This is a genomic window from Mycoplasma buteonis (genome assembly GCF_000733865.1).
In the GTDB taxonomy this organism is placed as follows: domain Bacteria; phylum Bacillota_I; class Bacilli_A; order Mycoplasmatales; family Metamycoplasmataceae; genus Mycoplasmopsis; species Mycoplasmopsis buteonis.
In genome coordinates this window covers 1-57,671 of the sequence record NZ_JPOK01000004.1, presented here as the reverse complement: position 1 = coordinate 57,671, position 57,671 = coordinate 1, and the positions used below count along the sequence as shown (strand labels likewise).

At 27.5% G+C, this 57,671-nt stretch carries 29 protein-coding genes and 1 tRNA gene (1 of these 30 running past the window's edge); 22 read left to right on the top strand and 8 right to left on the bottom strand.

From position 1 onward, the window contains the following. From EI91_RS00235 to ligA, 6 genes are all read right to left on the bottom strand, one after another. Window positions 1-7,446, bottom strand: partial view of a coiled-coil domain-containing protein gene (locus tag EI91_RS00235; protein WP_036451789.1) — the 5' portion only. Its footprint begins 858 nt before the window's first position; the window shows 7,446 of its 8,304 coding nt (coding positions 1-7,446); its start codon is at window positions 7,444-7,446; the stop codon falls past the left edge of the window. A gap of 10 nt (window positions 7,447-7,456) precedes the next feature. Further along, window positions 7,457-15,835, bottom strand: a complete 8,379-nt coding sequence (locus tag EI91_RS00230) for a hypothetical protein (protein ID WP_036451786.1) — start codon at window positions 15,833-15,835, stop codon at window positions 7,457-7,459. A 347-nt stretch (window positions 15,836-16,182) separates the two neighbouring features. Beyond that, the gene (locus EI91_RS00225) at window positions 16,183-22,041 is read right to left on the bottom strand and encodes a coiled-coil domain-containing protein (RefSeq protein ID WP_036451783.1); all 5,859 of its coding nucleotides are present in this window, start codon (window positions 22,039-22,041) and stop codon (window positions 16,183-16,185) included. 306 nt (window positions 22,042-22,347) lie between these two features. Beyond that, window positions 22,348-24,525 carry a hypothetical protein gene (locus EI91_RS00220; RefSeq protein WP_036451781.1) on the bottom strand — a complete coding sequence of 726 codons (2,178 nt, stop codon included), beginning with the start codon at window positions 24,523-24,525 and terminating at the stop codon, window positions 22,348-22,350. Between the two features lie 11 nt (window positions 24,526-24,536). Continuing rightward, a complete protein-coding gene (locus EI91_RS00215; protein ID WP_036451778.1) occupies window positions 24,537-32,897 on the bottom strand; it encodes a hypothetical protein in 8,361 nt (2,786 codons plus the stop codon). Between the two features lie 11 nt (window positions 32,898-32,908). Continuing rightward, a complete protein-coding gene (gene ligA, locus EI91_RS00210) occupies window positions 32,909-34,912 on the bottom strand; it encodes an NAD-dependent DNA ligase LigA (RefSeq protein ID WP_425411710.1) in 2,004 nt (667 codons plus the stop codon). A 101-nt stretch (window positions 34,913-35,013) separates the two neighbouring features. Between ligA and EI91_RS00205 the strand changes: the two genes are divergently transcribed. The 18 genes from EI91_RS00205 to EI91_RS00120 all read left to right on the top strand — a co-directional run bounded on the left by EI91_RS00205 (window position 35,014) and on the right by EI91_RS00120 (window position 54,188). Next, window positions 35,014-35,835: a DNA adenine methylase gene (locus tag EI91_RS00205; protein WP_036451775.1), complete on the top strand. Its 822-nt coding sequence runs from the start codon at window positions 35,014-35,016 to the stop codon at window positions 35,833-35,835. After that, window positions 35,819-36,739 (top strand): DpnII family type II restriction endonuclease, encoded by a 921-nt coding sequence (locus EI91_RS00200; RefSeq protein ID WP_051789143.1) that lies wholly within the window; start codon window positions 35,819-35,821, stop codon window positions 36,737-36,739. The genes EI91_RS00205 and EI91_RS00200 overlap by 17 nt, the downstream gene beginning before the upstream one ends. Before the next feature lie 191 nt (window positions 36,740-36,930). Beyond that, on the top strand, window positions 36,931-37,992 hold the full coding sequence (locus EI91_RS00195) for an AAA family ATPase (protein ID WP_425411709.1): 1,062 nt from the start codon (window positions 36,931-36,933) through the stop codon (window positions 37,990-37,992). Then, complete coding sequence (pheS, locus tag EI91_RS00190; protein WP_036451773.1) at window positions 37,992-38,945, top strand: phenylalanine--tRNA ligase subunit alpha; 954 nt, start codon at window positions 37,992-37,994, stop codon at window positions 38,943-38,945. Before EI91_RS00195 ends, pheS begins: the two co-directional genes overlap by 1 nt. Further along, window positions 38,935-39,606, top strand: a complete 672-nt coding sequence (locus EI91_RS00185) for a uracil-DNA glycosylase (RefSeq protein ID WP_036451771.1) — start codon at window positions 38,935-38,937, stop codon at window positions 39,604-39,606. Before pheS ends, EI91_RS00185 begins: the two co-directional genes overlap by 11 nt. Beyond that, a complete protein-coding gene (locus tag EI91_RS00180) occupies window positions 39,606-41,765 on the top strand; it encodes a phenylalanine--tRNA ligase subunit beta (RefSeq protein WP_036451766.1) in 2,160 nt (719 codons plus the stop codon). The genes EI91_RS00185 and EI91_RS00180 overlap by 1 nt, the downstream gene beginning before the upstream one ends. Before the next feature lie 8 nt (window positions 41,766-41,773). Next, window positions 41,774-43,042, top strand: a complete 1,269-nt coding sequence (gene glyA / locus EI91_RS00175) for a serine hydroxymethyltransferase (protein WP_036451763.1) — start codon at window positions 41,774-41,776, stop codon at window positions 43,040-43,042. A 394-nt stretch (window positions 43,043-43,436) separates the two neighbouring features. Then, on the top strand, window positions 43,437-44,819 hold the full coding sequence (locus EI91_RS00170) for an ABC transporter ATP-binding protein (protein WP_036451758.1): 1,383 nt from the start codon (window positions 43,437-43,439) through the stop codon (window positions 44,817-44,819). After that, window positions 44,803-45,642, top strand: coding sequence for an ABC transporter permease (locus EI91_RS00165; RefSeq protein ID WP_036451755.1), 840 nt, complete (start codon window positions 44,803-44,805; stop codon window positions 45,640-45,642). The genes EI91_RS00170 and EI91_RS00165 overlap by 17 nt, the downstream gene beginning before the upstream one ends. Continuing rightward, window positions 45,635-46,429 (top strand): ABC transporter permease, encoded by a 795-nt coding sequence (locus EI91_RS00160; protein ID WP_036451752.1) that lies wholly within the window; start codon window positions 45,635-45,637, stop codon window positions 46,427-46,429. The genes EI91_RS00165 and EI91_RS00160 overlap by 8 nt, the downstream gene beginning before the upstream one ends. Continuing rightward, window positions 46,429-48,459, top strand: a complete 2,031-nt coding sequence (locus EI91_RS00155) for a hypothetical protein (RefSeq protein WP_036451749.1) — start codon at window positions 46,429-46,431, stop codon at window positions 48,457-48,459. The genes EI91_RS00160 and EI91_RS00155 overlap by 1 nt, the downstream gene beginning before the upstream one ends. Window positions 48,460-48,628: 169 nt before the next feature. Beyond that, complete coding sequence (locus EI91_RS00150; protein WP_036451746.1) at window positions 48,629-49,057, top strand: ribosome assembly cofactor RimP; 429 nt, start codon at window positions 48,629-48,631, stop codon at window positions 49,055-49,057. 7 nt (window positions 49,058-49,064) lie between these two features. Next, window positions 49,065-50,729 carry a NusA N-terminal domain-containing protein gene (locus tag EI91_RS00145; protein WP_036451743.1) on the top strand — a complete coding sequence of 555 codons (1,665 nt, stop codon included), beginning with the start codon at window positions 49,065-49,067 and terminating at the stop codon, window positions 50,727-50,729. Beyond that, complete coding sequence (locus EI91_RS00140) at window positions 50,713-50,997, top strand: YlxR family protein (RefSeq protein WP_245597282.1); 285 nt, start codon at window positions 50,713-50,715, stop codon at window positions 50,995-50,997. Before EI91_RS00145 ends, EI91_RS00140 begins: the two co-directional genes overlap by 17 nt. Further along, window positions 50,990-52,795 carry a translation initiation factor IF-2 gene (gene infB, locus EI91_RS00135; RefSeq protein ID WP_036451737.1) on the top strand — a complete coding sequence of 602 codons (1,806 nt, stop codon included), beginning with the start codon at window positions 50,990-50,992 and terminating at the stop codon, window positions 52,793-52,795. The genes EI91_RS00140 and infB overlap by 8 nt, the downstream gene beginning before the upstream one ends. Window positions 52,796-52,803: 8 nt before the next feature. Then, entirely contained in the window at window positions 52,804-53,313 is a 510-nt protein-coding gene (locus EI91_RS00130) for an adenine phosphoribosyltransferase (protein WP_036451734.1), read from the top strand. A 242-nt stretch (window positions 53,314-53,555) separates the two neighbouring features. Next, on the top strand, window positions 53,556-53,819 hold the full coding sequence (locus EI91_RS00125) for an HPr family phosphocarrier protein (RefSeq protein WP_036451731.1): 264 nt from the start codon (window positions 53,556-53,558) through the stop codon (window positions 53,817-53,819). 48 nt (window positions 53,820-53,867) lie between these two features. After that, window positions 53,868-54,188, top strand: a complete 321-nt coding sequence (locus tag EI91_RS00120; protein ID WP_036451728.1) for a hypothetical protein — start codon at window positions 53,868-53,870, stop codon at window positions 54,186-54,188. Between the two features lie 163 nt (window positions 54,189-54,351). Here EI91_RS00120 and EI91_RS00115 read toward each other — a convergent pair. After that, a tRNA-Leu gene (locus EI91_RS00115) sits at window positions 54,352-54,436 on the bottom strand. Between the two features lie 210 nt (window positions 54,437-54,646). Between EI91_RS00115 and efp the strand changes: the two genes are divergently transcribed. The 4 genes from efp to EI91_RS00095 are packed head-to-tail and all read left to right on the top strand — an operon-like array spanning window position 54,647 to window position 56,901. Next, window positions 54,647-55,210: an elongation factor P gene (gene efp, locus EI91_RS00110; protein WP_036451726.1), complete on the top strand. Its 564-nt coding sequence runs from the start codon at window positions 54,647-54,649 to the stop codon at window positions 55,208-55,210. 2 nt (window positions 55,211-55,212) lie between these two features. Then, entirely contained in the window at window positions 55,213-55,518 is a 306-nt protein-coding gene (locus EI91_RS00105) for an MMB_0454 family protein (RefSeq protein WP_036451723.1), read from the top strand. Further along, complete coding sequence (locus EI91_RS00100; RefSeq protein ID WP_036451720.1) at window positions 55,518-55,838, top strand: hypothetical protein; 321 nt, start codon at window positions 55,518-55,520, stop codon at window positions 55,836-55,838. The genes EI91_RS00105 and EI91_RS00100 overlap by 1 nt, the downstream gene beginning before the upstream one ends. A gap of 1 nt (window position 55,839) precedes the next feature. Beyond that, the gene (locus tag EI91_RS00095) at window positions 55,840-56,901 is read left to right on the top strand and encodes an MAGa3780 family membrane protein (protein ID WP_036451718.1); all 1,062 of its coding nucleotides are present in this window, start codon (window positions 55,840-55,842) and stop codon (window positions 56,899-56,901) included. Between the two features lie 109 nt (window positions 56,902-57,010). Here EI91_RS00095 and EI91_RS03705 read toward each other — a convergent pair whose 3' ends face one another. After that, window positions 57,011-57,553, bottom strand: coding sequence for a restriction endonuclease subunit S (locus EI91_RS03705; RefSeq protein ID WP_281171506.1), 543 nt, complete (start codon window positions 57,551-57,553; stop codon window positions 57,011-57,013). Window positions 57,554-57,671 lie beyond the last annotated feature (118 nt).

The following is a 57,671-nucleotide window of genomic DNA, read 5'->3' as shown; positions in this document are numbered from 1 at the left end:
ACTACTATCAATTAAAAGAGTTTTACGTCTATTATGTACATCGACATTAGGGTTATTATCAAATACCATTTTTTTGAAAACATTATAAGCTTTTTGAATCATGGCATTTTTTTCGTTTTGAATTCCTGTTTTTCATCCTGCTTCTTCAACGTTAAATACTAAAACTCTAGCAGCTTTTGCAACTTTACCTTGATCGAAGAAAACACTAGTATTTCCATTTTGAATTGCGATTGTATCTAAAGTTTTAAATGTTGCAGTTACAGGATATTCATATTCAACTTTACCAATTTTTGAGTTTGGTGATTCGTAAACAAAGACTAGTTTCATTCTAACAGTTTTACGATCAACATCATCAGTTGCTTGTGGAACTAAGTCAAATCAAGAGTTTGGTGAATATTTCTTAATTTTAACTTTGAAAGTACTATTTGAGAAAATTGAAGCTTTTTGACTATCGTTTGCAATGTCTTTTTTAGTAAATGAGAATTGTTCAAACATATCTAAAAATGCATCGTTATCTGAAATGTCTAAATATTCAGTTTCATTATTTTGATTCAACTCTTCAAATTTTCTAAGGAATTTCATTCTTGTAATTTCAGGGTTTGAAATAATAACTTTATATTTTTGATCGAATTTCGCATTACTTTGACTAGCGTTTTCAGGAAGTGGATCATCTATATCAACAGTTTCTGTAATTTGTTTGAAAAGTAAGTCAATATGTTCTTTTTTAGTAATTCAATCTTTGAACTCCACACCTTTAACTAACACATCACGAATTTTTGTATTGAAGTCACTGGCTTTATCAAAAATACTAAATTTAAAATCAGGTGTTAAGCTTGCGATTAATTCGCTAATTTCATTTTGATATTGTGATACAAACTCTTGGTATTTTTGTTTGATTTCATCAGTGTAGTTAGAGCTGTCATTGTAATTAATTTGTGCGTATAAATCAGAAAATACTTCGACAAGGACATTTTGTGTAATTAAGTTTAAAAGCTTTTCACGAATATTTGCTTGGAAAGTAAAGAACCTTTGATTTAAATCATTCAATGAAAGTGCAAAACTTGATAAGTTAGTTGAAGAAGTACTATTAACAATTTCACTCTTGTATCTTTCTAATAAGCTTTGATAATCATTTTGGATGCTTTCGATTTCATCTTGCAACTGCTCTTCACCGATATATTGATATACGTTTTTATCTTTGTGATCAATAAGCTGACTAATAGGAGTTAATAAATTAATTAATTTTTTATAAAATCCTGGAGTTGTAGCACTATCATCCATCTTGTTATCAAATTCAGTTTTTATTTTGTTAATAAATTGACTTAAAATACCATCTTTATTTGAATTTAAGATTGTAATTAAATTATCCATTTTGTTTCGGTAATTTTCAGTTGTTTTATAATCAGCATTTTTAGCATTAACAATTATTTCATTAAATTCTTTTAGCTTTTGATAAATAGCTTCATCAATGTTTGAAGCACTACGAACTGCTTTTGCTTCAGCTGCAAAATCAAGAACAAAGTCTTGCACTATTAATTCAATATCTTTAATTTTTGATAAAGCAAGGTTATAGATTTTGAAAACTTGACTACGGTATGCTGAAATTGATGTACTTAATAAATTATTAACTTGAGTATAAGTTAAATCATTTTTATTTGGTTCAGCTTCTACTAATTGATTAATAGCATTAGCGTCATAATTTTCTATAAATAATTCGTTGCTATCTCCATCAGTTAATGTAGCTGAATTATTTTGAATATAAGTTTTTAGGTTTTGATCAATTTCTTTTTGCTCTGTAATTTGATTTCTTTTTGCTGTTAACAGAGATTCTAAAAGATTTTCTAATTTTTCAATACTTACTTTTTTCTCTGTTTCACTATTTGATTCAGATTTAATTTGATTTTCAGCAGTAACTACAACTTCTTGCAGTCTTTCAAAAATTTCAGTAACTTCCCTATTATCTAAGTTGATATTTTTAACTGCAATATAATTTTTTGCTCTATCAACTAGTAAACGAATTTTTTCTGAGTTAGTAAAAGCTGTTTCGATGTAATAATCTTTATTATTTGCATCTCTTTTACTTCTTCTTGAAGTGGAAGTATTTTGATCACCAAAGTATTTTCTACGTAAGTCTTCGATTGGAATTTCAGGATTATTGTAATCTCTTTCAAATGAATCAATAATATTTTGAATTTGTACTCTATCACTATTTTCTAAAACTTTATTATTTAAGAATTTTTTATAAATAATTTCGAATGTAAATAGAATATCCATTCTAACATATTGAGTGTGTACCTTTTCAATTGCTGTTTCGATATCACTTTGCTCATTGATTTTACTAAACATATCTACTGCATTATTAATTAGCTGTATTGAAAGTTGTTTATCCTTATAAATTTGAGCTTCTGGATCTTCATTAAAAATTTGTTGAATTAAATTTTGTAAATTGTTAACTTCAGCTGATAATTCTTTTAATTTAGGAATTGAGTTCTCTAATTTAACTAAATTATTTTGTAAAGTTTGGAGCCCTTGTTCATCATTAAGATTACTATTTTGTTTTTCTAAAGTGTTAAGAAATTCGCTAAGTTTTGTTTTAAGTTGATTTTCTTCTTGTGTGAACTGAACTTTTTTAATATTTTCAATTTTTGTTTGGTTAGCACTACGAATTTCATTTTTAAGAATAATAGCTCTAAATTGATTGTTTGCGTTTTCTCTTAAAGCTTCAAGGTTTTCATTTCAATTTGAGTTATTTAAATCATAAATATTGCTATTTTTAGAATTAGTTATAACTAAATCTCAAAGTAATTGAGTTGCATTTTTTTGATCAACTTGATTTCAAGTTGCTCCAAGATGTGATCATTCAGTTACTTTGTTTGAAATTTCATTTTGAAGTGAAACAATTTCTTTGAATTTTTTAACTTGTTCTGTTAAATCAGCAATTTTTTCGTTAATTGTTCCGTCATCGATAGCATTATCTTCAAAAAGTTTAATAAATGCTGTTTGTTTTGCTTTTTCATTATTTCCACTAACACCATTTAGTGAAAAGTAATTTGTATTTTGAATTTGATTTCTTAGTAAATCAGTTTCTTTAGCTAAAACAATAATTTTATTTGCACGCCCAATATATTTATCTAATTTAGCTTGAATTTCAGTATATTCATCTGAATTGTCAACATTTGCGTATTTGTTACGTGCAATTTTAATTTGTGCATTTAAATCACGTAATGCTTGACGAACAATTAAACTAGAAATTGAACTATTATTTTTGATTAAATCATCTGCTTCTTTAACTTTAGCTGCAGTAGATACAATTTTATCTAAGTCATTTTGAATTTGAATTGTTTTATTAAATTTTTCAACTAAACGTTCTTTTAATGTTTCGTTAATAGAATCGGCTTTAATACCATCTAATACTTTATTTACAGCTTTACTTGCCTGTGGATCGTAACCATTAACTTGTTGAGCTAGTTTTTCATTTAACTCACCTTTAATTCCAGTTGCTTTTTTCTCTTCGGTTTGATTTTCTCCTGTTAGAGCAATAATACGTTCTCTAATTTCAACTACTGAAATTTCTTTATTATATGCATCATTTAGCTTTTGATATAAATCAAATAAATCTGCATAATTATTTGCTGATTTTGGTTCACTAGCAGTTAAAGCGTTTTTTAAGTTATTAATTGAATTAATTTGTTCGCTAGTTTGTTTTTCTGTTGCACTTTTATTTTTAATATAATCGGCAACTTCTTTTTGTAACTTAAATAATCTATTTTCTTTACTGATTTTTTCGATTATTACTTCTAAAGCTTCTTTTGACGATGCACTTTCAATCTGGTAATCAATTTCTTTAACAAATGCTTTTGATCAAGTACTAATTTGCTTGTGTTGCTCTGATTCTTCAGGATCAACTTTATTAGCTTCTTTTTCAAATTCACCTAAATGATATTTTGCTAAATCTTTATAGTAAGCAACTAAAAGAGAAGTACGATAATTTTCTACCTCTTGGAAACCAAAACTTTCTCTATTTTCAAGTTTTTGATCTTCAAGATATCTATCTTTTTCTCTATTAAAGTTTGTTTCACTAAAAGAAGGGTGTTCATTTTTGAAGTTTTTAATTTGTTCTTCTATTTGAGTTTGAATTTCATTGGTTTTTTCAGTTTCAATCTCGAACTTTTTCAAGATTTCATTTTTTTCATCAATCGCATCACGCACTTCTTGAAGTAAAAGTACTTGTTCTGCTTTAATTTCAGGAACTGTTAATAAGTCGTTATATAAAATATTATTCTTTTTCTCTTGTAGAATATTAATTTTATTGTTTAGACTTTGATAAATTTTTCAATTACGGTTATTTCCTAAAACTTTATAAAGTTCATTGTAAGCATCTGAAAATTCTTTTTTAACTTGAGCAATATATAAAGCATCTTTAGCTTTTTGTATTTTTTCATCAATTTGCTCAGGCGTATCAGTAGCTAACATTTCATTGTCATTCATAACGTTTGCAATGTATTGAGCGACACTTTCATCTTCAGGGTTGTTATATTTTTTATGTGCTTCAATTAAATTGCTCATTGCAAGTGCTAAGTCTCTTTGGTGTTCGAAAGTACTTGCAACAGTTGTTATTTCTTCTAAATTATTAGTATTTTGTTTGTATAAAACAAATGTATTTACTTTACCAATAGCATCATTATAGTTATTATAAACTTTAACATTATCTGGATTTTGACTAACTTTAGTAGCTTGAATTTGAGAGTTTAAGTTTAGTAACTTATCTTGTTGATATGCCACTTGTAATTCTACATTACGATTAATTAATTCTTGTTTTTCAAGCTCATAATTATTTAAGTTTGGAATATTATCAGGTTGATTCATCTCTTCGATTAAAGCATCAGCTTTTTCAATTTCTTGATTTGCTTTATTTAATGCTTCTTCAGATTTTTCATCCTTATATTCACCTTTAGAAATTTTATCAATAGTATCCAATAACTTTTGTTTTTCAATTTCTAAATCATAAAGTGGTTTAACTAGTTCAGTTGCTTTATTTATTTTATCAACTAATAATTCTGCATTTTGAATATCAGTTAGCGTATCACCTTTTGCTTTTAGTTCATTATATTTTGCTAAAGCAGCTCTTGCTGCTGGTGAATCACTATTTCCGAAGTTTTCATCGATAGCTGCTTTCATTTTAGCAAGAGCATCTTCAATTTCCAATTTACGGTATTTCTCATTAGCTTTATCTACTGCTTCTTGTAATTTAGCTTTTGCTTCATTAATTTGTTCTTTAGTTGCTAATGGATTATTAAATAAATCATTAACTTCATTTTGTAATTGATTAATTTTGTCTAAATAAGGAGCTAGTTCAGGTTTGTTTGATGCTTTAGCTAAAGCTTTTTGAGTTTTATCAGCTTCTTGTGAAATAGCACTAAGTTGTTGCATTTCATTTGCAGTATCTATCATTTGACTTAATTTATTTTTTAAGTCATCAATTTGATTAGCAATATTTGGATCAGTATTTCCTGCATTAACTTGTTTTTCTAATTCTTTTAATTGATCTTTTAAATCATTAAATAAATTAATTCTACCTTTTTCATTATCAGTTAAATCTGTTCCATCTTTATGCACAAAAGCAGAATCTAATACTTGATCAGCAAGTTTTGATCTTTTTTCTGCAGCAGCTAAACTTAAAACATTATTTGCATTGATAAATGCTTTTTTGTATAAACTAATTTGATATTCAAGTTGACTTGAAGTTGCTGGATTAAATGATTTAACAAGTTTTTCGCTTTCGATATTTAAATTACGAATTCGATCAGCGACAGCTTTAGTGTATCTTGGATCTTTATCTAATTTAACTAAATATTTTTTAGAATCTAAAATCAATTTTTGTAATTGATTTTTTAGAATATTTCTAAATTCTTCATCAAATTTTATTTTGGCACTATCTAAATAAGCACTATTAACATTTTTAACTACAAAGCTATCAGAAATGTGTTGATTTAATTTGTTAATTTGAGTTTTAATTTCTGAGTCAGCAATAGTATCATTTGCCACTTGAATCATTTGTTGTTTTAAAACTTCAATTTGATTAAAAGCAAATTTTCTTTGTTTTAATTCATTTTTTAAATCACCAGCAATTTTTGTGATTTCTTCTAATTTTTGTGAGTTATCATTAGTAGAATTTAAAATTTTTGCAAATTTATCTTGGTATTCAGATTGTTCGCCTTCTGTAACGTAGTTATATTTTGTTCCAAAAGCCAAATCATTTTCAAAATCACTAATAAAATCATTAATTTTAGAAACCTGAAAAAATTCTTTAAATAAATTATTTTTAGCTGTAATTAAAGCATTTTTATCTGAGCTTTTGCTAAGTTCTAAAATTTGATTTTGTAAACTAATTTTAGCTTCATTTAAAGTTGGACTAAATTTTTCTATATAAGGATTCAAGCTACGCATATCTTGTTGTAATTCAGATACATTTTTATCTTGATCTTTAATTTGTTCATAGAAAAGTTCATTTGCAAGCGTGAGGTTTTTAATTTCATTTATTGATTGAGCTTCTTTTCAATCTTTGTTTGCTTTTTCTAAAAAGTTATTTAAAGCATCCTTTAAATTATCTGATAAAACTTCACTATCTTTAAGTTGTTCTAATTTAGCTAAACTTTGATTGTATTTTTCGTGTTCGCTTGTATATTCTTCTTCATTATGCTCAATTTCATATCTAATTGCTTCTGCATGTCTTAAAGTTACATCTAAATCATTAAATCTAAATGGTTTTACTAGCATTTGTTTATTTGCTTGCGCAATGTAACTATCAATTTTTGTACTTAACCCTGCTAAATTTAAATCTTTATTAAACTCTTTAAGTGCATTATAACGAGCAATGTAGCTGTTTAAAATATCATCTTGCTCGTTTAAGTTTTCTCTAGCTGATTTAGCAAATTCATTAATTAATTGTTCTTTAGTTTCTCCTTCGGCATTAGCAATTTGATCTGCTAAAACTTTTAAATCTAAGTTTTGAATTTGTCAAAATTGATTATTTAAATCTTGTTCTCTAATTCTTGATGCTTGATTTTGAATTAAATCATTTCAAAATTGTGCTTCTTGTTCTTTTGAAGAAAACTGCATTTTGTTTGCATTAGCTATAAAGCTTTCGAAAACTTTGTTTTCTGTTTCTTTAAAATTTTGAATTTTTAAGTCAGAAGGTTGTTCGTTTTTTCAAAATTCTTTACTACTTTCGATAGAATCTTTTAGCTCTTGGTTATCAGGCAATTGGTAACCGTATTTTTCAAGTAGATTATTTGTTTGAATTAAATGTGAATAAATATCTTCGTGTTTATTTTGTTTTTCTTTGTTATATGATGCAGCAATTGTTGCACCCATACCTACCGCAACTGCACCTAATAAGGAGTTTGCGATTAAAAAGCCTTTAGTTAATTTGTTTTGTTTTTTCATAAAACTCCTTTTAGTGTAATTTAATAAAAATGTCTAATTTATCAAGTGCATCAATAAATTCATTATGACCAATACCGTCACGGAATGGGCTTGCAATCTTACTTGTATCTGGTTTAACTAGCGGATCTTTTCCTCACATTTCACCACCAGTACGTCAATCACTAATATCTTGGAAAGAGAATTTGACTAATTCACGATACTTAATTTTACTTGCAATATAATTAGCAAATTTTTCAGGTGTATTTGTTTGAGGATTATTTTTACCAGCTTCTTCTGGTTTGAAAATAAATAAGTTACGTAACATTGGTTCATTGCTAATGTAAATATTTTGAGCCTCTGTATTATTGCTTAATGTTGAGAATCTATTTAATCATCTTCAATAAATAACCATAGCTCCATAATTGTTATTTTCATCTTGTACTGGAATTACAATAACAATTGGTAAGAATAATAGAATTTTATTTTTATCATTAGTTCTTTTTGGATCGCTATTATTTCCGTATAAGTAGGCAAAGTTATTTACATAATCGTTTCTAATTCATCCACCACCTAATAAACCATTTAGATATCCACCGCTACCTTGTCATTCAATACCTGAACTTGTAGCTAAGTTAGGGTTAAGTGTTTTTCAAGCGATTTTATCACCAACTTGTTTATACCCTTTATAACCAGTTTCTTTCATCTTAACTTTAACTCTAAAGTTTTTAGTACTTGTTGAATTTGGTGATTCAGTAGCACGAATATCTTCGTTAACATCTTCAACAAAATAATTGACATCTTTATTTTGTAAGTATCCTGAAGAATATTTAACAAATGAACCCATAAATTGAATTGGTGCTGTTAGGTTATTTCATCCAGCTCAAACATCCTTAAAGATTGGTTCGACACCAGGATTAGATACTCCAGGTGCAGGGTTTCATAAGTTTTCTGATCTAAATAAATCTTTTTGAAGAAGTAAATCATCAAATGTTTTGAATGTAATACCAACTGAATCATATTTTACAGCCAATTGATCTACGTCACTGAAAGCATTGTTTTCTTTAGTTACACTATCTGGTTTTTTGTAAACAAATGCTAAGTTAATATAACCTTTTTTAATTGTTGTATCAGCTTGGAGTTGTGTTTTTACATATTCAGCTTCTTGCTCTGTACTTGACTTGATTGCGTAAACTTTGATGTTTTCTAAATTAAAGACATTAGCAAATTGTCCTTTTAGAATATTAAAATCACTAAATAAATCTAATAATTTTGCTTGTGCATTAAGCAACTTAGCTTTGTAAGATACTGAATTAATTGTAATAGTACTTTCAGGTAAAGAATCACCATCAAGTACTTCTTTGAATTTTTCAGCACTAGTGCTTTCTAAAGCATTAATAAAGCGATAAGTTGATCTATTACTGTGTTTTTTATTTAAGTAATCAAAAAATGTATCAGTATTTGATTTGTATGAGAATCATTTAATTAATGCATCAGCTCTATCATAAACTTTTGTTAAAGCTAAGTATTGTTCGATAACAGAACTTTCGCCTTTAATGAGTGAACTTAAATTATTAGCTAATGTTTCAGCAATTAATGATTGTTTTTCATATTCAAATTTACTTTTAGCAAAATTTTCTGCAAAAGATTCTGTCTCTGAATTTCCTATTAGTTTTAAAAATTCAGTAATTTCTTTTCTTCCTAAGTATGAATCATTTCCTAAAATATATTTTTTAGCAATATTTATTACTGAGTTAGCATCTTCGTTACCATTACCAAAAACTAAGTTTTCTAGTTTAACTGTTGCTGCTGATAGTTTTAAAACGTATTCTTTATATTTTTCAAAATATTCTGTACGTTTAGTAACGATATCTTGTTTAGTATCTGTTGATTCACTAAATGTTAAATTACTTTCACTATTTGAACTTTGTAATTCTCTTTGACTTGCATTTTCAATTTCTGTTGCTTTAGTTGTAAATTCAGTAATTTGTGTATTTATCGCAGTTTCTTTTTCTAGTTTTTTAAGTACAACTAGAATATTTGTGATTGCTGAGTGCTCTACAAATTGATTTTTCATTCTAACAATTTGATTTTTGTCAATAAACATTTTTGGAACTGAGTTATTTGAAATTCTAGTAAACATACCTTTTAATTCGGCTGCAGCTGCTGTAATAATTGAAATAATTGCTTTTGAATTGTTAATAAAATCTTGTTTAAATTGTGCTTCATTAGCTTTTTCGTATTTTAAATAATCTTCAGCAGTTACTTTTTCTGAGCCATTTGATATAGCTGTTACTTTTTGATATTTATCTAAAACATTATTGCTAATACCAGCAATTTTTAAGATAAATTGATTATCAAAACCATTATCTGTTGCTTTAAAGAAATTGTAATATGGTTCAAATTTAGATTTGAATGATAAGTATTTATTTTTTTCTCATGTTCAAATTTTGTCGTATTGTTCATGATATTTTTGGTTAGCCAATTTGATTTTATTATTGATATCTGCAATACTATTAGGTGTTTGTGCTTGCAATTGTAAATCAGTAACTGCAACTTTAGAATAATCACTTAATCTTGGAGATACTGAATCATCAGGATAAGTTGATTGCATAAATTTATTTAATAGCACATCACGAACATATACTTCTGCAAGCTCATTATTTTTTTCTTTTAATAATAAGTCAATTATACCGTCTGTTCCATTTTGAATTTGGTTAGCAAGTTTAACTTTTGTGCTTTCATCATGCGGAATAAGTTTGATAGCTTCTTTAGCAGCATTTGTTTTTTCTCTTAGCTGTGTATAGAAGTTTTTCATAGCAGCTGTTTCATATTCCTGGTTATTAGTACTTAATTCATCGTATTTGTTCAGGAATTGATCTGCTAAATAGATTTTTTGTCTTAAGGTAACTGAATTTTCAAGAGAAACTTTAAATGACTGTGCTGAACCACCTTCAAGATATGTTTCTAAATAATGTTTATATTGTAATTCTGTTTCTTTATTAGGGAATTCTTTTAAATCATTAAATGGAAAATCTAAAATAGCTTTTAATGGTTTTTTATCTTCTGCTGTTAAAAATGCAACAGTTCCCTCGCTAGTATTAAACTCTTCTAATTCAATTGCAGCTTTAGCGAACTTAATTGCTAAGTCTAATCTACTTGTAAAAGCAATTAAATCTTCCATTACTTTATCTAGTACAATAATATTTTTTTCTTTATAGTAAAGAGTAGTGTTATCTTTATCAATTTCTGTGTTTAATTGATTAATTGATTGAACAACATATTCATTATTTTGAACTTTTTGATCTTCACTTGATACACTTTGAATTTTCTCTTTTCCTTTTTGGATTAAATCAGCAACTTGTTTGTATTTATTAAATAAACGATCAAAAAGTGCGACTTCTTTTTGTTGCTCACGAATTGCATCTTCGTTTTCAACATCTTTAATAATCAAGGAAACAGCATTAAAGTAATCATTATTATCAGCTCATAATTTTTCATACGCAGTTTTAATTTGATTATTTTCATCTAATAGCTGAGCTTTTTGAGTGAATTTAATTCCTAAATCACCATTTAATTCATCACTATTATTTAAATAGTTAAGCATTTGTTTTCTAGCTTCATAAAAGTCATAAGCTTTTTCAAAGTTAACATTTAAGTTTTTCATCAAGTTGTTTTGAATAGTTTCAGAGTTATCAGTATTTTGTGTTACGGAAGCAATAATAATATCTGCTAATTTTTTAGCATCTTTTTCAAATCCATATGTTTCAGTATTGTTTGGTTTATATTCAACATTTTTAAAACTATTATCTTTTAATACAACATCTTGTGAAGTAATTTTTTCTTTTTGCACATTAAGTAATAACTGTGCTTTATCTAAAATTACATCAATAGACATAATTTTATTTCGATCAAGCATATGTTCGATAATTTGACTATCTAGATTATCTAAGAAGGCATTAAATTGTGTTTTAGCTTCAACATTTTTATTTTGAACATTACCTTCAGGATAATTAATTGCTTCTAAAATAGTTTTTGTTTGATCTGATTTATTTTGAACTTTAACTAAAAGCTCATATTGTTCCATAAATTCTTTTAATTCAGTTTCTGTTTGTTGTAATTGGTTTTCGTTACCTACTGCATATAAACTTTGAGCATGTTTAATTTTTTCTTGAGCGTAAGTTACAATTTTATTTCTCTTTTGCTCTTCAGCAGATAGTCCGTTTTCTCTTCCAACAATTTCATTAGCTGAAAATACTGTTTGTGCTAAGCTAATTAAACTTAATTTTGTATCAGCAATATCATTAAACTTTTGATCAATAGTTAAAAGTTGACTTCTTTGTGTTACATCTTTAGTTTGGTTAATTAGGTTTGTAAGAGCTTCGTCTAATTTGTTTTTAAGCTCTGGATCATCATTTTGTAACTCGTCAAGTTCAGCATCTATTTTAGTTTTAAAATCATTAATTTTTTCAATTTCACTATCTTTTGCTTCTTGAAGAGAGATGTTTTCAATATAAACTTCAAATAATTTTTGTTTTTGATCTTTAATTTCAACAATATCAACTTGTTGTAATTCTGCATCATCCTTATTAATTGGTGAATTAATTAGACCATCGGCTAAGTTGTTCATTTCGATCGCATTTTGATCTGTATATTCTTTTTTATTAAGGTACTTAATAACTTGATTTTGTTGCTCAATTAATGTATCGAAAGTTCCTAAACGATTCATGTAATTAACAATTTGAGGAATAGCAGATGGGTCAACAATATCAGTAATTACTTCGTTGTACGCATCAATTAAACTTTGTCCTTTAGATTTTAATTCAGAATTGATTTTTTTAGATTTTGCATCAAAAACTTCAATACTTTTTGCACTAACTTCTGGTTGAGCTTTAAGTAAGTCTTCTGTTTCTTTTGATTTTTTGAAGTATAAATCTTTATATCAAGCTAATGTAATTAAAGGTTTAAAATCTAAAATTTGACTAGTTGTTGTTGGATATTTATCCATCTTAGCATCAAATTTATCTTTTACGCTATCAAAATCAGCAAAAACTTTATCACTGAAAGTTGTAACTGTAACATTTTGAGCTTCTTTTCTTTGTTTGAAATTATCTTTTAGTCTTTCAATTGAATCTACTGCATTTTCGTATGCTGTAACAATTTCGTTACGTTTTTGAACTTTTAAGTTCATGTATGTTTCAATTTGTCTTGCTAAAGCATTTAACTGTGAAAATGATGAATAACGCTCATCAATTTCTCTTTCAAATTCAGCAACTTTAACTTTAAATTGACTAGTTTCATCATCTAAAATTAAACGTTTGTAATCTTTTTCACTATAAATTTCTTTTAGTTTAAGTAATTTTTGGTGAGCATTATTACGTGCATTTGTTTTTGACATTTCGCCACGAATATCTTTAATTTTTAAATCAATCTTATTACGGTCTTCACCTTGAAGTAATAAACTTTCACTTAAAATTTCTTTTAAGTTTTTAAATGCTTCAGGATTATCCTGAGCATTAAGTGTATCTAATTGATTTAATCCTAATTTTAATTGGTGTGCTAAGTTTGTTTGTTTTTTAATTTCATTTTCTCATTCACCAAATTTTTCAATTGTTAAATTTTTAGTTGAATTTTTATCATAGCTATTAATTGCATCTCTTGATTTTTGAAGTAAATCATCAATTTTATTATTTGATGCTTGATATGGCTCATTAGCAGTATTTGGTCCGTCATATTTTTCAAGTTCTAACTGTGCGTTAGCTTTTTTAAGAGAAGCAATTGCTAAAGCATATCTTAAATCATTAATTTGGTTATTAACTTTTGTTAAGTTAGCTTGATATTCATCTTGCTTATTAATGTAATTTTCGTTTAAAGTGCTTAAAAATTGATCCACATTATTTGTTAATGTTTGTGAAGCGTCAATTTCATCATTTGGTTTAAAGTCACCTAAATCTTGTGAATTAGCAGCTTGAATATTTGCTTTTAAGTTTTTATTAGCAAGTTCTAACTCACGAGAAATTAATACAATGTCATCAATTTCTTGCATTTGTTTTCTAGCTTCAGCTCTCTCACTATCTGATAAGCTACTATTAGCTACTTTGGCTTTTAAATCATTCAATTTATCAATTAATTTTTTCTGTGTTGCCGTTTGTTCGCCGTTAACCATATCAGGAGCGTAAGTTGAATTAATTTTAGCTAAAGTCTTATCATAATCAAAGTTAGCTTGGAAGTTAGCACGTTTATCTTTTAAGTCTTGAATTGCTTTTGCTAATTTTTCTTCTAATTCTGCAGGATTTCCATTTAACGGATGATTAATTGCATCTTTAATTGCATTTTGGAGTTTTTTGATTTCTTCTACTTCATTTGCTAAAGCTGCACTTTCTTCTTTACTTTGTAAGACATCACTAAGTAAGTCGTTTGCTTGTTTTGAAGTTTTTTCAGCGTTTGCAAAATCACCAGCCTTAGCACCAATTGCATTCATTTTTTCATCAATTTCTCTTAATTGACGTTCTTTTTCTTCTGGTGTCAAGTTTTCATCTAAACTAATTAACTCTGCCTTTGTTTTTAAATCGTTAAATTGATTTTGTAATTGATTTGCAAAACTACCTTTTTCAGTTGGTGAATAGTCAAATGCATTATTTAATTTATATAAATTATTTTTATGTACACCTGAAGTTGAATTTAAGTTTTGGTCGTCTTTAACTTTATTTACACCAATACGATATTGTTTAATTAAAAATTGTAATTCAGGTCTAATTGCTGTTGAGTTATAAGCTACAAGTGGTTCTGCTTTGGTATTTAAATCAGCTAAAAAATCTTTAGTTTTTTGACTAATTTCATTATTATTTTGAATTTGTTCTTCAGCAAATTTAATGTAATTTGCAAGTTCTAATTTATTTGCATCTCTGAGTGTATTTGCGTATTCTTGAAAATTATCAATCAAAGTTTTTAAGTCTACTTTTGAACTAACTTGTTTTTCAATTTTAACCATAATATCACTAAGAGCAACTTTATTTACACCATAACCATCATTAATAGTATCTTGCAGTTCTGGAAGTAATTTAGACATAGAATCTTTATACAGTTGTGTTAAATTTGCTTCGTTTTGTAGTTTATTTAAAGTGTTAATATCTTTAATAATTAATTGACTAAATGAAGTGCTTTGTTCAAGATTCTCTGTTAAATTTTGTGTAATTTGTGAAGCGAATTCTTCAGTAATTAAATTTTGTTTTAATAACTCTTGTGTTTCTGCATTTACTTTTGTTTTAGTTAGTGTTAGTGTTTCAATTATGCTTGGTAAATTATTTAATTCAAGGAGTAAATTATTAGTTTCTTCTTTGTTTAGATTTGAAATATTATTTACGCTATTGTCTAAAAATTCATTAAATTTAGTTTGATATTCAGCAGGAACATTTAATGTTCTAAGGTTTGCGATTTTATCTTCAATAGTTTTATGGTTATCGTTTTCATTTTGATAATCGTTAATGTTATCAAAAAGATTCTGGGCTAAAGATTTTAGTGCATCAATTTCGGTGCTTTTACTATATGAATATTTTAAGGAACTATTTTCGATTTGAGCTTGATACTCTGTTAATTGTTTTTCAAAGTAAGCTTTTTTATCGTCTGATAAATCACTAGCTTTAATTTCTGAAGCTAACTGACTTGCAAAATTATTAAATTCAATTTTTTTAGTATTTAAATCCATTTGCTCTTGACTAACATTGTTTACCTGCTCATCTAAATTTGCACTTAAAACAGCAATTGTGTCATGTGAGTAGCTGTCTTGATTTAAAACTGCTAAGATATTATCAATTGCTTTTGATACTTGAGCTTTTTGACTAACATTGGTAAAAATAGAATTATTTTTAACCATACCTTCATGTAATTGTCATGTTTGTGTTTCTAAATCCAGTGTAATTGCTTCTTGTTTTGCGATTAAATCATCAATTTTTGCAGTAAAATCTACTAATCCATTTGAATTAGCACTTAAATTTGAATCTTGTTGAATTAATTTAGCTTGAGCTTTTAAATCTGGATCTTTAATTAAACTTAAATATTCATCTAAATTTGAGTTAAAGTTATCATTTGTTGAATTTAATAACTGAGTTTTTGCTAATTCATTTTTAATTTTATTTCTTTGAATTAACATTTCTCTAATATCTGAGTTCGGATTATCAAGCAATTGTTTAGCATGCTCTGTAAGTTGTTTAATTTTTGCTTTTTGCTCTTCATTTCCTATTTCAAAACTCATGGCTCTTTCGTATTGCTCATTTAATTGACTGAATAAATAGTTATTTGTAGCTGGTGCTTTAATGCCTTCGTGCAAAGTTACACCATAACCAAATAACCCAAAAGCAGCAATATTAGCAACAGCAACGCTAGTACTTAAAGCTTTTTTGGTTTTTTGTTTCATAAAACTCCTTGTTTTTAAGAACATTTAATTAATTGATTATGAAGTGATATTTAAAGTAAAAAACTTTATTTTTAATTATTTAAATGTTTAAAAAAATATTTTTTTAAATTTCTTAAAAGATATTCTTTAATTAATTTATAAATTAATTATAAAGAAGAAATGCACTTTTCAAAAACTTATTAACACATTTTTTCAGTATTTTAATATTTTTCTTTTTATTATTAGATTCTTTTTTAAGCACTATAAATTAGAGCTCTATAGTTATTTTTAATTTTTGCACTTGATAAATTTACTCATTTTCATTTTTAGAAACTAAAAAAAGCCGCTTCTGCGACTTTTTAAATTGACTATTTTCTAATTTTAAATCAAAATTCACCAATAGAAGTACTATATAAAGCTTGTCTTGCTGAGTTTTTAATAATACCATCTTTTCATTTTGTTGTATCTGCAAAATCAGTAGCAGTAGCCATAGGTACTAATCTAGTTTGAGTTGGATCATTACTTGGATAGTTAACTGTAGCTTGTCCACCATTAAGTGGTCAAATAGGAAATGCGTTTCCATATGTACCTGAACTACCTAGTGCTAGAGCTAATCTACCACCTCAGTCGCTTCCATCAGCTTTAAATACTTTTGAGTTATCATCTTTCATTGAATAATAAGCAAAAAGTTTTTGTAATTCATCAATTGAAGCAACATAATTTGGATTCTTATTAATTTTTGCAACAACTTCTTTTGAAAACTCTTTGTATTTAGCAGGAATTTTTTGGTCATTGTTAAAATCTGTAAATGCAACTTTCATTTTTTCTGGTGCACTATGAAGATAGATAACATTTTCTACTCAAGTATTGTAAATATAAAGATTTTTTGTTGCTACATCATAATCGAAAGCAAATTTGTAAAGGTTAACTGATAAAGCAGGTTTAATATCATCTAGTGTTGAATTTCATCAGTTAGTAAGCGGAATAGCGTTAAATGTAACTCTTCATCTTGAATCATATGTTTCAGGTCCAAATTCAGTTCCATGGTCATCACCATATGTTGGTAATCCAATCGGTTTACCACTTAAATATTGAACAAAAGCAATTTCTTTTTTGCTATCATCAACAAAAATTCTATTTAATTGCTTATCTAATGGTGTATATAACGAAATGTTATATGTTAAAGCTAGCGATTCTTGTGTATTAAATAAGAATTTAAAGTAATTTGAATTAGTATCTTTATTAATTAATAATGTTTTTCTGTTTCCATCAGTATCAACATCATTATTTCCGTTAAAGACTGCATCTTTAAATTTATCATAAGCTTTTTGAATCATAGCGTTTTTAATGTCCGCAACATTTGTAGTGTTTCATCCGGCTTCTTCAACGTTAAATAACAATACTTTAGATCTAAGACCTACGTTGTATTTATCAGCTTCTGAAGTTGAACTAGGATTCATTCCACCATAGAAAATACTACTATTTCCACTTTGAATTCTAATAGTATCTAAAGTTTTAAAAGCAACAGTTACTTCTCTTTCGAATTCCACTTTTCCTAAAATTGAGTTTTGAGATTCATAACTATAAACTAGTTTCATTTTTAAACTTTTACGGTCAACGTCATCTTGTTGTTGAGCGGTTAAATCAAATCAGTCTGATACACTGTATTTTTTAATTTTAACTTTAAATGTTCCACTTGAAAAAATTGATTCTTTTTGTGATGAATTAGCAACATCTTTTTTAGTGAAGGCAAATTGTTTAAAGTTATCAAGAAGTGCATCAGCATTTGTAATATCAAATGTATCAGATTGATTTTGAGCATTTAATTGATTAAAGACATCAACGAATTTCTTTCTTGTAACTTCATCTTTAGCAATAATTACTTCGTATTTTTTGCTAAAGCTACTTGCTGGAGCTCCTGGATTTGCTGGTAATGGATTACTAATATTTGTAGTTTCATCAATTTGCTTAAATAACATGTTAATTTTTTCTTGTTGATGAATTCAGTTTTTAAAATCAACAGCTTTTTTAAGCACATCAGTAATTTTTTGTGGTAATTGACTTTCCTTGTTAAAAATACTAAATTTAAATTCAGGTGTCATGCTTTCAATTAACTCTTGAATTTCTGCAATATATGCATTTGCAAAAGTTTCATACTGAGTTTTGATTTCGTTAGTGTATTCTGAATTTATGTTATAACGAATTGATTTATATAAATCAGCAAAAATTTGAACTAATGGATTTTCGCTAGTAATTGCTAATAATTTGCTTCTAACAGTAGATTGAAAATCAAAAAACTTATTATTTAAATCATTTAATGAGATAGCAAATGAAGCTAAAGCTGATGATGTGGTAGCATCTTTAACTTCGCTATTATATCTGCTTAATAAGTTTTCATATTCATTTTTAATTGCATTAGCTTGATCTAAAAGTTGTTCCTCAGAAATAAATTGATATAAGTTAACATTCTTATCATCTAAATTATTTTTGAGAGGTTCTAATAAATCAGTTAAGTGCTTATAAAAACCAGGAGTTGCACTTGCATCATCCATTTTATTAGCAAATTCGGTTTTAATTTGTGTAATAAATTGATTTAAAATACCGTTACTATTTGAATTTAAAATATGAATAATATTATTAATTTTATTTTGATAGTCATCAATATTTGTGTAATTTACTGTTTTAACTTGATCGATTGTGTTTTTAAAATCAGTTAATTTTGTATATAAATTATCATCAATATTTGCTCCGCTACGCGCTGAAGTAGCATTTGGTGTAAAGTCTAAGACAAAATCTTGCACTATCATCTCAATTTCTCTAATTTGAGAAAGTGATAAATTATAAATTTTAAAAATTTGAATTTTAACTACATTTTTAGCTTCATTTAAATAATTATTAACTTGACTATAGCTAAGTTCATCTTTTTTGCTGTCAGCTTCTTGTAAGTCATCAATTGCAACTTTTTGGAAGTTTTCTAGATATAAATCATTTGCATTTTGTTGTTTTAAATCACTTGTAATATTTTGAATATAAGTTTTAAGGTTTTCGGCAAAAGCTTTTTGATTAGCTAATTGATTTCTTTTTTGTGTTAATAATGTATCAATTTTAGATTCTAATGAGCTAATCATTTGTGTCTTAGCATCTTCATCATTAACTGGTGCTTGTAAAACGCTTACTGCTTGGTTAATTAGTTCTTTTAGTTCAGTAAATGTTGTAGTAACTACATTATCATCTAAATAAGAATTTTGAATTGCTACGTAAGTTTTAGCACTATCAATTCTGTTTCTTAGTTTTTGTGAGTTTAAAAAGACTGTTTCAATGTAATTATCTTTTGGATTAGCACTTCTACGTGAACGATTTTGATTTTGTTCTGCAATATCACCAAAATATTTTCTATATAATTGGTCAACTGAAAGTTCACCAGCTTTATAATCGTTTTTAAAATTCTGAATTAAACGATTAATTTGTGTTTTATCTTCTGTAAGTAATGTCTTGTCATTTGTAAATTTAGTAATAAATTTTTCAAAAGCAAACAAGATATCTAGACGTACAAATTGATGATTAACTTTAGCGATTTGTGCTTCAATATCACTTGTTTCATTTACTTTACTAAACATTGCTAATGATTCATCAACAAGTGCTTGAGAAAGCTCTTTAGCTTGATAAATTTCAGATTGGCTATCATTGTTATAAACTTGTTCAGTTAATGTAGAAAGTTTGTTTGTGCTTTCTGCTAACTCTTTTAACTTATCAATTTGATTTGCAAGTTTATTTAACTTAGCTTCAAGTTCTTGAGCTAAAGCAATCGTATTTAAATCTGTATTTTCTTGGGTTAAAGCTGCTAGTAATTTATTTAAGCGAATTTTAAGTTGATTCTGATCTTGGTTGTAATCATTATCCTTGATTTCTTGCAATTTTTGTTGGTTATTACTACGAGCTTCATTGATTGTTAAGGCGTCTTTATATTTATTTTTTAAAACAGTTATTAAATTATCTAAATCACTAATTCATGTATCTGATAATAAATCTTGTAATGAACTATTTTGAGTTTGAGAAATTGTTGCTTCTCATATTAAATTAATCAAGTTCTTTTGATCTAAGTAGTTTCAGTTAACTGATAACTGCACTCATTCTTCTGTTTTATCACTAAATTGTTTTTGAAGCTCAACGAGTTTCATTAAATGTTCAGCACGCTCTTTTAAACGATTGACAACTTCAGCTGTACTTTCAACTTTTAAAGCTTCTCTTTCAAAACTTCCAATATAATCAAATTGTTTATCTTTTTGAGAGCTACCATCAACACCATTTAAACTAAAGTAATTTACTTTTTCTAGCTCGGTTTTAATGCTTTCTAAAACTGATGATAATAAAATGATGTTTTGTGCTTTTTCAACTTCTTTACTTAAATCATCAATTAAACGAGTATATTCAGCTTCTGTAGCTTTAGCATATTTACTTCTAGCTATTTTGACAGAGCTATTTAATTTCTTAATAGTTTCACGAATTATAAATGCTTGTGAATCGTTGTTATCAGCAGCAATTTTATTTGCTTTAGCTACTTGATTTGCTAAAGCAGCAATTTTAGTAACTGTAGAGTTTAATTCATTTAATTTATCATTTGTTTTAACTAAATTATCTCTGTTATTTTCACTTATTGATGCCTCTTTATATTTATCTAAAACATCATTAACAATAGTTGCTGCTTGTTCATCATAACCACCAACTTGTTTGTCAAGTTCATCTTGAATAGCTTTTCTAATTCCAGTAGCATCTTTTGATCCTTTTTTTGGATCTCCGATTTTATCAAGAATTAATTGTCTAAGTTTTTGAATATCAACTTCTTTAACATAAATATCATTTAATCTCTTAAATAATATTTTTAAATCTGAGTAATTATTTTCAGCTTTTGGTTCGCTTTGATCTAAAGCTTGTTTTAAGTTAGCTAAAGTAGTTCTTTGTTCATCACTAAGTTTTGGATTTGCATTTAATTCCTTAATGTAATCAGCAACTATTTTTTGAAGTGAAAGTAATTCCTTTTCATCCTTAATTTTTTGAATTAGAATTTCTAATTCACCTCTTGATTTTGCGTCATTTACATCAGTTGTTAAATTACTAATAAAATTCTTAGTTCAAGTTTTTAGATTTTGGTGCTCTGTATCATCACCAAAATCAGATGCATCAACTGTTGTTTTTAATTTACTTAAATCATACTTAGCTAAATCTTTATAGTATGAAACTTCAAGCTCATTATAATAATTTTCAACTTCTTCAAAACCAACTTCTTCTCTTCGGTTTTCTTCTTTATCTGTTTGGTAATGAGTTTTAGTATCTTCAAAAGTAGTAAATTGTTGATCTGTATTTGTTTTCTTTACATTTTCAATGGCTTTTTCAATTTCAGTAACTCTTGCATCTGTTTTTTCAATTAATTTATTGAAATCATTTAAAATCTTAGTTTTTTCAGCAATTGCATCACGAACATCACTAAGAAGTAGTGCTTCTTCAGATTTAATTGCAGGAACAGTTAACGTGTCATCATAAAGAATGTTATTTTTCTTTTCTTGCAATGCACTAATTTTTTTGTTTAATCCTTGGAAAATTTTTCAGTTACTATCTGCACCTAAAACTTTGTATAGTTCGTTATATGCATCAGAAAACTCTTTTTTAACACGAGCGATGATTAAAGCATTTTTAGCGTTTTGAATTTTAAGATCAATTTGCTCTATTGTATCACTTGTAGATAATTCGTTATCATTCACGACATTTGAGATATAAAGAGCTACTGTTTTATCTGTATCGTTATTATAAGTTTTATAAGCTTCTAATAACTGACCTAAAACTTTCGCTAAGTCTCTTTGATGTTCAAACGTTGTTGCAATTTCAGTAATTTCATCTAAATTGTTGACACCTTGCTTATATGAAACATAATTATCAACTTTACTTGCAGCAAAATTGTAGTTTTGGAATAATTTATCATCACCAGGTTCTTGAACTTTAGTTGCTTGAATTTCGCTGTTTAATTTATTAAGTTTATCAATTTGATATCCAACTTTTAAACCTTGATTTCTTGCTCTTAGAAGCTCTCTAGTAGTTTCTAATTGATTTAAATTAGGTGTTGTATCAATTGAATTCATAGCTGCAATTAATTTATCAGCATCTGAAATTTGGAAGTTTGCATTTTCAGTTTCTGATGCGACTCTAACATCTTTATATTCTCCTGAGTTAACCATATCTCTAGTTTTAATTAACTCATTTTTTTCTAGTTCAACATCATATAAAGGTTTAATTAAAACAGTTGTCTTATCAATTTGATCAACTAGTAAATTAGTTGCTGTAACACCTTTTGTTTCACCTGCTTTATTTTTTAACTGATTGTAATTTGCTCAAGCAGCTTGTGCTGCTGGTGAGTTACTTACACCAAATTGAGTTTCAATTTCAGCTTTTAATTTATCTAAAGATTGACCAAGAAGTAATTCTCTGTTTTTTTCTTCAGCTCTTGCAACAGCATCTTCTAAGTTCTTTTGAGCAGCTGCAATTTATTCGTGTGTTGCATTAGTATCGTTAAATAATGCATTAATTTGTGCTTGTGCTTTTGCGATGTCATCTAAATAACTTGCAAGTGCTGGACCATTTTTTGAATTTGCTAGTTCATCAGCAATTGCTTGCCCTAATACTGACGCATCACTAAGATCTTTCGTAGCTGGAGCTGTATCAGACATATTTTGTAATTGATTTTTAATACTATTAATTTGTTGATTAATTTCAGGATTACTATCACCTTCATTAACTTTGTTTTGCAATTCTTTTAATTTTGCAGTTAATTCATCGTATTTATTAATTCTATCTTGCTCGTTTTTAGTAAAGTCTTCACCATTTGGATGAGCAAAAGCTGAATCTAAAAAGCGATCAGTTATTTGAGCTTTATTTTTAGCTAAGACAACATCTAAAATATCGTTAGCATTAGTGAAAATAGCTTTATAAAGTTTAATTTGCTCTTCTAATTCACTTGACGTTGCTGGATTAAAAGGTTTAACAAGTATGCTAGTAGCTTTATTTAATTCATAAATTTTAGCAAAGACAATTTGAGTATCTTTTGGATTTTGTTTTAATTTAGCACCGTACTTATCAGCAATTTCCATCAATTTAGTTAAGTCATTTTTTAAAATTGATCTATAGCTTTCATCAGCGGCATTTTTTACACCTTCTAAATAAGTGCTTTCAATATTTTTAACTAAATAAGAATTTGAAATACTTTTTTGTAAATCGCTAAGTTGAGTTTTAATTTCTTCATCAGTTAGCGAATCATTTGCTATAACTATCATTCTTTCTTTTAAAGCTACTAATTGTTCGTGAGCAGATTTTCTAGCTTTAATTTCGCTAACAATTTTGTTATATAAAGCATAAGTTAAATTAAGCTTTTTATTAATAGCTTTGCTACTATTTAAAATTTCATTTAATTTATTAACAAACTGCTTATTTTCAGCTTCAGTTACATATTTATTTTGTAATCCATTTGCAATTTCACGTTTAAAGTCAGCAACAAGTGTATTAATATTTTCTGCTAAGTAGTAATTATTAAATAAGTTACCTTTTGCTACTATTAATCCATCTTTAGTATCTTTTGAGCTTGCTGAAAGTAATTCTTGCCCTAATTGAGTTTTAATATTTTCTAGTTCTGGTTCAAATTTATCTAAATAAGGATTTAATGCAGAAATAGAAGCTAAAATTTCACTTTTGCTTTTGCTTGCATCGTTAATTTGCTCATAAAAAGTTTGAGAACTAGTTACTAAATTACGTAATTCTTGTTCGTTATTAATTAATTCTAAATCTTGATTAGTTTTATCTAAAAAACTTTGTGCTGCTTGTTTAATTTGAGCGTTAGCAACTTCACTATTTGCAAAAGCTTTTATTTTTTCTAAATTCTTTTCTAAATCTTGATAAATAGCTACAAGTTTTTTAACTTCACTAAGTAAATTATTTTTGAGTTGATTTGCTGTTTTTGCAGCAATATCTAAATCATTAAATCTAAATGGTTGACTAATAAGGCTGTTTTTTAGACTATCTACCGCATTTTTAAGAGGTTTTTTAATACCACCTAAATTAATACTCTTTTCAAATTCATGTAATTTTTCATATTCTGCTAAGTAAGATTTTAAAATTTCATTTTGTTCAACTAATTTTTCATTTAATTTTTGATTAAAATTCATTAATTCTGATTTTTTAGATTCAGAATCTAAATTAGATAATTTTTGTGCAAATGTTTTAAGTTCTAAATTTGGAATTTGATGAAATTGGTTATTCAAGTCTTGTTCTCTAATACGTGCAACTTGGTTAAGAATGTAAGAAGTTCAAAATTGTTCTTCTGCTTCTTTTGATGAAAAACTAAATTCACTTAAATTGTTTAGTACATGCTCTGCAAGTGAGTTTTCGTATTCTTCAATTTGATGCATCTTGTCAGTTAGTGTATTATCACTATTTCAAGCTTTTTGTGCTTGGACAAATTTATCATTAAATGATTCATCTAATTTTAAAATTGAAGAGTTGTCACTAGCAAATTTTTGACTTTCTAACATGTGTGTGTAAACAGAAAATGTTTTATTTAAGTTTTCATCATTGTGTGAAGCAATTATAGTTGCTCCTAAACCAATAGCAGAAGCACCTAAAATTCCATTAGTTGTTAATAAAGTAGTTTTAAGTTTTGTTTTTGATTTCATAAATTCTCCTTTTAGTGTAATTTCATAAAAATATCTAATTTTTCTAATGCATTAATGAATTCATCATGTCCAATACCATCACGGTAGTGTTTTCCTTGATCAGTAGTGTCTAGTTGAACGTATCGATCGGCACCTCAAAGCTTTAAAGTACTTGTAGTATCACTAAATGTATCTTTAACAAATTCACGATATTTGATTTTGCTTGCTACATATTTAGCAAATTTGTCAGCATCATTTGTACTTTGATTTGTCTTGCCTTCTTCTTTTGGTTTAAAAATATATAAATTACGTAACATTTCTTCGTTACTAATTACTATGTTTTGTGGAGCGTTATCAGAAGAGTTAGTTGCAAAGCGGTTTAATCATTTTCAGTTAATTACCATTGCAGCGTAATTTCCACTATCGTCTTGCACTGGAATTACAATAACAACTGGTAAAAATAACAGCATTTTGTTTGTATCGTTTACTCTTTTTGGATCGCTGTTATTTGCGTAAATATAACCATAATTAGTTTTGTAATCAGTCTTAGCTGGTTCTGTAAAAATTTGAGTATTTATGTATTTGTCACTTGATTGATAATCAATTCCTGATTGAGATGCAAGGTTAGGAATTAAAGTTTTTCAGTAAATTTTATCACCTACTTGTTTGTAACCTTTGTAACCTGCTTCTTTAAATTTAAGCTTAATTCTAAAGTTTTTAGTACTTGTAGATGTAGAGCTAGCATCACTTTTAGCTTCTTCATTAATATTTTCTGTAAAGTAGTTAACTGCTTGTGATTGTAAGTAACCAGAGCTGTATTTGATAAAAGCACTCATAAAGTTAATTGGTGCAGTTATGCTGTTTCATCCAGCTCAAGCATCTTTGAAAAATGGTTTAACACGTGAGTTATCAGCATTTGGCGCTGGATTTCAAAGGTTTTCATGCTTAAACATATCTTTAGTTAAAAGTAAATCGTCAAAAGTCTTAAATGTAATTGCAACTGAATCAAATTTAATAGCAAAGTTTTCTAGGTCACTAAAAGCACTATTATTAGCTGCTACTGAAGTTGGTTTTTCATAGCGAATTAATAAGCTCACAAATCCTTTTTTAATTGTTGCATCTGATTGCAGTTGGGTTTTAACATATTGTGAGCTTGGCTCGTTTGCTGATTTAATTGCATAAACTTTAACGTTATCTAAGTTAAAGATGTTTGCATTAGTCCCTTTGAGAATATTAAATTCGTTAAATAAATCTAAAACATTTGTTTTATCGTTTATTAATTTAGCTTTATAGTTTGTTCCGTCAAAATTAATTTCTGTTTCGTTTATTTGGTTTCCATTTAGTAAATCTTGGAATTGCTCAGCACTAGTTGTATCTAAAGGTTTAATATTTGAATAAACAAATTTATCACCTTGCGCTTTATTTAGGTAATCAAAAAATGTATTTGAATTTGATGGATAAGTAAATCATTTTCCTAAACCACTAGCGCGGTCGTATCCTTTAGTTAAAGCTAAGTATTCATCGATAGTACTACTTGTTTCTTTATTTAATTGAGATACTTCGGTTGCTAAAGCTGTAGCTGGAAGTGAAGTTTTTTCATATTCAAACTTAGCTTTTTCAAAGTTTGCTAAATTACTTGTTTCTTGTTTTGCAACAAGTTTAATAAATTCATCATAATTTGCCCTACCGATGTAACCATCAGCACCATCAATGTATTTCTTAAGCACATCAACTAAGCTAACTTTATCTTGATCTGATGTACCGTAAATTAATTCATTTAATTTTTGTTTTGAGTTAGAAATATTATTTAAGTAATTTTTGTATTTTTCAAAGTAAGCTGTACGTTTGCTTGTTACATCAGTATTATCTTCTGTAGCTGTTTCAAATTTTAAGTTAGCTTCACTATCATCATGTTGGATGTTTGCTGCATCTAAACTTTCTAGTTGGCTAGAAGCGTTATTAAATGCAGTGATTTTAGAATTTAAAGCATCAAATTGTTTAATAGTTTTTAATGCTGCAGTAATGTTTTCACTCTCATTATCAGTAAATTGGTTTTTCATTCTGATAAGTTGATTTTTATCAGCAATAAGTTTTGGAGCTGAGACATTAATGATTTTTGCATATAAATCTTTAAGAGTTGTGGCAGCTTTATTTAAACTTTCAATGATAGTTTTAGCATTTTGTTTGAATTTTTCATCAAAATCAGTTTTATCGGTTTGCTCGGCATTAATGTAATCTTCTGGATAATTTTTCTCAGCGGTTTGTTTGGTTACTTCAACGTATTTTGCTAGTAAATCAGCTGAAATTCCAGCATTTTTTTGTAAAAATTCTTTGCTTAATCCGTTTGCATCTTTGGTTAGAAGTTCGTAGTAAGGTTTAAATTTGTTTTTAAATGAAAGGTAACGGTTTTTTTCTCATGTTCAAATTTTTGCATATTGTTCTTTGTATTTTTCGTCAGCAGCATTAATTTTGTCATGAATTGCAGCGATATCATTTTCGTTTTGAATTTGTGTTTGCAGTGGTTGAATTGCAACAGTTTTATAATCAGCTAAACGAGGTGATAAATCATTATTTGGATAATTTGATTGCATAAATTTATCTAATAATACGTCACGGATATAAACTTTTAAGACTTCATCGCTCTTAGTTTTAAGAATTTGATCAATAATTCCGTCACTACCATTTTCAATTTGACTAATTAACTGATTTTTAAGGTTTTCATCATGTGCTAAGTTATGAAGTGCATTATTAGCTTCAGTAACTTTTGCTTCTAACTTAGTATATAAAGCTTGCATTTCGCTAGTTTCATAACTTGAATTAGATGCACTTTTTTCTTTATATTTATTTAAGTATTTTTCAGCTAAATGTACTTTCTTTCTTAAATTAATTGATTTTTCCATTGCGACTTTAAATGATTGTGATGAACCACCTTCAAGGAAAGTGTCAATGTAGTATAGATATTGTGTGTTTCCTTCTTTGTTTGGATTTTGTTTTAAATCAGCAAATGGAAAATCTAAAATTGCTTTTAATGGTTTTTTATCTTCTTCTGTTAAATAATCTTCATCACCACTTTGTGTTTTAAAATCAGCTAATTTTTTAGCAGCTTCTGCAATTTTAAATGCTAAATTAAATCTATTAACATAAGCGTTTAAATCCGAGATGGCTTTATCTAACTTAATGACATTTTTCTCTTTGTAGTAGTAATCTTTATCTGTTGCTATTTCGTTAGTTAATTTTTCTATAGAATTTGTAATATATTCATTAGTTTTAAGTTCTTCGCTAACTGAATCTAGTTTTTCTTGTCCTAGAGCGATTAAATCGGCAATTTCTTTATATTTAGCAAATAACTTACTAAATAGTGATACTTCATTTAATTTTTCACCAATTTTTTCTTCATTTTCAGCTTCTTTAATAAATAATGAAACTTCGTTATAGTAATCATTATTATCTGCTCATAACTTACTATATTTTGGTAAAACATCTGTTTGACCACCGGTAAGCTTATCTTTTTGAACAAATTTAATTCCTTTATCAGCAACACTTTCGTCATCATTGTTAATTCCTAACAACTCTTTTTTACGTGCTTGGTAAAAACTAAATGCATTTGCAAAATTAAACTCTAAAGCATTAATTAGTGAATTTTGCATTGAATCAACATTAACATCATTACTTGGAACTGATGCGATAATTAAATCAGCTAAAATTTTGGCATCTTTATCAAAACCATAAGTTGCTTTCTGTTCTGGTTTATAAACTACATCAACAAATGAATGATCATCATTAACAGTTTTTTGTAATGCAATTTTTGCGTTTTGGTGCTCAATTAAATCTTTAGTTTTCTTTAATAATGATTGAATTGACATAACTTTTGTACGTTCAGTCATATTTTCAGTTAATTGTTGTTGTAAGAAATCCATAAATGCTACAAATTTCTTTTTAGCTTCTACATTACCATTAGGAGTATTCCCTAGTGGATATTCTAGTGCATCAACTTGTTTTTTAACTTCATCATGTAAATTTTGCGTTTCAATTAATAATTGATATTGTTCAACTAATTTGTTGAGTTCTGATTCTTTTTTAATTAAGTTTGCTTCATCTAATTTTAAGTAATTATCCTTAGCGTTTTTAGCTTTCTCTGCAAGTAAATCTAAAATTACTTTATTAGATTCAGGAGCATCTGTTTTAGCTTTTTCAACTGTAACTAAGTCTTCAACTTTTTTAACAGCTTGTGCAAGATCTACTAAAGCGTTTTCCTTATCCATTAAATCACTAAGTTTTTGATCGATTGCTAAAATTTCGCTTTTATCTTGAACATCAGCAATATTTTGCAATAAAGCAGATATAAAAGTATCAATTTCGGTTTGCAACTGTGGATCATCACTTTGCATTTCTGTTAGCTTTGCATCTATTTTTGTTTTGTAAGCATCAATTTTGCTTTTTTCATTATCTTTTGCTTCTTGAAGTGTGATATTTTCAATATAAGTTTTAAATAATTCTTGACGTTTTTCACGAATCTCAGCAGAAACAACCGCTTGGTATCCTTCATTATCTAAACTGTCAAAACTTGCTTTTAAAAGTGCATTTTCTAGGTTTTGGGCAAAAATTTTATTTTGCTCTGTTTTTTGTTGTTTATTAAGATAATCTACAACTTCTTTTTCTTGACTTAATAGTGTATCAAGTGCCGTTAGACGATTAGTAAAATCTTTTACATCACTAATTTGAGTCGGATTAGTAATTGACATTATTTTAGAATCGTAGGCATCAATTAATTTTTTATTATTTGCTTTTAGCTTACTGTTAATTTGATCTACAGTTGCTTGATCTTTGAAAAGTTCAGCTGCATTAACATTTGGAATTTCGTTAAGTTTAGCAACTGATTCTACTGATTTTTTAAAATATAAATCCTTGTATCATGCAAGAGAAATTAAAGGTTTTAAATCTAAAATATCGCTTGTTTTTGTAGGATATTTTTGTGTAGCATCATCAAACTTATTTTTAATATCATCAAAAGTAGCAAACACTTCATCGCTATATTTGGTTACATTAACGTTTTGATCTTCTTTTTGTAATTGGAATTGAGTACGTAAATTTTCAATAGAATCTACTGCGCTTTTGTATTCTCTTAAAATACGGTTTTTTGTTTTTTCTTTTTCAGCGCGGTAGCTATCAATTTTTCTATCAAGAGAAGAAAGTTCTAAAAATGAAGTATAACGATCAGCGATTAAATCAGCGAATTTTTCTACATTTTTGTTAAAATCAACAACTTCATCATCTAAAATAGCACGTTTTAAATCTTCATCACTATATAAAAGTTTAAGTTCTTTTAATCTTTGGTTAGCTGCTATTCTACCTTCAGTTTTATTCATTTCTCTACGAATATCTTTAATTTTTAAATCAATATTACTGCGATCATCACCAACAGTAATTTGACTATCAGCTATTACTATTTTTAAATTATTATAAGCTTGTGGATTTTCATTTTCATCGATAGTATCTAGTTTAATTAAAGCTTCTTTAATTTGCATTGCAAGGTAAATTTGCTTTTTAACTTCGGTTTCTAAATCGTCAATTTCTTCTAAATTAACAGCAGTTTTTCCCTCAGTTTCAAATTTTTTGATAATATCATTTACAGCTTTAGTTAATTTATCTACATTTTGATTACTTGTTACATATGGTTCTTTTTCTGTGTTATTACCTGTGTATTTTTCAAGTCCAATTTCATGTCCAGCTTTTTTTAGTGCTGCGATGCTAATTGCATATTTTAAGTTTTCAGATTCCTCTTTAACCTTTGCTAAATAAGCTTGATATTCTTCTCCAGTATTAATATGCTTAGAATTGATTGTGTCCAAGTAAGTATTTACTTCTTGATTCAGAGTATCAGCTTTACTGATTTCTGCATTTGGAAGGAATTCACCTAATTCTTGTTTTTTAGCAATTTCAACACTAAGAGCAAGATTTTTATTAGCAATTTCTAGTTCACGAGAAATTTCTACAATCTCAGTAATTGCTCTAATTTTATTTCTCGCTTCTTCTCTTGTTGCTTCATCAAGAGCAGTATTACCAACAATTTCTTTAAGTTCATTAAGTTTGTCAATTAATTTTTGCTGAGTAGGTGTATTTTTTCCTTTTTCCATATCAGGAGCAAAAGTATTATTAACTTTTTGGATTGCTCTATCATAATCTGAATTTGCTTGATAGTGAGCTTGTTTTTCTTTAAAATCTTGAATTGCTTGTTTTAATTCTTCATTAAGTTCACTAGGGTTAGCATTTAATGGATCATTAATTGCTTGGTGAACTTTAGCTTGTAAATCTTTAATTTTTTGAATTTCATTTTCTAAAGCAGCTTCTTCTTGCTTATCACCTTTTGTTGAATCAAGAGCAAGTTGTGATTCTTTTAAGGTTTCTTCTAATTCTTTAAAGTCCGGAGCTTTATCAGAAATTGCTTCCATTTTAGCGTTAATTTCAGCAAGTTTTTCAGCTTTTTCTTCAGGTGTTAAAATTTCATCTAATGCAATTAACTGAGCTTCTTTTTGTAAGTTATGTAAATCATCTAATAATTCGTTAGCAAATTTATCATTTGGATTTGCATCATAATTAAATGCTTGTTTAACTTTATCGTCACTAGCATGTTTAACTTTGTTAGTTTCAGCCATTGTGCCATCAACTTCAACGTTTTCACTAGCAATACGATACTGCTTAATTAAGTTTTGTAATTGTGTTCTAGTTGCTGTTGAATTCTCAGGTGTTAAAAAAGCGGCTTTTTCATTTAAATCTGTAAGTAAATTTCTAGTGCTTTCTGTTAGTTTTGAATTATTTTCTAAATTCTCATTAGCAAAATCCACGTAGTTTTTAAGTTCTTCTTTATTAATATCTCTAAGTGAATTTGCTAAATGTTGAAAATTATTGTATAAATCTTTTAATTCAATTGCTGTATTAATTTGACTTTCAATTTTCCGAGCATTATCAGTTAATAATGGTTTATCTACTTTGTAACCATTTTGAATACTATCATCTGTTTGCTCTAATAACTCTTTAAATGATTCCTTGTACATCTTAGTTATTAAAGCATTATCTTCTAACTCATTTAAAACTTTTACAGCATAAGTTAAATACTCTTTGGGTGTATTAATTCCTTCGTGAATTTGATTTACTTTTCTTTTAATTTGGGTAGCAAAATCACTGGTAATTAATCTTTCGTTTGTTAAATCATTAATTCTTTTATTAATTTGTTTTTCCGTTTCATTAAAGCTTTCTAAATAAGTAGGAAGATCATTAAGTGTAAATAATAATTTATTTAGTTCATTTTTTGGAGTTTCATCTACCTTGATTTCATCTAAAAAATGAATAGCAAAAGTATTTGTGATAAATTTACTTTTTAATGTTTGGATTTTTTCTTCAATTTTATCCTTTAGTGATTCGGTAGTTTGTGTTTGTAAATCTTCAAAGTTATTAATTAAGTTTTGCAATAAATCATTTAAATGTTTTAGCTCTGTTTTTTTATCGTATGAATATTTTAAGTTACTTGATTGTGCTTGTTTTACATATTGATCAGCTAGTTGTAGTGCATAATTCTTTTTGTCTTGTTCACCTTCAAGAGCTTGAATTTCACTTTTAACATTTAAAGCTAAGGTGTTAAAGCTAATTTTAGCGCTGTTTAGTTCTGCTTGAGCTTTACTAATTTGATTAATTTCTCTGTCTAAATTATTTTTAATTACTTCAAGTGTATCGTGTGAGTAGCTATCTTGGTTCAAAATATTTAAAGCGTTAGCAACTACGTCAAGCACTTTTGATTTTTGAGCAATATTATTAAATGATGATTTTCCTTTAACAATATCTTCGTGTAAATTTCAAATTTGTGATTCTAAGTCAATTGTTAATTTATTTTGCAATTCAAGTAAAGGAGCAAGTTTATTAAATAATGCTTCCTTATCACTTTTTGAATTCACTGATAAACCTTTTTTAAGTTTTTTAACTTCTTTTTGTAAATCACTTTCCTTGATTAAACCTAAATAATTATTAACATTTAAATTTAAATCATTTGGTGATGAAATTAAAACTTTAGTTTTTAAAAGTTCTTCTTTTAATATGTTTCTTTGTTGCAACATTTCATAAACACTTGAATCTTTATTAGCTAAAAGTTGGTTTGAATAAACTACAAGATTATTTAACTGTTCTTTATATTGTTCTTCTAAATCACTATTTTTTGCTAAAAAGTCTTCTACTTCATTTTTCTGGTTTTTTAATTGTTCAAAAACGTAATTATCTTCAACTTTCGCAGTCACTTTATGATTTAATGCAACTAGTCACCCAAAAGCTCCTAGTGTTGTAGCACCTGCAATAAAAGTTGCATAACCCATTGTTTTATTTAAAATGTTTTTTTGATTCTTTTTCATAACACTCCTTATTATTTATTTAATAAATCATTAAATTCTTCTTCACTTAAGATTTTAATTCCTAAATTTTGTGCTTTGGTTAATTTACTTCCTGCCTCTTTACCTGCTAGTAAGTATGTGGTATTTTTAGAGACACTTGAAGCTATTTTACCATCATTTTTCACAATTAAGTCTTTAAAGTAGTCACGACTTTGACTTAAAGTTCCGGTAATTACAAAAATTTTGTTAGATAACTTATCACTATTTTGTGTTGTTTTTTCATAAGTTAAAATTCTATCAAGCTTTTGCAATAAATCAATATTTTTTGGTTCACTAACAAATTCTTTAAGTGAGAAAATGATTTTTTCACCAATAGTATTAATAAATTCTAGTTCATTTAAATTCATTTTACTTAAATCACTTAGACAAGTTAATTTTTGACAAATAAGCTGAGCAACCTGGAGTCCAATGTGCTTAATTCCAATAGCATATAAAACTTTGTATAGTTCTATTTTTTTAGCTTCTTCGATATTATTTAATATGTTTTGAGTTTTTTTCTCTTTAAAACTTCTCAGTTTTAAAATTTCTGATTCATATTTTTTTAATTCAAAAATAGAAACAAAATCACTAATGTATCCATTACTATAAAAAAGTCTTAAAATATTTTCACCAAGTGTTTTAATATTAAAAGCTTGACGAGAAACAAAATGAATTAATGAACGAATTTGTTTTTCAACACATAATTCATTTACACAAAATTGATCAACATTTTCATCAATTTTAACTAGATTTGATTGACAAGAAGGACATAAATCAACTTTTTCAAAAACACCAACTGAATTTTTATTAACTAGTGCAATTATTTTAGGAATAATTTCACCACTTTTAATTATTTTAATATCATCACCAATATTTAAGTTAAGCATTTGAATATATTCATAGTTATGTAAAGTTGCTTTTGAAACGGTTGTTTGATTTAAAGTTACTGGTGCAATTTCTGCTACATAAGTAATTTTTCCGGTACGTCCTACTGTTGCTTCAATTTTTGTAATTGTACTGATTGCTTCTTCTGTTTCATACTTAAAAGCTATTGCGTATTTAGGGAATTTAGCAGTTTTACCTAGTTTGTCTCATAAAGTTATATCGTTAACTTTAATTACAAGTCCATCACAATCAAAAACAAAATCATTTTTTAGCTCGATAAAATCACTTACCTTGGTTAAAATATTTTCAACTTCATCTTCTAATGCAAAATATGGATGCACTAAAAAACCTCATTTTAAAAGTGTTTCATACACCTCTTTTTGACTATAAATATGATGTTCTTCAGGTGAAACTATATCGTACATTAAAGCGTCTAGCTGACGATAGGCAACAATTTGCGGATCTAATTGTCTTAGCGTACCGCTTGCTGCATTTCTAGGATTGGCAAATAATTTTTGTTCATTTTGACTTAGCTCCGCATTTAATTTATCAAAATTAGCTTTTGATAAATAAACTTCACCACGAATTTCAATTCTTTTTAAATAATTAATTCGTTTAGGTATTGAACGGATTTGATAAACGTTTTCAGTTACATCCTCACCAATTTTTCCATCACCACGAGTAACAGCTTTAACTAGTTGACCTTCTTGGTAATGTAAAGCGATTGATAAACCATCAATTTTTGGTTCGAGAGTATAAGATAAGTTTTTCTTTTGTTCTTTAAAATTAGTTTCTAAAAATTTTTCTACTTCAGCTAATGAGTAAGCTTTCGCTAGTGAAAGCATTGGTTTAGTATGAGTGTATTTAGTAAATTTTTTATCACTCATTCCGCCGATTTTTAATGTTGGAGTATCTGAGAGTATCAAGTGTGGATATTGATTTTCTAAACTTTCTAATTCTCTAAGAGTAATGTCATACTCTTGATCGCTAACGGTTGGATTATCTTGGTTGTAATATTCATCGTTTCACCTATTTATTTTGGCAATAAGTTCTTTCATTTTTTTTGTAATTTTTGTGTCTTCTGTAATCATAATGTAATAATTATAAAACATTAATTTTTCAGAAAGTCCTTAATTTATTTCTGGTTATTTTTATATTTATTAAATTGAAAAATTTATAATTAATTAGCAAAATATTAATCTTAAGGAGGAATATGCAACCATTTGTTAAGTGAGTCGGAGGTAAAAGGCAATTGCTTCATGAAATAGAAAAAAGACTTCCTGAAAAATACAATAATTATTTTGAACCTTTTGTAGGTGGTGGAGCATTATTGTTTCACTTAGAACCTGAAAATGCTTTTATTAATGATATTAATCCTATTTTGATACATACTTACAAAATAATTCAAAAAGATCCTACAGAATTAATTAAAAATTTATATCAACTAGAAAATCAAACTTGAACAAAGGAAATGTATTTAAAAGAAAGAGAAAAATTTAATCACAAAATAATTAATAATATTTTTGATGTTGAACTTTCTTCTCTTTTTATTTTTATTAATAAAAAATGTTTTAATGGTTTATTTAGAGTGAATTCAAAAGGTTTATTTAATGTACCATTCAATTACAATACAAATGGCAAAATTTTTGATGAAGATAATTTATGAAGAATTCATCATTTTCTAAAAAGGGTTAAAATTACTAATTTCGATTTTGAAGAAGCTCTTAAAGAGGTGCAGAAAGGTGATTTTATCTTTTTAGATAGTCCATATGTACCATTAAATAGTTCATCATTTGAAGAATATACAAAAGATGGTTTTTCTCTTTCAGAACATCTACGATTAGCTAAATTATTTAAAGAATTAGACAAAAAAGGTTGCTATGTTATGATGACAAATCATAATACTGATTTTATTTATGAAAATTATTCAAAATATCATATTGACGTACTTAAAGTTAAAAGAATGATAAACAGTAAAGCTGATAAAAGATATGGTGAAGAGGTTATTATTACAAACTATGAATTTAAAAAATAAAAAAATAGATATTTTTTCTAAAAATCTTTTAATTTCTAATCGACAATATGATTTTTTTGTAAATTGAGATAATATTGAAAATTTAAATAATTTTAAAGTTGAAATTAGTGCATTAAATTCGCTTATAGGTTCAAATAATATAGAAAAAGATTTCACTAATTTACTACTCAAGTTACCTTCTGTTATAACTGTATTTCCATTAATTTTAGCTTTAAGTAAAAGTGAAAGAAATAATTTAATTTCAAAGCATCAAACTTTAGAAATTGTTAATTTTGAAAATTTTGAAATTAAAGAATATTCTTTCTATTTCAAAGATGTTTTAACAGATAAGGAAATAAAAAATTATTATGAATTTTTTAGTAAAAGTGGATTATCTAATCTTTTTCAATCTCTTTTAAAACAAAATTTATGAGATTATTTGACTGGTATTTTAGTAGGTTTAGATACTAATGGTAGAAAAAACAGAAGTGGGAAAATATTTGAAGAAATTTGCAAATCTGAAATACAAAAAGCAGCACAAAAATTTAATCTAAGATTTTTGGAACAAAAAAGCTTTTCTTTTTTAAACAACTTTAATATTTCTGTAACACAATCAATTTCCAATAGAAAAGCTGATTTTATTTTGTTTAATAATAATCTTATTTTAAACATTGAAGTAAATTATTTTGCAAGTCAAGGATCAAAACCAGAAGAAATAATTGAAAGTTATATCAAACGTAAAGAAGAGTTGGAAGCTAATGGTATTGAATTTATATTAATTACAGATGGTAAATGTTGAGAAAATAACCAAAAACATCAATTACTAAGAGCTTTTGATAATTTAAAAATACTGAATTTTTGAATGCTTCAAAACGGTTATTTAGAAGCAGAATTAAAAAATTTATTTTTAAAACTTAACAAATAATTATTCTTAAAAACAATATAATTTAAAAGAATTATGTACAAAAATTTAGCCAACGAATTAAGACCTAAAACAATTGATGATTTAGTAGGTCAAGGACATATTAAACAACTACTAAAAAAAGTAATTGAAAATAAAATTTTAACTAGTTTTATTTTTTTGGTGAAAGTGGAATTGGGAAAACATCTGCAGCAATGGCCTTAGCAAAAGATTTAAACCTAAGTTATGGTTATTTCAATGCTAGCGTTGATTCTAAAGCTGACTTATTAAAAGTACTTGAGACCAAAGAAGTTGTAATAGTCGATGAAATTCACCGTTTAAACAAAGATAAACAAGACATTTTACTGTCTTATCTAGAATTTGACAAGATTATTGTTTATGCTACTACAACTGAAAATCCTTATTTTAAAGTTAATCCAGCTTTAAGAAGCAGAATGCAAATTTTACAGTTTTACAAGTTAACTGAAAATGAAATTGTTAAAGGTTTGCGTAATATATTGGTTAAAAATTATCCAAAAATAAATATTAGTGATGAAAGGTTGCTAGATTTAGCAAGATTTTCTGCTGGTGACTTTCGTTTATCAATTAACAATTTACAAATGTTATCATTTTTAGAAAATGATAACGAGGAAGTTACTCAGCAAGATTTAAAAACTATTATTCCAAATATAAATTTTTATAGCGATAAAGATGCAAGTGCTCATTATAATAATTTGTCGGCATTTCACAAATCTTTACGTGGAAGTGATGTAGATGCGTCACTTTATTATGGTTTTTTAATTTTACGAACAGGCGATGTGGACTCGCTTTTTAGAAGGATGCTCTGTGTTGCTTATGAAGATGTTGGGCTAGCATCTGCCAACGTTGCTTTAAGAGTTTTAAATGCAATTGAGAGCTTTGAGCGATTAGGTTTACCAGAAGGAAAACTGGCGATTTCGAACGCAATTATTGATTTGGCATTAGCACCAAAATCAAATTCAGCTTATGAAGCAATGCAACAAGTGGAAGCTGTTCTTGATAACGGACAAATATACGAAATTCCAAAACACTTAAAAGATGCTCACTATAAATCAGCAACAAAGTTAGGTGATGGAATTGGTTATAAGTATCCACATGACAACAAACAAACTCATTATATTGAGCAACAATATTTACCTAAAAAATTACTAAATACTAAATTTTATGTACCTGCAAATAACAATTTTGAAAAAGGGTATGAAGAATATTGAAATAAAATCAAAGGAAAGGGAAAATAATGCAATTTAAATTAGAAGATATTAATACATTAGAAGACTTAAAGCAAGCAAAAGCAAAAGTTTTTGCTGCCGAAGGTGAAATAGCAACCTTACAAAAGGAATTGAAAAGTGCACCTGTAGAACTTAAAAGAGAATTAGGACAAAAAATTACTAAATTAAAAAGTGAATATGAACAATTTTTCAAAGAAGCTGAACTAAGAGTTGAAAATTTAAAAATTCAAGCAAAAGTTAACGGTGAATTTATTGATGTGACAATTCCGAGTCAAAAAACTGGTTCTTTACATCCAATTACATTAGTAGAAGAACGTTTAAAAGACTGATTTTTTGCTAATGGATATTATCAAAAAGAAGAAGGTGAAATCGTTTCAGATTTATATAACTTTGACCGCCTTAATATTCCAAGCGATCACCCTGCAAGAGCTATGCACGATTCGCTGTATTTTGATGCTAAAACTCTTTTAAGAACTCACAACACAGGAATTACAGCGAAAGTTTTAGAAGAAAATCAAAATAAACAAATTTCAACTTTTGCAATCGGTAAAGTGTATCGTAATGATGAAGATGATGCTACACACTCACACCAATTTACACAAGTGGATTTTGTATCAATTGGAAAAGTAAGCTTTTCAAATTTAATTTGAACATTAAAAAGTTTACTCTCATATGTTTTAGAGCAAGAAGTTGAAGTTCGTTTACGTCCTAGTTATTTCCCATTTACTGAGCCAAGTGTTGAAGTGGATGTTTATTACAATAACCGCTGAATTGAAATTTTAGGTGCTGGGATGTTACACCCTAACGTTTTAAAAGCTGCTGGTTATTCAAATGAATTAAATGGTTTTGCGGCTGGTCTTGGAATTGAAAGAATTACAATGATTAAATATGGTTTTAGTGATATTCGTGATTTATATCGTAATGATTTAAGAATTTTGGAGCAATTTACAAATGAAAGATAGTTTTTTAAAAGTATTACAAAAAGAAGGTAATAAACCATATTTTAATGATTTACTAAAAGCCTTAAAGCTTATTGAGTTATCTAAAATTAATATTTATCCATTTCAAATGGATTTATTTAAACCACTAGAATTTTTTCAAGCTAGCGAAACAAAAGTTGTAATTTTAGGTCAAGATCCATATCACAAAGAAGGAGTTGCAGATGGACTAGCTTTTAGTACCAAAAGCACTGTTACTCCACCTAGTTTACGTAACATGTTTAAAGAGTTATTGAAAGATTATCCAAAAACAAAAATTGAAACTAATGATTTAACAGCATGAGCTAAGCAAAATGTTCTTTTAATGAACGTAGTTTGAACTGTTAGTGAAAATAAACCTAACTCTCATAAAAATTTTGGTTGACAAAACTTTTCTCTTGCAATTTTAGAAGAGGTTTTAAAAGCTAACCCAAATGTTATTTTTGTTATCTTAGGAAAAGAAGCACAGAAGTTTACTGAAAAATTAGCTATTAATCCTGAAAATAAAATTGTACTATCCCACCCAAGTCCATACAGTTATAAATTAGGATTTGAAAACGGAAAAATGTTTAAGTTAATCAATAAGAAACTTAAAAAACAAGGACTGTCAGAAATTAAATGAGATTTAGTAAAGGAGAATAAATAATGATTTTATCTTTAAACAAATTAAATGAATTTTTACCAAAGCACAAACTCTCAGCACACGAAGTAGAGCATGCTTTAAATGAAATCGGTTTAGAAGTTGAAGAAATTAAACCTTTTTCTGATGTTCAGGGATTGCTTTTTGCTAAGGTTTTATCTGTAGCAGCTAACCCTAATTCTGATCGTCTTGATGTTGTTCAAGTTCAAACAAAAAATGGAAACTTTCAAATTCAAACTAATAATCGAATTTTAAAAGCTGGAGACTTAACAATCATTTTCCCTGTTGGTTCATCAAAAGGTGATGTAGTTTTTGGTGAAGTAACTTTAAAAGGTGAAATTTCACAAGGAATGTTTGGAGCTTTAGAAGAAATTGGCTATGATTATGAGCTTATTACTGATAAAAATGAAATTTTAGTTCTTCCAGAAAATTTTGCAACTTTAGAAGAAGATCCGATTCAAAAGCTTGGACTTGATGATACTTTAATTGAAATTTCTGTCACAGCAAACCGTAATGATGCTAATTCATACTACTTTTTAGCTAAGGAGTTGGCAGCTTATTTTGATACAGAATTTAAATTTGATATTCCAGCAGTTGAAAACACTTTTAAAAGTGATTTAAAATTGAATTTAGGAATCGCAAAAGAATTGAGCTTTTTAGAAGTTCATGGTGAGCAAAATACTTCTTTATATGAAAAACTCTTTTTAGCTAAACATGGAATTTCAAGTAAATTTAGCTGAGCTGTTAACTTGACAAACTTAGCTTTATTAACTATTGGTTCACCTGCACATGTTTATGATCGAAACAAAATTTCTAATAACTTAGAAGCAATGTTATACACTGGTAAGGTAACTCTTCTTGGTGAAAAAGAAGTACAAATTGAAAATACACAAGTTATTAAAGATGATCAAAAAGTAATTTCTTTACCTTCTGTTATGGGATTAGAGAATACAAAAGCTGATTCAGAAACAACAAAATATGTTTTTGAAGTAGGAGTTTTTGATTCAAAACTAGTCCGTGCAGGTGCAAAAGAAATTAAATTAATGTCAAATGCAGCAAGTCAAGGAGCTAGAACTATTTCACCAGAAGTAGCTGCTTTAACAATGCGTTTTATTAAAGGTTACTGTCAAAATTTAGAAGTTTCAAACATTGTTAATGAAATTCAAGTGCCAAGTAAGTTAAAAATTAATTGAGAAGAAAATAAATTAAAAACTTATGCTAACAGCACTGATTTACATGTTTTTAACAATGCAAAAAATAAACTTACTAAACTAGGATTTGAATTTTTTGACAAGTATGTTTTAGTGCCTAATTATCGTTATGATGTAACTATTTTTGAGGATATTATTGAAGAAATCTTTAGATTTTATTCTTATAAACAATTTGAAGCAGTTCCTTATATTAATGTTCCTGTTTTAATTGCAAAAAGAAATGTTAATAAAGAACTTTTAGCTAAAAAAGGATATGCAGAAGCTCGCACTTTTACACTTGTTTCTGAAGAAAAAAATTTCTTAAATCCATTTAATTTTGCAAACAATCAAAAATTAATGACATATGTTTCTAAAGAACGTGAAGTAGTGCGTAATTCAATTGTCACATCATTAATGGAAGCGGTTGAATACAATCAAAAACGTAAGATACAACAAATTAATTTCTTTGAAAAAGGAATGGTTAATAATAACGTTTTAGTTTATGGTTTTGCTACAACAACAAAAAGCTTTTTTGATTTTAGACAAGATATTATTGACTTTTTAGGGATTGCAAATTTAACATTTGAACCTCTAAAAGATAATCAATACATTCATCCAAATGTTTCAGCAAAAATTATGCTTGGTGATAAAATGATCGGATGAATTGGGAAAGTGCATCCTAAATTTGACACTACAAATGCTTTTTATGCTGAAGTTTTAGAGTTTCACAGCTCTAAGCAAACTCAATTTAACGAAGTAGATTCAGCTCCACTAAAAAACTTAGATTTAACTTTTACATTACAAAATAAAGATTATATTGCCGAAAAAGTAAATGAAATTAAATCAATAGCAAATGTATATGATTTATTTGTTGTAGATGATTACAAACAAACAGATACTCATAACGTTACAATTAGAATTATTGCTAAAGAGCAAGAAATTCAAAAACTTATAGAAAAATTTAACCTTAACTAGGAGTTGTTATGTACAAAAAAATTGAATTAAAAGATAAAATCGTAGAAAATGCTATTAATAATGAGTTATTAAGGCAAGAAGAACACATTGAGCTTATTGCGAGTGAAAACTATGTTTCAGAAGATGTTTTAAAAGCTCAAGGAAGTGTGCTTACTAATAAGTACGGTGAAGGATATCCGAACAAAAGATACTACGGTGGATGCGAAAATGTTGATATTGTTGAACAAGCAGCAATTGATCGCTTAAAAGAACTTTTCAAAGTCAAGTTTGCTAATGTTCAACCTTATTCAGGTAGTGTAGCTAATGCAGCTGCTATTGCTAGTGTTGTTCCTAGTGGTGGGAAAATTATGGGACTATCACTTTCCTGTGGTGGACATTTAACACACGGATATAAAATTAGTTTTAGTGGTATGTTTTATGAATCAGTTTCATATGATTTAGGTGCTGATGGCTTTTTAGATTACGACGCTATTTTAGAATTAGCAATGAAAGAAAAACCACATTTAATTATTTGTGGTTATTCAGCTTACTCACGAACAATTGATTTTGCAAAGTTTAAAGAAATTGCTGATAAAGTAGGAGCAAAATTAATGGCTGACATAGCACATATTGCAGGTTTAATTGTTGCTGGAGTGCACCCATCACCTGTAGGTTATGCTGATATTATTACTTCAACGACTCATAAAACTTTACGTGGTGGTCGTGGTGGAATTATCATGACAAATGATGAAGAAATTGCTAAAAAAATTAATCGCTGAGTTTTCCCTGGATACCAAGGTGGTCCACTATTTCATGCTATAGCAGGTAAAGCAGTAGCCTTTTATGAAGCATTAACACCACAATTTAAAGAATACGGAAAGCAAATTGTTGCAAATTCAAAATTACTTTGTTCATACTTTAAAAACAGTGGTGCAAAAATCATTTCTAACGGTACTGACAATCATTTATTTATGATTGATGTTAATTCCACTTATCAAATTAATGGAAAACAAGCTGAAGAAATTTTAGGTTTAGTTAACATTACAGTTAATAAAAATTCAATTCCTTTTGATACACTTAGTCCTACTCTTGGAAGCGGTATTAGAATTGGTACAGCCGCAATGACAAGTAGAGGATTTGATAAATGAGAAGAGCTTTACCAAATTATTCATTATTTACTTAAAAACTATTATTTAATTAAAACTGATGATGGTTATAATCAAGAAATTATAAATGAATATCAAGCTAAAGTTTTAGATTTAACAAAACAATTCCCAATCAAAAAATCATATCTTTAATTAAGCTAGTTTTTTACTAGCTTTTTTGTTTTTTAGCTCCTTATTTTATTAATAATGCGTATTTTTTTATTTAAAAAAATTTTATTCATTAAAAAATACGCATTAATTACTTTTAAATCTATACAGTAGCTTTAAACGTCATTAGATTTAGATATTAAAACATTAAAAAAATTAAAAAAAATTTACTTAAAAAACATTTTTCCTTATAATTAAACTTATATGAAAAGGAAAGCGGTTTTAATTCAAAAAATTAACGTGAAAAATATATTCGAGATATTTAATGTTGTTAAATATCCTGTTTTTGATTCTGCTTTCATCAATTACGTAATAAAAGATTCTGATATGGTCTCCCTGTAATTTTAATTTTTAAGTAATTACAGAAAGGAATTTTAATATGGCTATATCAAAAAAGAAAAAAAACAACTTGCCAATTATTGAATTAAAAGAAGTTGTTAAAGAATTCGATGATAAAACAGTTCTACATAGTGTTGATTTAAAAATTCAACGTGGTGAATTTGTTACGCTTTTAGGTCCATCAGGAAGTGGAAAAACTACAATTTTAAGACTTCTTGGAGGTTTTGAATGAGCAACACGTGGTGAAATTATGTTTAATGGTGTTGATATTAAAGATTTATCACCACACAAAAGAAACGTATCTACAATTTTTCAAGATTATGCTCTTTTCCCGCATTTAAACGTTGAAGGTAACATTGCTTACGGTTTAAAATTAAAAAGAATTCAAAAAGAAGAAATTAATGAAAAACATATTGCTTTATTAGAAAAGAAAAAAGCACTTTGAACTAAAAAAGCTGAACAAAAAATGGATGAATTAGACAAAATTCAAGAAAAATTTACAGCTGAGTTAGAGAAACTAAAGCCAGGTACATATCAATACCGTAAAAGACAAGATTGACTTGATGATTCAGATTTTAAGTATTCATACTGAGAAAACTATGTTCAACAAAAAGTAGAAGCTTTTGAAAATTACTACTTTAAACGTAAAATGACAAGTAAAGAAATGGATGAAAAAATTGCTAAAATCATTGAAATTGTTGGACTAACAGGAAATGAGAAAAAAGCCATTTCACAACTTAGTGGAGGTATGAAACAACGTGTTGCCCTTGCTCGTAGTTTAGTTATTGAACCTGAAATTTTATTACTTGATGAACCGCTAAGTGCTTTAGATGCTAAAATTAGAGAAAAAATGCAAGTATTGCTTAGAAGTATTCAACAAGAGCTTGGTCTTACATTCATTTTTGTTACACACGATCAAGATGAAGCATTAGAGCTTTCTGATCGCATTGCAGTTATGCGTGGTGGTGTAATTGAACAATATGACACACCAAAAAATATTTATGATTATCCAGTTAATATTTGAGTTGCAAAATTTATTGGTAATTCAAACATTTTCAATGCAAAAATTCTAAAAAATGGTAATGTTCGTTTACTTGGTAAAGAATTTAAAACTGTGCATGATTTTGAAGAATTTGATGGAGAAAATGATGTTGATGCTCTTATTAGACCAGAGGATATTGATATTTTAGTAGATCCTAAATCTGTTAAAGGAAAATTAAAAGGTTGAATTAAAGAAATTCAATATCGTGGTAGCTATTACTACATTACTGTAGAAACAGATGAAGAAGATATTATTTATGTCGAAACAGCTAAGAAATTTGATTTAAATGAAAAAGTTTATTTATCATGAACTATCGATTCAATTCACTTGATGAAAAAAGATACGAAATGAGATTACAACAATAATGCTTTCCAAAATTAGAAAGACTTTAAACTTAAATCAAAAATTAGCTTTAGCTCTTCCTTACATCATTATTTCAATATTTTTGATTATTTTACCTATTATTTTAATTATCGTTAGTGCTTTTAGTTCTACTGATTCTGAATTTAGTAGTTGACAATTAGTGACTAATTTAAACACTTGAAAAATTATTTGAAGAAGTGTTTATGTTGGTTTAATTTCAGCTATTTTATGTTTATTAATTGCTTTTCCATATGCATATATGATTTCAACAGCAAGAAGTAAAATTTTTCAAATTTATGCTTTATCTTTAATTATTTCACCAATGGCAATTTTTACTATTGCAAGAATTTACTCAATTAAAGGTTTATTTTTAGCTATTTTTGCTACTAATCCAAACGCATTAAATAGTGAATTATTTATTATTTTAGGATTAACATATTTAAATTTACCTTTAATGGTTATGCCACTTTATACTGTTTTTAAAGATATGCCTAAAAACATTGTTGAAGCTTCTAATGACTTAGGATACAACAATTTCCAAACCATTTTTAAAGTTATTTTACCTTATGGTACAAAAGCTATTTTAAGTGGACTTGCGATGATTTTTCTAGCTAGTGCAACTACTTTTGTTATTTCAGCTAAGTTATTACCTGATGGGTCACAATTCCAACTTATTGGAGATTTGATTAACTCAAAAATTAACCCAGGAAATAAATATGATTTACAATCAGGTAGTGCTCTTGTTATTGTGGTTTCGGCAATTTTTATCGGAATTTATTCACTCTTTTTACTTATACCGAAATTAATTTTCAAATTTAAGAAGGGAGCTCACTATGAATAAATTTGCTACTTTTTTAAAACAAAGTTACATTTATATTATTTTATTATTAGTTTATATTCCACTCTTTTTTGGTGTTATTTTCTCATTTAATGAAAAATCACCAAAAGGTGAATTTAACCCATACTTTACACATGGAACAATTGAAAATTGACAAACTTTATTACAAAATGGACGTGATTTAGCTTTAATTAATACTATTTTATTAGCAATTATTGTTAGTATTTTAGTGGTATTAATTAGTCTTGTGACAGTTTATTCTTTATATCGTCAAAAGAGTAAAATTGTAAAGCGTTTTATTCAAGGAAGTTCAAATATTCCGCTTATTAATCCAGATAACATTACTGCAATTGGTTTAGTTCTTGTTTTTAGTGTTTTTGTTGGTGTAATTTCAACAGAAAATGAAGGATTTATAAGATTAATTATCGGACATACTATTATGGCATTGCCATACGGAATTATGCTTATGCTTCCTCGAAGTGAAAAATTTAACAATAACCTTTTTGAAGCTTCACAAGATTTGGGATATTCAAGAATCCGCTCATGATTCAAAACTTATTTAGTGTATATGATTCCGAGCATTATTATGGTAATTGTAGTTTCTTCTGTGCTTAGTTTTGATGACTTTATTATTGCACGTACTGTGTCAAATGGTTCTACACTTGGAACAAAACTTTATGAAGGTGCTTTTGAGCCTTGAGGTTTAGTTCTAGGATCTATTGTCCTTTTTGCAACTATTATTGGAAACGTAATTTACACCATTTTTAAATCAAAACGTAAAGGTGATTAATGAATAAATTTTCAAAATCAGCTCTTTATGTTGCAACAGGACTAATTGCTACAGTATCACTTACAGCTACAATTGCCGCATTTAAAACTAAAAAAGCTTTTAAACCTAGCTTTTATAACTACAAATCATACATGTCAGAAGAAAATCAAACTTTATTAAGAGAAGAATTTGATTACAAAGCTTTTGACGAAATTAACCAATTTACTAACGCCTTAATTAATCGTAAAGCAGCTGGAGGAATTGGTTCTGATTTCCTTGCTGCTTCCTTAATTCAAAAGAATTTGCTCAAAAAAATTGATTATCCAGTTTTATTTAACGACGATGATTTAAAGAAATTACCTAAAAATGAGCAAAAAAGTTTAGTTAAAAAAGCCTTGCAAACAATTTTAAGAAAAGAAATTTGAGATCACTTAGAGGAATATAACAAATTTTTAGTCGATGCAAACGGCAAGCACATTAAAGATGATGATGGAACGGATATTGAATTTTGACAGTACTTTCTACCATATTATTCACAAGATTCGGTTGTAGCTTATAATGTTTTAAAACACGACTTAGCTGATGCTAGATCAGTTTTAAAAGTTCTTAGTGCTCCAACTAAACCTAAAACAGAATATTCACTTGAAGATTTTCCGGAAATTCAAGAAAAAGTGCAATCACTTTTAGATTTGGACTTTAATTCTAATGAATACCAATTAGCAAATGGAACTGAATCAAAAACCGATTTAGTAAACTTATTAAAAACCTTATCGAGTAAAGGTTATAACGGTTGAACTATAACTGATGCAATTAGAGATAATATGCTTTTTGGTTCTAGCTACTGAAAAAAAGCTGATGGAAGTCGAACTGCTAATGATTTTACAGGTGAAGTTGAAACCAAAACTTACCGTGAATTAATTGATGCTTTTGTAGATTTAATTAAAGATGGAACTAATTATAATGTTACCGATAATCAACACATTTCTTTTAAAGGTGATGGACTTGAACTTTTAAATAACTTAATTAACTTAACCAGACCAGATGTTAAAGCTGCTATTATGTACAATGGTGATGCGATTGATGCTTATTATGGAGCTTATAACTTACCTGGTTGAAGTATTGATGGTTCAATTCGTGCGGTAAAACCAAGACATAACTTACTTTTAGTTGATGGACTTGTTTTTAGTGCCAATAATACGGATAAGAAAAATGATGATTATTTAACCTTGCTTGGTAAGAGTATTTACCAAAATCTTCAAAGTGAATACCAAGTGTTTAAAACAACTTTATTTAATCAACCAAATAATGAATTTTCAGCCACAGTTCGTCGAAACTTTATTGAACAAAATGTCGCAAATTATTGAACAGATATCAAAGAAAATGAGATTTTAACATTCTTAGAAGAAAATGAATATTCCAAAGAAGAATCTAAGAACCTTGCTAAAGAATACGTGGAGCATTATTTACCATATTTTTCACTATTAAATACTAATAATTCAGAGTTTTTAACTAATCATTATAGCAAAGATACTGATGAAGTAAATCCTAATTTAGCTAGTGTTAAATTTAATTTAAGTAAATATGAATCTGATTTTTTAACTAATTTATGAGCGAAAATTAAATCTAACCAGTTAGATGAAACCGATTTTGCTTTCAGTTATCAAAACATTTTAGCAAAACAAGTACAAGCATTTTTATCAGATAATGCAGATTATTTTGAAGAAGAATTAGACTTACAAAACTTTGATAAGTTATTAGATTTAGTTGCTGAAATTATTAGTTATTTAGATTTATCAAACGACTATGTTATTGAAAAATATTTAAATTTAAATAACTTTGATTACATTAATTATGATCCAACACAAAATATTGATTATGAGTTAGTGTTACGTAATTACTTTGCTACTGTCGGATACGGAATTGATCAATTAGCAGTTGAAATGTATAAAATTGAAAATACAGAAAATATTGTACATAAAGCAATTACACCAGTTGATGATCAATTGCAAAGTTTAATTACTACTTACTACTTTAATCGTACAAAATCATAAACTAGCATTTGCTAGTTTTTTAATAAGAGTTCTCAATTTAGTAATATCAAAGTAATATTTAGCACTATTTAGGTTTGCTGTTTTAATATTAAGCAAAAAGTGTTATAATAATTTTAATTCAAGATGATGAGTTGCGAAAGCAGCTCTTTACTATTTTTATAGAGGTTTTATGGATTATAAAAAGTTACTAAACGAACAATTTGGCAACAAAGTTTTGGAAGCTAAATTAACTAATTTTAGCGGTACAACACTAGAGGTTGTGCTAGATACAGACAATCTAAATGAAGTGGAAAATTTTTCAAGAAGTTTATCACAGTTTTTAGAAACACAAACTTGATTCAAAGATGAATACAACTTAGAAGTTTTATCACGTGGTGATGATTTAAATTTAGATAAACATAATTTAAGCTCACATGTAGGTGAAATGGTGAAAATAAACACTATTAAAAGCTTTGAAAGTTTAAACACTTTTGTGGTTGAACTATTAGAAGATAATGAAACTGAAGTTTTAGTCAGATGAAATAAAAAAGGACAATTCCGTAAAATAAAATTATCAAAAGATAACATTAGTTCAATAGAAAAGTACATTAAATTTTAGGAGTTTTATGAAAAAAGTAATTACAGATAAATTATTAGCTCAAGAAACAAGCTTATTTCAAATGATTGAAGGTTATGCTGAAAAATTCAAATTATCATTTGAAGATGTTTTAGCTTTATTCGAAGAAGAAACAGCCAAAGCTGTTAACCGTGATATTGATAAAGAAGCTGAAATCGTATTAGAAGCAAATAAAGATACACAAAGAATTGCGATTATCAACCGTAATGTTACCGTAGTTGATAATGAATATGACTTTGATGACTTAAATGAAGAAAAACAAACAGATGTGCAAAGATTAATGTACATTACTGAAGAAGACGCAAGAGGTATTTTAGGTCAAGATGTTACTGAAGGAGATACAGTTGAAGTTGCTTTAAATTTTGATATTTTCCCTGAAAAAACTAAAACAGCAATTAAGAATGGATTTATTCAATCTTTAAAATTAGCTGATAAACAAAGAATTTTTAACTTATATTCAGAAAGAATTGGTGAAAAAATTCGTGCACAGGTTTTATCAAAAAATAGCAAAGGTTCATATAATTTAAAATTTGAAGATGGAGTTACTGCTTTTTTACCAATTAACAAAATTTCAAATAAATTAAAATTATCACCTGGACAATTTATTGATGTTTACTTAGATTCAGTAAATATTGAAAGCAAATTAAGTATTTGTGAAGTTAGAGTTGATTCACCTAAAGAAGTTGAAGAAGCTTTAAAAAATGAAATTCCTGAAATTGCAAATGGTGATATTCAAATTGTTAAAATCCAAAGAATTCCTGGATTTAAAACTAAAATTGCTGTGCAACCAAACCCTGAACGTGAAGTTAATTACGATATTATTGGAACACTTTTTGGTGAAGGTGCCAAACGTATTTTAGCTATTAGTGAAAAACTTAATAACGAAAAAGTTGATATTGTTCGTTACAGTGATGATTTATTCGAATACATTAAAAACGCTTTAGCACCTGCTAAAGTTGTTGATGTAGTGCTTGATGGTAAAAAATACATCGCTATTGTAAAACCACTTGAAATTATGTCAGCTATTGGTAAAAAAGGTATTAATATCGAATTAGCAGCTAAATTAGTTGGAGCAAGATTGGAAATTGTGACAACAGATCAAGCTGTTGAACGTAACATTGATTTCAAAGAAAGATTTAGCTATGAAAAACCATTATTTAAAAGCACTGCTAAATCACATTCAGCTAAATCACAATCTAATAAATTCTTCCAAGGTATTGATTTAGATTTATCAGACTTTACTGATGATTTATTCAAAATGATGTCACAAGAAGAAGAAATTCAAGATGTGCAATCATTAAGTAAAGAAAAACGTGCACGTAAAGAAACAGTTAAAAAATCTGTTGCTCCATCAGCCACTGAACTTGATTCACTTTTCGATCAAGATAATATTCAAATCGACACAGATGAAGAAGATTATGACTTTATTGAAGATATTGATAGTTTATTCGATGAAAGTTTTGTACCTGAAGAAGAAAAAGAAGCAAGCTCTAATTCTGATGCCAAAAATGATAAGAAAACTAAAAACGTAATTAAGGCTTACCAAAAATCAAAAGTTGAATTAAAAGATTTTAAAGTTGATAATGACTTAGCGAACTATGGACTTGATACTAATATTGATTTAGATGAGTTTGACGATGCTTGAGAAGATTAATTCTAATTACGCTCGTAAATGCATTGTAACTAATACAATAGTACCTATTGAAAAATTAGTTAGATTTGATTATGTCAAGTCAGAAAATCTTATTACACTTGATTTAAGTAAAAATAAAAAAGGGCGTGGTGCATACTTCATTCCAACCCTTGCTAATTGAGAAAAGATTAAAAAATCTAAGGCTTTAAATCGTGTGTTCAGATTTAATGTTGATAAAGAAGTATATGAACAAATAGAACAACAACTAAAGGAGGTTCTTTATGAGTAAAAAGAACAATAGAATTAGTAATGTTAATGATATTAAAGAGCAATTATCTAATACTAAAACAGAATTAAAAGATGGGATTTTCATTTTCACTGGAAAAATGACAATTAGCGATTTCGCTTTAAAAACAAAGCTAAATCCAAACGATATTATTCGTAAATTTTTCATGTTAGGAAAAATGTACAACCTAAACCACGTTTTAGAAGAAGAAGAAATTGCAGAACTTTGTGTTGAAAACGGTTTTGATTTCCAAAAAGAAACAAACATCGATGCTGGTAACTTCCTTGATGAAGTTAACTTCAAAGATAATGAAGAAGATTTAGTACGTCGTACACCTGTAATTACTGTTATGGGACACGTTGACCACGGTAAAACAACATTAATTGATAAAATTAGAAATTCAAACATTGTTGCTACCGAAAGCAGTGGAATTACACAACATACAGGTGCTTACCAAATTAAACACAAAGGATTTAGAATCACTTTCTTAGATACACCAGGTCATGAAGCGTTTACTAAAATGCGTGCACGTGGTGCGAAAGTTACAGATATTGTTGTTTTAGTAGTTGCAGCTGATGATGGTGTAATGCCTCAAACAAAAGAAGCTATTGCCCATGCACAAGCTGGAAATGTTCCTATTATTGTTTTTGTTAACAAAATGGACAAACCAAACAAAAACTTAGATCGTTTAAAAGCGGAATTAGCTGAAGCTAACGTAGTTATCGAAGAATTTGGTGGAGACACTCAAATTGTTTATGGTTCTGCTTTAAAAGGTGAAGGTTTAGACGAACTATTTGACCAAATTAAGTTACTTACAGAATTACTTAATTTAAGAGCTAATCCAAAAAGATATCCTTTAGGAACTGTTATTGAATCAAGAGTTGATAAAGGTGTTGGTGTAGTTTCAACAATCATTGTTGAAAACGGAACACTATACAAAGGTGATTTCATCGTGGCTGGTTCTAAATGCGGAAGAATCAGAATGCTTAAAGATGCACTTGGCAATGAACTAGAATTTGTTAAACCAGGGTGACCAGCAATTGTATCAGGATTAAACTATGCTCCTGATGCAGGTGATAAATTTGTAGGAATTAATGATGAAAAATTTGCTAAAAAATTAGCAACTGAAAAATATTCACAAGACAAAATGCAAAGCCTTACTGATGCATACAACGCCAACCTTAATGCTGATGGTAAAAAATCAATTAATGTAATTATTAAATCAGACGTAGCAGGAACAGCAGAAGCAATTAAAGGTCAGTTAGAAGGAATGGAAAATGATGAAGCTGCAATTAAAGTAATTTCAGCTACTGCAGGAAACGTAACTGATTCAGACTTGCTTCTTGCTCAAGCTTCTAATGCTATAATTTTTGTGTTTAACATGAAAATTGCACCTTCAATCAAACAAAGTGCACAACAAAATAATGTTACAATCATCGCACATGATGTTATTTACAAAATTATCGAAGATTGCCTTAACATTCTTGATGGTGAAAAAGCACCAGTTTATGAAGAAAGAAAAATTGGTGAAGCACACATTATTAAAGTATTTTTCTACTCTAAAGTTGGTAAAATCGCTGGATGTATGATGGACCAAGGTTTAGTAAAAGAAAAATCAAAAGTTAAAGTTTACCGTAGAGGTAAATTAGTTCACGAAGGTAAAATTGAAACCTTAAAACGTGAATTAAACGATGCTAAAGAAGTTGTCAAAGGAAAAGACTTTGGTACTCACATTAAAGATTTCAATGATATTATGGAAGATGATATTTTAGAATTCTTTGAAGATGTTAGAGTTAACTAGGAGAACTCATGGATATTAGTAAATTAATTAGAGACGTTCCTGACTTTCCTAAAAAAGGAATTATGTTTAAAGATATTTCACCACTACTTGCAAACGGTGAAGCGTTAAATTACACAATCAACGAAATTGCAAAGCACTGCCAAGATGCAGACATTATTGTTGGTCCAGATGCACGTGGTTTTCTATTTGGGACACCTGCTGCTGCTTTTTTAAAGAAACCTTTTATTATGGTTCGTAAGCCAAATAAATTACCTGGAAAAGTTATTTCAATGAGCTATGATTTGGAATATGGTTCAAATGTACTCGAAATTCAAGAAGGTTTTGTAAAACAAGGGCAAAAGGCAGTTATTGTTGATGATGTGCTTGCTACATGTGGAACAACTAAAGCAATTATTAAATTGCTTGAGTCACAAGGAGTAACAGTTTCAAAGGTTATTGTCTTGCTAGAATTATCAGAATTAAATGGTAGAAAATTAATCGGTGAAAACGTTGAAGTTGTTTCACTAATTAATGTTTAATAAGTATTAAAATGTTAAGAATTTCTTAACATTTTTAATTCTAAAGTAGATTTAAAAAAACAACAAAAAACATTTTAGTAGAAAAAAATCATTATTTTAGCTAAAAAACAGCTATTTTTCGATAAAAAAACTATTTTTTTAAAGTGTTTTACGTCTAATAGTTTATAATATTTCTACACTTTAAAAACACTATTATTATTTATATTAAATTGAAAATATTAGTTAAAAATAAGGAGATAATTATGAAAGAAATTACATTAAAAATTATTGATCCAATTGGTATTCACGCACGTCCAGCTCAATTATTAACAGCTAGTGCTTCAAAATACAAATCAGATTCAAAAATTCTTGCTAATGGTTTAGAAGCTAACTTAAAATCAATCATGAACATCATGACATTAGGTGTTAAATCAGGTGATGAAGTTACTTTAAAAGTTACAGGTGAAGATGAAGAAAAAGCATTCGAAGAACTTGTATCTACATTCAAAACAAACGGATTAGCATAATAATTAAATCAAGGTTTAAAACCTTGATTTTTTATTTATAATTATGTTATGAATTTTATAAAAAAACATTGAAAAAAAATAACTCTTATTTCAGTTGGGATTGTGTGCGTTGCAACAATTAGTACAACTTTCGGAGTTTTAGCGTGACAAACTAATATTTATAATAAATCTTTTTTAAAAGGAGAGTTAAAATTAGCTAAGCAACGTGCAGAGCAAAATAAAACCACTGCTAGAGTACAAGAATTAATTCACGAAGCTGATGAACTACTTAATAAAGAAGATGCTACTGCAAAAGAATATCAAAGAATATTACTTGAATTTCAACGTGAATTAAATATTTCTAAAAAACATAAAGATAATCAAATGTAAAAATTTTTTTACTTATACAAAATAATTTAGACAAAAAGCTGACAAAATTATCTGTCAGCTTTTTATATTTAACTAAGTAAGTATGATTTTTAAAAATAAAAAGCAAAGTTGATAATTTGCTCAATTAAAATTAAGGTATAAAAAAACTACCTAACGGTAGATATGGTGCCCAAGACAGGATTTGAACCTGCACGGATTGCTCCACTAGATCCTTAGTCTAGCGTGTCTGCCAATTTCACCACTCGGGCAATTGCTGTAATATTATAACATATTTTTTATTAAGTTACAAAAGTTGATTTTGTATTTTTAAAAAATTAGATATTTTTACGTTCTAAATGAAGTTTTAACTTAGATTTCATAATATTTATCAAGCAATAAAATGCTATAAAAATTAAAATAATATATAATATAAGAAACTTATGGAACGCTATTTTTAAAGCTATAAAAAAGGAGAAAATATGATTAATGTTAACGAATTTAAACCAGGAATTACCTTTCAAGAAGATGGTGAAATTTTTGTAGTATTAGAAGCTCAACACTCAAAACAAGGACGTGGACAAGCTAACGTTAAAGCTAAAGTTAAGAACTTAAGAACAGGTTCAACAACAATTAAATCATTTACAGGTGGAGACAAAGTTAAACCAGCACACATTGAAAAAAGAAAAATGAACTACTTATACAATGATGGTGAAAACATTGTACTTATGGATAATGAAACATATGAACAAGTTGAAATTGGGATTAGTAAAGTTGAATGAGAACTTAACTTTTTAAAAGAAGGTTCAACAGTACAAATTAGATCATTTGAAGGTGAAGTGCTTGATATTGAACTTCCAGCTAACGTTGAATTAGAAGTTACTGTGGCACCTGAAGCTGTTAAAGGTAATACAGCAAACAATCCACAAAAGAAAGTTGAAGTTGAAACAGGTTACGAATTAGAAACACCAATGTTTATTAAAGAAGGTGATTTAATTTTAGTATCTACCGAAACAGGAAAATACGCAGGAAAATCAAATAAATAAAAATGAACTGAATTAGTGTATCATACAATCAAAATCAAACATATATTGTGCAAGAAAAAGCAATCTTAGATGCTATTTCCAATGTTATTGGTAGATTTAAAAGTTTTAAATTAGCTAGTAAACCAAATGTAAAAATTAATGATGATCATTCAAATTTACAGTTATATTTAGAAATTAAATTAAAAATTAAAAGCGATTCATTTTATACTGTAATTAAAGAATTATCAAATCAGCTCGAAGAAACAATTAAACAAATGATTGATGTTAAACCTAAAAACATTCAAATTGCTGTGGTTGATTTTATTTAATGAAAAGAAACGAAAATATTGATTATCCAATTTATCGTCAATTTTTTATAAATGATGCAAAAAAATTAAAAAAGAAAGTAGCTTCAAGTAAGCTACTTCTTTTGAAAAAAGCTGATCGCATTAAATATATAAAAATGATTGATTTATTGATTAAAGAACTTTCTGAAGGTAAAATTCAAAATTCTGAATTAATCACTAATCGTAAAGCATATCTCAAATTCAGAAATGATATTTTAATGAAAGCTTACTCAGTTTTTTTAATTTTAGGTTTTACAATTGTTATGATATTGTTATTCGTTTTTATATTTGTTAGTTTTTAGTATGGAAAAAGAACATAAATTTAGTAGATTAACTGAAAAATATCGCAGATTTAGTACGCTTGACTGAATTACTTTTACTATTGGAATTTCTCTTATTATTTGCTATATAGTAATTACTTTTTATGAATGATATATGGTTTCGCTTCGCAATGTAGAAGCTTATGAAAAAATTAAAGATACCATTAGTGCTATTACAAATGGAAATCAAAATATTCATTTAGCGAACTTATTATACCCAAATGCTAACCGTGTTTTTTGAGGTGGTTCGACTTATTGATTTACTTTTTTAAGTAATGTTTTCATGGGTGTAACGCTAACTTTTTATCCATTTGTCCAAAAATCACTTCGTGCTCAAAAATTTTATTTTGCTTCAATGGTCTTTATTATCGTGGTAGCTGGTGCATACTGAACTGGAATTGCGATGGTGCCAAGTACTTTCTTAAACACTTACCTAGATGAAAAATTTAAATCTATTTTTATGCATGCTGTAGCTCCTATTTTAGGATTATCAACCTTGCTATACGAACGGAAAAGAATTAACGTTGCAACTGCTTCAATTTGAAGCTTTGCTTTTTGACCTATTGCTTATCTATTTTTATTAATTATTCCAACTTATGTTTTTGGGTACAAATTTATGCAATTCGGAATAATTAATCGTGATGGACAAGACTTTCCACCTAACGAACTAGATCGTGGAATTGTAATTTACCAATTAGTTAGTTTTAATTATCCGCTAGGATACAAAGGTGATATTTTCTGAGTTAAAATTTTAATGAACATTTTAATGATTTTTATGGCTTTTATTACAGCACCTGTTGTTGGTTTTATTTTAAGAAAAATTTTAAGAATTCCTAATCCAGGCCAAGTAGTACAAAAAATATATTTTGTCTCACCAACCATAAAACAAGAAAAAGAAGAGTTTATTCGATCAAAAACTAAAAAATCTATTTTACACGCCTACCGTGAAGAAGAAGACTCGCAAGCTTTATTTTATAAAACGCTTGAAGAAATTAAAAAACTGCAAAATGCACAAAAAGAAAATAAAGAAAATGATTCAAACTAATTTATTTATTCAATCTTTTTAATTTAAAAATAAAAAACACTTTATATTTATTAATAAATTTAATAATTATAAAGTGTTATTTTTATATTTTGCTGATTTATTCTCTCGTTTAAAAGTCGAATAATTTCTCTAAATAATATTTATATCTCTTGTTATTTAATTCTATAAGTTTTGGAATAGAATTAACTGAATTTTTAGATAAATCTTCTAATCTTTCTAAAATATTTACTATGTAATTTTGAATTTGTATAGGTGGGATAGGAATTTGGATGTTAGCAACTTCGTTAGACATCATTTTAGGGTTAGAAATATTTTTATTTACGTATTTATTCATATTTGCAGATAATCAAAAAAACAAAAATTTACTTGAAAGCTTTTCGCGATTTTTTATATCTAATAATCCAGAAACATTGGTAATGTTAAATTTTCCTTTTCGATAAAATGGTGTACCTGCATAAGCTCCATCGGTTGTTCATGTAACATATTCACCATCAAAATCATAAGTATCGATATAACCGATGCACCCATCATTTGATGTTTGAGAAGAATAAACAGGATATTTACTTGAAGAAATTTTAATATCCTTTTTACTTATGACTTTGCCTCTTTTAATATTGCACAAACTGCCTATATTATTAAATTCAAAACCTAATATATAAAGTAAAATTTTCTTAATTTGAATTAGAAGGTGTGTGTGTGTGTGTGTGACAAGTTATCCACAAGTTCTTCATTATTTGTAAGAACTGCAAAAATATAATCACGGTAGAATT